The organism is Aeromonas sp. 603079 (assembly GCF_049172135.1).
Classification (GTDB): domain Bacteria; phylum Pseudomonadota; class Gammaproteobacteria; order Enterobacterales; family Aeromonadaceae; genus Aeromonas; species Aeromonas veronii.
Genome location: NZ_JAAKPX010000020.1, coordinates 1 through 57,671, shown reverse-complemented (window position 1 = coordinate 57,671; position 57,671 = coordinate 1). Strand labels below are relative to the sequence as shown.

At 58.2% G+C, this 57,671-nt stretch carries 52 protein-coding genes, 4 tRNA genes and 1 riboswitch (1 of these 57 running past the window's edge); of the genes, 39 read left to right on the top strand and 17 right to left on the bottom strand.

Translation table 11 applies throughout. The features are described 5' to 3' along the window. The 9 genes from ribBA to G5287_RS15430 form a co-directional block, all read left to right on the top strand. Positions 1–387, top strand: partial view of a bifunctional 3,4-dihydroxy-2-butanone-4-phosphate synthase/GTP cyclohydrolase II gene (ribBA, locus tag G5287_RS15470; protein WP_421231518.1) — the 3' end only. It extends 723 nt beyond the left edge of the window; 387 of the gene's 1,110 nt are visible here — the last part of the coding sequence; its start codon lies beyond the left edge, outside the window; it ends in the stop codon at positions 385–387. A 276-nt stretch (positions 388–663) separates the two neighbouring features. Next, positions 664–1,134, top strand: a complete 471-nt coding sequence (ribE, locus tag G5287_RS15465; protein ID WP_005338866.1) for a 6,7-dimethyl-8-ribityllumazine synthase — start codon at positions 664–666, stop codon at positions 1,132–1,134. A 14-nt stretch (positions 1,135–1,148) separates the two neighbouring features. Further along, on the top strand, positions 1,149–1,562 hold the full coding sequence (gene nusB, locus G5287_RS15460) for a transcription antitermination factor NusB (protein ID WP_005343514.1): 414 nt from the start codon (positions 1,149–1,151) through the stop codon (positions 1,560–1,562). A gap of 57 nt (positions 1,563–1,619) precedes the next feature. Next, on the top strand, positions 1,620–2,579 hold the full coding sequence (gene thiL, locus G5287_RS15455) for a thiamine-phosphate kinase (protein WP_421172945.1): 960 nt from the start codon (positions 1,620–1,622) through the stop codon (positions 2,577–2,579). Further along, on the top strand, positions 2,576–3,070 hold the full coding sequence (locus G5287_RS15450) for a phosphatidylglycerophosphatase A (RefSeq protein WP_227341281.1): 495 nt from the start codon (positions 2,576–2,578) through the stop codon (positions 3,068–3,070). Before thiL ends, G5287_RS15450 begins: the two co-directional genes overlap by 4 nt. 487 nt (positions 3,071–3,557) lie before the next feature. Beyond that, positions 3,558–5,282, top strand: coding sequence for a dipeptide ABC transporter ATP-binding protein (locus G5287_RS15445; protein WP_100654430.1), 1,725 nt, complete (start codon positions 3,558–3,560; stop codon positions 5,280–5,282). Between the two features lie 70 nt (positions 5,283–5,352). Further along, complete coding sequence (locus G5287_RS15440; RefSeq protein ID WP_103250977.1) at positions 5,353–6,909, top strand: ABC transporter substrate-binding protein; 1,557 nt, start codon at positions 5,353–5,355, stop codon at positions 6,907–6,909. Positions 6,910–7,008: 99 nt separating this feature from the next. After that, on the top strand, positions 7,009–7,983 hold the full coding sequence (locus G5287_RS15435) for an ABC transporter permease (protein ID WP_005349514.1): 975 nt from the start codon (positions 7,009–7,011) through the stop codon (positions 7,981–7,983). Between the two features lie 2 nt (positions 7,984–7,985). Next, positions 7,986–8,927, top strand: coding sequence for an ABC transporter permease (locus G5287_RS15430; RefSeq protein WP_040068611.1), 942 nt, complete (start codon positions 7,986–7,988; stop codon positions 8,925–8,927). 209 nt (positions 8,928–9,136) lie between these two features. Here the strand turns inward: G5287_RS15430 and dxs are convergent, their stop codons facing one another. Genes dxs through xseB form a run of 3 tightly spaced genes read right to left on the bottom strand, consistent with a single transcriptional unit; the run spans position 9,137 to position 12,169 of the window. Continuing rightward, complete coding sequence (dxs, locus tag G5287_RS15425) at positions 9,137–11,005, bottom strand: 1-deoxy-D-xylulose-5-phosphate synthase (RefSeq protein WP_216951957.1); 1,869 nt, start codon at positions 11,003–11,005, stop codon at positions 9,137–9,139. Between the two features lie 21 nt (positions 11,006–11,026). Further along, on the bottom strand, positions 11,027–11,917 hold the full coding sequence (ispA, locus tag G5287_RS15420; RefSeq protein ID WP_421172947.1) for a (2E,6E)-farnesyl diphosphate synthase: 891 nt from the start codon (positions 11,915–11,917) through the stop codon (positions 11,027–11,029). Beyond that, entirely contained in the window at positions 11,918–12,169 is a 252-nt protein-coding gene (gene xseB, locus G5287_RS15415; RefSeq protein WP_005338838.1) for an exodeoxyribonuclease VII small subunit, read from the bottom strand. A gap of 211 nt (positions 12,170–12,380) precedes the next feature. Between xseB and pomA the strand changes: the two genes are divergently transcribed. The 3 genes from pomA (at position 12,381) to greA (ending at position 14,673) form a co-directional block, all read left to right on the top strand. Continuing rightward, positions 12,381–13,139 carry a flagellar motor protein PomA gene (gene pomA / locus G5287_RS15410; RefSeq protein WP_216951954.1) on the top strand — a complete coding sequence of 253 codons (759 nt, stop codon included), beginning with the start codon at positions 12,381–12,383 and terminating at the stop codon, positions 13,137–13,139. 8 nt (positions 13,140–13,147) lie between these two features. Then, positions 13,148–14,041, top strand: coding sequence for a flagellar motor protein MotB (locus tag G5287_RS15405; RefSeq protein ID WP_216951953.1), 894 nt, complete (start codon positions 13,148–13,150; stop codon positions 14,039–14,041). 155 nt (positions 14,042–14,196) lie between these two features. Continuing rightward, the gene (gene greA, locus G5287_RS15400) at positions 14,197–14,673 is read left to right on the top strand and encodes a transcription elongation factor GreA (RefSeq protein ID WP_216951952.1); all 477 of its coding nucleotides are present in this window, start codon (positions 14,197–14,199) and stop codon (positions 14,671–14,673) included. 54 nt (positions 14,674–14,727) lie between these two features. On the opposite strand, the gene G5287_RS15395 is transcribed toward greA, so the two are convergent. Both G5287_RS15395 and yhbY read right to left on the bottom strand, forming a co-directional pair. Continuing rightward, entirely contained in the window at positions 14,728–15,312 is a 585-nt protein-coding gene (locus tag G5287_RS15395; RefSeq protein ID WP_421172949.1) for a PilZ domain-containing protein, read from the bottom strand. A 103-nt stretch (positions 15,313–15,415) separates the two neighbouring features. Continuing rightward, positions 15,416–15,712 carry a ribosome assembly RNA-binding protein YhbY gene (yhbY, locus tag G5287_RS15390; protein ID WP_033114153.1) on the bottom strand — a complete coding sequence of 99 codons (297 nt, stop codon included), beginning with the start codon at positions 15,710–15,712 and terminating at the stop codon, positions 15,416–15,418. 97 nt (positions 15,713–15,809) lie between these two features. Between yhbY and rlmE the strand changes: the two genes are divergently transcribed. The 15 genes from rlmE (at position 15,810) to pnp (ending at position 31,211) form a co-directional block, all read left to right on the top strand. Then, positions 15,810–16,439 (top strand): 23S rRNA (uridine(2552)-2'-O)-methyltransferase RlmE, encoded by a 630-nt coding sequence (rlmE, locus tag G5287_RS15385; protein WP_216951950.1) that lies wholly within the window; start codon positions 15,810–15,812, stop codon positions 16,437–16,439. Between the two features lie 45 nt (positions 16,440–16,484). Beyond that, positions 16,485–18,431 carry an ATP-dependent zinc metalloprotease FtsH gene (gene ftsH / locus G5287_RS15380; protein WP_216951949.1) on the top strand — a complete coding sequence of 649 codons (1,947 nt, stop codon included), beginning with the start codon at positions 16,485–16,487 and terminating at the stop codon, positions 18,429–18,431. A gap of 59 nt (positions 18,432–18,490) precedes the next feature. Beyond that, a complete protein-coding gene (gene folP / locus G5287_RS15375) occupies positions 18,491–19,336 on the top strand; it encodes a dihydropteroate synthase (RefSeq protein WP_421172950.1) in 846 nt (281 codons plus the stop codon). Positions 19,337–19,351: 15 nt separating this feature from the next. Next, complete coding sequence (gene glmM / locus G5287_RS15370) at positions 19,352–20,686, top strand: phosphoglucosamine mutase (RefSeq protein WP_139434790.1); 1,335 nt, start codon at positions 19,352–19,354, stop codon at positions 20,684–20,686. Positions 20,687–20,817: 131 nt separating this feature from the next. Then, complete coding sequence (gene tpiA / locus G5287_RS15365) at positions 20,818–21,582, top strand: triose-phosphate isomerase (RefSeq protein WP_043822828.1); 765 nt, start codon at positions 20,818–20,820, stop codon at positions 21,580–21,582. Further along, positions 21,583–21,909 (top strand): preprotein translocase subunit SecG, encoded by a 327-nt coding sequence (secG, locus tag G5287_RS15360; RefSeq protein WP_005338811.1) that lies wholly within the window; start codon positions 21,583–21,585, stop codon positions 21,907–21,909. It abuts the gene before it with no gap. Positions 21,910–21,916: 7 nt separating this feature from the next. Beyond that, positions 21,917–22,001 (top strand) — tRNA-Leu (locus tag G5287_RS15355). A 92-nt stretch (positions 22,002–22,093) separates the two neighbouring features. Then, positions 22,094–22,170: transfer RNA gene (locus G5287_RS15350), tRNA-Met, on the top strand. A gap of 166 nt (positions 22,171–22,336) precedes the next feature. Beyond that, positions 22,337–22,795: a ribosome maturation factor RimP gene (gene rimP, locus G5287_RS15345; RefSeq protein ID WP_005338809.1), complete on the top strand. Its 459-nt coding sequence runs from the start codon at positions 22,337–22,339 to the stop codon at positions 22,793–22,795. Between the two features lie 14 nt (positions 22,796–22,809). Beyond that, positions 22,810–24,309, top strand: a complete 1,500-nt coding sequence (gene nusA / locus G5287_RS15340) for a transcription termination factor NusA (protein WP_216979372.1) — start codon at positions 22,810–22,812, stop codon at positions 24,307–24,309. 24 nt (positions 24,310–24,333) lie between these two features. Continuing rightward, positions 24,334–27,039 (top strand): translation initiation factor IF-2, encoded by a 2,706-nt coding sequence (gene infB, locus G5287_RS15335; protein WP_216951946.1) that lies wholly within the window; start codon positions 24,334–24,336, stop codon positions 27,037–27,039. 55 nt (positions 27,040–27,094) lie between these two features. Next, positions 27,095–27,532 (top strand): 30S ribosome-binding factor RbfA, encoded by a 438-nt coding sequence (rbfA, locus tag G5287_RS15330; RefSeq protein WP_236296001.1) that lies wholly within the window; start codon positions 27,095–27,097, stop codon positions 27,530–27,532. 1 nt (position 27,533) lies between these two features. Next, positions 27,534–28,484, top strand: a complete 951-nt coding sequence (truB, locus tag G5287_RS15325; RefSeq protein WP_245094887.1) for a tRNA pseudouridine(55) synthase TruB — start codon at positions 27,534–27,536, stop codon at positions 28,482–28,484. Between the two features lie 146 nt (positions 28,485–28,630). Beyond that, positions 28,631–28,900 carry a 30S ribosomal protein S15 gene (gene rpsO, locus G5287_RS15320; protein WP_216979371.1) on the top strand — a complete coding sequence of 90 codons (270 nt, stop codon included), beginning with the start codon at positions 28,631–28,633 and terminating at the stop codon, positions 28,898–28,900. Positions 28,901–29,069: 169 nt separating this feature from the next. Continuing rightward, positions 29,070–31,211, top strand: coding sequence for a polyribonucleotide nucleotidyltransferase (gene pnp, locus G5287_RS15315; RefSeq protein ID WP_216951943.1), 2,142 nt, complete (start codon positions 29,070–29,072; stop codon positions 31,209–31,211). A 236-nt stretch (positions 31,212–31,447) separates the two neighbouring features. Here the strand turns inward: pnp and G5287_RS15310 are convergent, their stop codons facing one another. Beyond that, positions 31,448–32,536 (bottom strand): ketoacyl-ACP synthase III, encoded by a 1,089-nt coding sequence (locus tag G5287_RS15310; RefSeq protein ID WP_184234440.1) that lies wholly within the window; start codon positions 32,534–32,536, stop codon positions 31,448–31,450. 226 nt (positions 32,537–32,762) lie between these two features. Here G5287_RS15310 and G5287_RS15305 point away from each other — a divergent pair, with 226 nt between their 5' ends. The 3 genes from G5287_RS15305 to G5287_RS15295 all read left to right on the top strand — a co-directional run bounded on the left by G5287_RS15305 (position 32,763) and on the right by G5287_RS15295 (position 36,398). Then, positions 32,763–33,704 carry a LysR family transcriptional regulator gene (locus G5287_RS15305; RefSeq protein WP_421231517.1) on the top strand — a complete coding sequence of 314 codons (942 nt, stop codon included), beginning with the start codon at positions 32,763–32,765 and terminating at the stop codon, positions 33,702–33,704. A 128-nt stretch (positions 33,705–33,832) separates the two neighbouring features. Beyond that, positions 33,833–34,441 (top strand): LysE family translocator, encoded by a 609-nt coding sequence (locus tag G5287_RS15300; RefSeq protein WP_042054198.1) that lies wholly within the window; start codon positions 33,833–33,835, stop codon positions 34,439–34,441. Between the two features lie 97 nt (positions 34,442–34,538). Beyond that, entirely contained in the window at positions 34,539–36,398 is a 1,860-nt protein-coding gene (locus tag G5287_RS15295; protein WP_335830779.1) for a U32 family peptidase, read from the top strand. A 66-nt stretch (positions 36,399–36,464) separates the two neighbouring features. On the opposite strand, the gene G5287_RS15290 is transcribed toward G5287_RS15295, so the two are convergent. Together G5287_RS15290 and G5287_RS15285 are read right to left on the bottom strand one after the other, a co-directional pair. Next, on the bottom strand, positions 36,465–36,938 hold the full coding sequence (locus tag G5287_RS15290; protein WP_335830778.1) for a methylated-DNA--[protein]-cysteine S-methyltransferase: 474 nt from the start codon (positions 36,936–36,938) through the stop codon (positions 36,465–36,467). After that, complete coding sequence (locus G5287_RS15285; RefSeq protein WP_421231516.1) at positions 36,935–38,479, bottom strand: AlkA N-terminal domain-containing protein; 1,545 nt, start codon at positions 38,477–38,479, stop codon at positions 36,935–36,937. The genes G5287_RS15290 and G5287_RS15285 overlap by 4 nt, the downstream gene beginning before the upstream one ends. A gap of 397 nt (positions 38,480–38,876) precedes the next feature. Here G5287_RS15285 and G5287_RS15280 point away from each other — a divergent pair, with 397 nt between their 5' ends. The 6 genes from G5287_RS15280 (at position 38,877) to G5287_RS15255 (ending at position 42,742) form a co-directional block, all read left to right on the top strand. Further along, positions 38,877–39,266: a type IV pilin protein gene (locus tag G5287_RS15280; protein ID WP_159143118.1), complete on the top strand. Its 390-nt coding sequence runs from the start codon at positions 38,877–38,879 to the stop codon at positions 39,264–39,266. Between the two features lies 1 nt (position 39,267). Next, positions 39,268–39,687 (top strand): GspH/FimT family pseudopilin, encoded by a 420-nt coding sequence (locus tag G5287_RS15275; RefSeq protein ID WP_042656730.1) that lies wholly within the window; start codon positions 39,268–39,270, stop codon positions 39,685–39,687. Continuing rightward, a complete protein-coding gene (locus tag G5287_RS15270) occupies positions 39,684–40,076 on the top strand; it encodes a type IV pilus modification PilV family protein (RefSeq protein ID WP_421231515.1) in 393 nt (130 codons plus the stop codon). Before G5287_RS15275 ends, G5287_RS15270 begins: the two co-directional genes overlap by 4 nt. Beyond that, positions 40,070–40,618 carry a PilW family protein gene (locus G5287_RS15265; protein WP_216979366.1) on the top strand — a complete coding sequence of 183 codons (549 nt, stop codon included), beginning with the start codon at positions 40,070–40,072 and terminating at the stop codon, positions 40,616–40,618. Before G5287_RS15270 ends, G5287_RS15265 begins: the two co-directional genes overlap by 7 nt. After that, positions 40,615–42,246, top strand: coding sequence for a DUF7305 domain-containing protein (locus G5287_RS15260; RefSeq protein ID WP_421231514.1), 1,632 nt, complete (start codon positions 40,615–40,617; stop codon positions 42,244–42,246). The genes G5287_RS15265 and G5287_RS15260 overlap by 4 nt, the downstream gene beginning before the upstream one ends. 94 nt (positions 42,247–42,340) lie before the next feature. Next, the gene (locus tag G5287_RS15255; RefSeq protein WP_279486002.1) at positions 42,341–42,742 is read left to right on the top strand and encodes a VOC family protein; all 402 of its coding nucleotides are present in this window, start codon (positions 42,341–42,343) and stop codon (positions 42,740–42,742) included. Between the two features lie 132 nt (positions 42,743–42,874). On the opposite strand, the gene G5287_RS15250 is transcribed toward G5287_RS15255, so the two are convergent. The 4 genes from G5287_RS15250 to G5287_RS15235 form a co-directional block, all read right to left on the bottom strand. Then, entirely contained in the window at positions 42,875–44,353 is a 1,479-nt protein-coding gene (locus tag G5287_RS15250) for a carboxypeptidase M32 (protein WP_139440000.1), read from the bottom strand. 136 nt (positions 44,354–44,489) lie between these two features. Continuing rightward, positions 44,490–45,071 (bottom strand): DNA endonuclease SmrA, encoded by a 582-nt coding sequence (gene smrA, locus G5287_RS15245; protein WP_159143130.1) that lies wholly within the window; start codon positions 45,069–45,071, stop codon positions 44,490–44,492. 187 nt (positions 45,072–45,258) lie between these two features. Then, positions 45,259–45,438, bottom strand: coding sequence for a DUF3149 domain-containing protein (locus tag G5287_RS15240; RefSeq protein ID WP_005338733.1), 180 nt, complete (start codon positions 45,436–45,438; stop codon positions 45,259–45,261). A 136-nt stretch (positions 45,439–45,574) separates the two neighbouring features. Next, positions 45,575–46,462: a TraB/GumN family protein gene (locus G5287_RS15235; protein ID WP_042080673.1), complete on the bottom strand. Its 888-nt coding sequence runs from the start codon at positions 46,460–46,462 to the stop codon at positions 45,575–45,577. 88 nt (positions 46,463–46,550) lie between these two features. Between G5287_RS15235 and G5287_RS15230 the strand changes: the two genes are divergently transcribed. Next, a complete protein-coding gene (locus G5287_RS15230; protein WP_270904756.1) occupies positions 46,551–46,883 on the top strand; it encodes a DUF1904 family protein in 333 nt (110 codons plus the stop codon). A 91-nt stretch (positions 46,884–46,974) separates the two neighbouring features. Here G5287_RS15230 and G5287_RS15225 read toward each other — a convergent pair whose 3' ends face one another. The 5 genes from G5287_RS15225 to G5287_RS15205 all read right to left on the bottom strand — a co-directional run bounded on the left by G5287_RS15225 (position 46,975) and on the right by G5287_RS15205 (position 53,097). Then, positions 46,975–47,802 carry an SDR family oxidoreductase gene (locus G5287_RS15225; RefSeq protein ID WP_123173634.1) on the bottom strand — a complete coding sequence of 276 codons (828 nt, stop codon included), beginning with the start codon at positions 47,800–47,802 and terminating at the stop codon, positions 46,975–46,977. Positions 47,803–47,939: 137 nt separating this feature from the next. Then, a complete protein-coding gene (locus G5287_RS15220; RefSeq protein WP_204481162.1) occupies positions 47,940–49,388 on the bottom strand; it encodes an OprD family outer membrane porin in 1,449 nt (482 codons plus the stop codon). Between the two features lie 497 nt (positions 49,389–49,885). Next, positions 49,886–51,823: a methyl-accepting chemotaxis protein gene (locus G5287_RS15215; RefSeq protein ID WP_421172960.1), complete on the bottom strand. Its 1,938-nt coding sequence runs from the start codon at positions 51,821–51,823 to the stop codon at positions 49,886–49,888. 105 nt (positions 51,824–51,928) lie between these two features. Continuing rightward, positions 51,929–52,813: a DMT family transporter gene (locus G5287_RS15210; RefSeq protein WP_181269729.1), complete on the bottom strand. Its 885-nt coding sequence runs from the start codon at positions 52,811–52,813 to the stop codon at positions 51,929–51,931. Between the two features lie 207 nt (positions 52,814–53,020). Further along, positions 53,021–53,097 (bottom strand) — tRNA-Arg (locus tag G5287_RS15205). 456 nt (positions 53,098–53,553) lie between these two features. Beyond that, a riboswitch (cyclic di-GMP riboswitch) is annotated at positions 53,554–53,641 on the top strand. Positions 53,642–53,739: 98 nt separating this feature from the next. On the opposite strand from G5287_RS15205, the gene G5287_RS15200 reads away from it, so the two are divergent. Next, on the top strand, positions 53,740–56,337 hold the full coding sequence (locus tag G5287_RS15200; RefSeq protein ID WP_421231513.1) for a glycosyl hydrolase family 18 protein: 2,598 nt from the start codon (positions 53,740–53,742) through the stop codon (positions 56,335–56,337). A 1,258-nt stretch (positions 56,338–57,595) separates the two neighbouring features. Further along, positions 57,596–57,671 (top strand) — tRNA-Ala (locus G5287_RS15195).

Genomic DNA, 57,671 nt, shown 5'->3' with positions numbered 1-57,671 from the left:
GAGGTACAGGCCGACCAGCCGACCCTGGTGCGCGTTCATCTGCACGATGTGCTGAGCGATCTGCTGCTGACCGACCGTCATGCAGCCCGCAGCTGGCCGCTGCCCAAATCCATGGCCCGCATCGCCGACGAGGGCGGCGTGCTGGTGATTTTGGGGGCGGAAGCCCAGGGCGCCGAGCTGCTTGCTAGGGTCAAGGGTTTTGACGCCGCCGACAAGGGACTGGCTCCGGAAGGAGCCAAGTGGCAGGGGACTTCGCGCCGGGTGGGCGTTGGTTCCCAGATCCTCAAGGCCCTTGGCGTAAGCAAGATGCGCCTCTTGAGCTCGCCGAAGAAGTACCATGCCCTCGGTGGTTTCGGTCTGGAAGTGGTTGAGTACGTCGGCGAGTAAAGCTCCACCAGAGAAGTACCATCCCCTTCCGGGTGGTTTCGGTCTGGCAGTGGTTGAGTACATCGGCGAGTAACGTTCTGCCAGAGAAGTACCATCCCCTTCCGTGCTGTTTCGGCTTGGAAGTCGTGGAATTCACCGGTGAGTAAGCGCGCCGGACTGATTAAATCGCGATCATGGCCGTCTATTGCGGCCATGGTTTTTGTCGTGGGTCTGTTGTGCTAGAATGTGCGCACTTTTGACTCCGGCCCTTTTGATTGCACAGATACAGGATTTCCAATGAAGGTTATCGAAGGAAATATCGCCGCTCCTGAGGCGCGCGTTGCTATTGTTGTTGCCCGTTTCAACAGCTTCATCAACGACAGTCTGGTGAACGGCGCGGTGGACGTACTGAAGCGTCAAGGTCAAGTGCAGGACAGCAACCTGACACTGGTAAAAGTGCCGGGCGCGGTTGAAATGCCATTGGTCATCAAGAAGCTGGCCAAGAGTGGTCAATACGACGCCATCGTGGCGGTCGGTACTGTCATCCGTGGCGGCACCTATCACTTCGACCTGGTGGCAAACGAGAACAGCAAGGGCATGGCCCAGGTAATGATGGAATATGAAATTCCCGTTGCCTTCGGTGTGCTGACCACTGAAAACATTGAACAAGCCATCGAGCGTGCAGGTACCAAGGCGGGTAACAAGGGTGCAGAGGCTGCACTGGCAGCGCTCGAAATGATCAACGTCCTGAAAGAACTGGACGTGTAACGAGGAGAAGTACATTGAAACCGTCTGAGCGCCGTAAAGCCCGCCATTGCGCCACCCAGGCCATCTACCAGTGGCAGATGACCAAGGCTAACGTGGGTGACATCGAAGAGCAGTTCAAGATCGATCAGGACACCAAGGGTGTAGACCTGAACTATTTCCGCGATCTGCTGTTCGGGGTAGCCCTCCACTGCAGCGAGCTGGACAAGGTGTTTGCACCTTTCCTCTCCCGTCCGCTGGAAGAAGTGGACATGGTGGACAAGGCGATCCTGCGTCTGGCGACCTACGAGCTGACTCGTCGTGATGATGTACCGCCGCGCGTGGTCATCAACGAAGCGATCGAGCTGGCCAAAGCTTTTGCTGCCGATGACAGCCACAAGTTTGTCAACGGTGTACTGGACAAGGTGATCAAATCGCTGAACAAGCGTTGATCCTGCTGTCCGTCAGCATCTAAGAGAGGAGCCAGCTTATTGCTGGCTTTTTACTGTATGGGTGAATTTGAGCTGATTGATAAGTACTTCAAGGTCCCCCACGCCCGCAAGGACGTGGTGATGGGCCCTGGAGATGACTGTGCCCTGCTGACCCTGCCCACCGATACCCAGCTGGCGGTGAGCACCGACACTCTGGTGAGCGGCGTACACTTCTTTCCCGACATGGATCCGGTGGATCTCGGCTACAAGGCGCTGGCGGTCAATCTCTCCGATCTCGCCGCCATGGGGGCCGAGCCGCGCTGGGTGTCGCTGGCGCTGACCCTGCCTGCCATCAACGAAGGTTGGGTTGCCGGTTTTGCCGAAGGGTTTCTGGAACTGGCCGAGTACTACAACGTGGCGCTGGTGGGCGGAGACATGACCCGCGGGCCGCTCTCCATCACCATCTCGGTGAAGGGGTCGGTGCCTGCCGGTCGCGCCCTGATGCGCAGCGGTGCCAAAGCCGGTGACGGCATCTATGTGACCGGCACTCTGGGTGATGCCGCGCTGGCGCTCTCCCACCTGCTGGGCAAACGCACCCTCAACGAGAACCAGCTGGCTGCCGTGCTGCCACGGCTCGACCACCCCCATCCCCGCATTCTGGCCGGACAGGCGCTGCGCGGGCTGGCGGGCAGTGCGCTGGATCTCTCCGATGGTCTGGCATCGGATCTCGGCCATATCCTCAAGGCGTCCGGTGTGCGTGCCCAGATCGATCTCGATCTGCTGCCGCTCTCACCGGTGCTGCAGGATGCGGTGAGCGAGCAGGATGCGTGGCAACTGGCGCTGGCCGGTGGCGATGACTATGAGCTCTGCTTCACCGTACCGGAGGAGCACCGCGGCGCGCTCGATACGGCGCTGGCCCACAGCGGGGTCAAGTTCAGCCGCATCGGCCGCATCGTGGCGGGCGAGCCGGGCATCGACTACCTGCGTGGCGACCAGGCGGTCGAGTTGCAACTGAAAGGGTGGGATCACTTCGCATGAGTTTGTTCAGGATAAAGCTCGAGCTGACACGACTGGATCTGAAAAATCCGCTTCATTTTTTGGCGGTGGGGTTTGGTTCCGGTCTCAGCCCCAAGGCGCCGGGCACCATGGGCACCCTGGCGGCCATTCCGCTCTACCTGCTGGTGAGCGGGCTGCCGACCCACTGGTTTATCGCCTTGCTGGCGGTGGGTTTTGTGGTCGGTATTCGTATCTGCCAGAGCGCCACCGATGCCATCGGTATGCCGGATCACGGCGCCATCGTCTGGGACGAGGTGATCGGCTTTGGCGTCACCATGATCGCAGCGCCAGCCGGTTGGGAGTGGGTGGTGGCGGGATTCGCGCTGTTCCGGTTGTTTGATGTGCTCAAGCCCTGGCCCATCTCCTGGTTTGATCGCCGGATCCACGGTGGCCTGGGCATCATGCTGGACGATCTGATCGCCGGCCTGTTCGCCCTGTTTTGTATGCAATTACTGGCATTCTGGCTCGGTTGAGAGCCATCTTCCGGGGGATGACCGTTCTGGCATCCCCCGATTTATATCTGCTTAATTTTCATTCATCGGCATATGCTGCCGTTTATCATCCATTTCACATAAATATTCACTACTCATTCGGGGCTGGTGATCGTTTTGGAAATAGTGATAAATGCTGCTTGTTGCGTTGTTGTTGAAATTAAAGTAATGATACCAATAGATGTGCGGACGCACCGGCCATTTGTGTGATGAAAATCATCATTTATCTCTGCCGAATTGGTGGTTATCTGCACAAAACATTGCGGAATTGTATAACTCAATCATTTACACCCGTGGTCAAACCGTCTAAGTTACTCGCGGGTTATTCCAAAAAAATGCAAAAAACCCGCCCGGATCGCTGGTTTCGCTGCCTCATGGATTGAGCAAATATTGCCCAAGGTAACAACCGGCATCTGCGGCTGATTTACGGACGAATTATTTGGGACGGATGTCCCCCGCAGAGGTAAACATGTCCTTGCTCGAAGTAAAGAACTTGCGGATCGAGTACCCCTCCCGCTACGGGGTGCTGGCCGCGGTGAAGGATCTCTCTTTCTCTATCGAAAAGGGTGAGATTGTCGGGGTGGTCGGTGAATCCGGCGCCGGCAAGTCCACCATCGGCAACGCCGTTATCGACCTCCTGAGCCCGCCGGGTCGCATCGCCCGTGGCGATATCTATCTCAATGGCGAGCTCATCTCCGGCAAGAGCCAGAACGAGATGCGGGCCATCCGTGGCTCCCGTATCGGGTTCATCTTCCAGGACCCCATGACCTCCCTCAACCCGCTGTTCACCGTTGAGCATCAGTTGGTGGAGACCATTCTGGCCAATACCGACCTCTCTCGCGAAGCTGCTTTTGCCAAGGCGCTGGAGCTGATGGGGGCGGTGGGTATTCCGCAGCCGGAGCTGCGTATCAAGCAGTATCCGCACCAGTTCTCCGGTGGCATGCGTCAGCGGGTGGTTATCGCCATTGCGCTCTCCTGCGATCCGGAGCTGATCATCGCCGATGAGCCGACCACGGCGCTCGACGTATCCATCCAGGATCAGATCCTCCAGCTTATCCGCGCCCTCTGCAAAGAGCGTCAGGTGGGCTGCATGCTGGTGACCCACGACATGGGGGTGGTCTCCAACGTTACCGACAAGGTGGCGGTGATGTATCGCGGCGATCTGGTGGAGTTCGGCCTGACCGAACAGGTACTGGGCAGCCCCAATCACCCCTATACCCGCAGCCTCATCTCGGCGGTACCTCGCTCCGACGTGAAGCTGGTGCGTTTCCCGCTGGTCTCCTATATCGAGGATGCCAGTGCGCCGGATACCAATATTGACCTCAAGACCCACTGGCTTGGCCAGAGTCAGGACGAGCGTGCCTATGAAGGGGCGCTGCTGCGGGTGGAGAACGTCGATCTGAAGTTCGTCACCAAGGACTCCATCTTCCCGAGCCGCCGCCAGTATGTGCGCGCCTGCAACAACATCAGCTTCGAGATCTTCGAAGGGGAGACCTTCGGTCTGGTGGGGGAATCGGGCTCCGGCAAATCGACTATTGCCCGCGCCATCACCGGTCTCTATCCGCCTGATACCGGCAAAATCTTCTTTGAGGGGATCGATCTGACCGCTCTCAAGAGCGAGCGCGAGCGTCGCCCGCTGCGTCGCCAGATGCAGATGGTGTTCCAGAACCCCTATTCGTCGATGAACCCGCGGATGAAGGTGCGCGACATCATTGCCGAGCCGATCCGCTTCCATCAGCTGGCGAGCAGCGAGAGCCAGATCGAGGGGATCGTCGGCGATCTGCTGGATCACGTGGGTCTCGGTCGTGGTGCTGGCCTCAAGTATCCCCACGAGTTCTCCGGCGGTCAGCGTCAGCGCATCTCCATTGCCCGCGCCCTGGCCACTCGCCCGCGCTTCCTCATCTGCGACGAGCCGACCTCGGCGCTGGATGTGTCGGTGCAGGCCCAGATCCTCAACCTGCTCAAGGATTTGCAGCAGGAGCTCAAGCTCACCATGCTGTTCATCAGCCACGATCTGCCGGTGATCCGCCAGATGTGCGACCGCATCGGGGTGATGCAGCACGGTCATCTGGTGGAAGTGGCCGAGACCGAGAAACTCTTTACCAATGCCGAGCATGAGTACAGCCGCAAGCTGATCTCCCTCATGCCGGAGTTCAAGGGAATGTCCCGCGAGGGGCTGGAAATCGCAAGCTAGGAGAGCGCCGGTGCGCCGGTCTGCTTGTCAAAAAAAGTGTCATAAGAAAGCCAAAAGCATGGAGAACAAGATGAAGAAAGGATTGTCCAAGATTGCCCTGGCGCTGTTTGCCGCCGGTTTCGCCTTCAGTGTCTCAGCCGCTGATATCAAGGTGGGTGTCGCTTCTGACGCCACTTCGCTGGATCCGCAGGAGCAGCTCTCCGGTCAGACCCTGGAGATGTCGCACCTGGTATTCGATCCCCTGATGCGTTACACCCAGGACCTGCAGTTCGAGCCCCGTCTGGCCGAGAAGTATGAGCGTATTGACGACAAGACCGTCCGCTTCCACCTGCGCAAAGGGGTCAAGTTCCACTCCGGTAACGACTTCACCGCTGACGACGTGGTGTGGACCGTCAACCGCCTGAAATCCTCCGTCGACTTCAAGGCGATCTTCGATCCCATCAGCGAAGTGAAGAAGGTCGATGACTACACCGTCGATCTGATTACCGCCAAGCCCTTCCCGCTGGTGCTGCAGACCGTCACCTACATCTTCCCGATGGACTCCAAGTTCTACACCGGCAAGACCGAAGCGGGCAAAGACAAGGCCGAGATCGTCAAAAACGGCGACTCCTATGCCTCTACCCACGTCTCCGGTACTGGCCCGTTCACTGTCAAGTTCCGCGAGCAGGGTGTGAAGCTGGATTATGCCCGCAACGCCAACTACTGGGATAAAGCCTCCAAGGGTAACGTCGAGAACCTGACCGTAGTGCCGATCAAGGAAGATGCGACCCGTGTTGCAGCCCTGCTGGGTGGCGACGTGGACATGATCTATCCGGTTGCGCCGAACGATCTGGAGCGCGTGAAGAATGGCAAGGACTCCCAGCTGGTTACCCTGTCCGGTACCCGTGCCATCATCATCGAGCTGAACCAGAACACTAATCCGGCGCTGAAAGACAAGCGCGTGCGTCAGGCCATCAACTACGCCATCAACCAGGTGGGTATCGTCGAGAAGATCAACAAGGGCTTCGGTACCCCTGCTGGTCAGCTGAGCCCGAAAGGCTATGCCGGTCACAACGAGGCGCTGGTACCCCAGTATGATCTGGCCAAGGCCAAGGAGCTGATGAAAGAGGCCGGTTACGAGAAAGGCTTCAAGATGACCTTCATCTCCCCGGCAGCCCGCTACGTCAACGACGTCAAGATTGCCCAGGCTGTCTCCGCCATGCTGGCCAAGATCAACATCAAGGTGGATCTGAAGACCATGCCGGTGGCCCAGTACTGGCCCGAGTTTGACAAGTGCGCCGCGGACATGCAGCTGATCGGCTGGCACTCCGACACCGAAGATACCGCGAACTTCTTCGAGTTCCTGACCTTCACCAAGGACGCCAAGACCGGTATGGGTCAGTACAACTGCGCCGGTTATGCCAACGCCGAAGCTGACAAGCTGGTGATGGATGCCAACGCCGAGACCGATCCGGCCAAGCGTGCCGAGATGCTGAAGAAGGTCGAAGCCATGCTGATCGAAGATGCTGCCTACGTGCCGTTGCACTGGGAAGATCTGGCCTATGGCGCCAAGAAGAACGTCGACATCAAGCCGGTGGTCAACGTGATGAACTTCCCTTACCTGGGTGACCTGGTGGTCAGCAAGTAAGAGAACGTCGCAAGGAAGGACGGGGCGGGGTGGTCAGCTGGTCACTCCGCCCACTAACAGAAGCCTGTGCCACGACACAGGCCACGTAGAAGGACAAGCATGTTTACATTCCTGCTGAAACGGTTCTATCAGGCCGTGATAGTGATGTTCGTCATCAGCCTGGTCGCCTTCTCCATCCAGGATAACCTGGGTGACCCGTTGCGCGAGCTGGTGGGACAATCCGTCTCCGAAGCCCAGCGTCACGAGTTGCGCGAGAAGATGGGCCTTAACGATCCCTTCCTCATCAAATACAGCCGCTTTTTGAAAAATGCGGTGCATGGTGATTTGGGCACCTCCTATTTCTTCAAGCGACCCGCTCTCGAGGTGATCCTCGACAAGCTGGTGGCTACCCTTGAACTGGTGTTTGCTGCCGCGCTCATCATCGTGGTGGTCTCCATTCCACTCGGTGTCTATTCGGCGATCCGCCCGCGCAGCATTCCCACCAAGATCATCATGGCGGGGAGCAGTATCGGTATCTCGATCCCGGTATTTTTGACCGCCATCATGCTGATGTACCTCTTCTCCATCCAGCTGGGCTGGCTGCCTGCCTATGGCCGCGGCGAGACCCGTAACCTGCTGGGCTGGGAGTCGGGCTTCTTCACCTGGGATGGTATCCTGCACCTGATCCTGCCCGCGGTGTCGCTCTCTTCCATCATGCTGCCGCTGTTTATCCGGTTGGTGCGTTCCGAGATGCTGGAGCAGCTCTCTTCCGAGTACGTCAAATTCGCCCGCGCCAAAGGGCTGGATAACAACAAGGTCTACTATCAGCACGCTCTCAAAAACACCATGCTGCCGGTCATTACCGTCGGCGGGGTGCAGATCGGCACCATGGTGGCCTACACCATTCTGACCGAGAGCGTGTTCCAGTGGCCGGGCACCGGCTTCCTGTTCCTTGAGGCGATCCACCGGGTCGATACGCCCCTCATCACCGCCTACGTCATCTTCGTGGGACTGATCTTCGTGGTGACCAATACCCTGGTCGACCTGCTCTACGGGTTGATTAACCCGACCGTTAACCTGACTGCCAAGGGGTAAGCATGAGTAACGCTGTAACTGCAAGCCCAAGCCGTTGGGCACGATTCAAGAACTCTGACATCGTCTACTACTTCCTGCGGGACAAGGTAGCCATGTTCAGCTTTGCGGTGTTCGTGGTATTTGTGCTGGCGGCGCTGCTGGCGCCCTGGCTCGCCCCGCACAACGTCTATGACCAGACCAGTTTTGATCTGATGGATGCCGAGTTGCCCCCCTCCTGGCTCGAAGGCGGCGAGGAGCGTTTCTGGCTTGGTACCGACAACCAAGGGCGGGATATCTGGAGCACCATCCTCTATGGCGCCCGTATCTCCCTCACCATCGGCCTGTTTGCGGTGGCGCTGCAGTTGGTGCTCGGTATCGTCATCGGTCTGATTGCCGGTTATTTCGGTGGTCGCATTGACAACCTGTTGATGCGCTTTGCCGATGTGCAGCTGTCGTTCTCCACCATGATGGTGGCGATCATCATCTCCGCCATCTTTCAGGCAACCTTTGGCTCCGAGTTCTACTCGAAGTTTGCCATTATGATGCTGGTGGTGATCATCGGTATCGCCGAGTGGCCGCAGTATGCCCGTACTGTGCGCGCCTCTGTGTTGGCGGAGAAGAAGAAGGAGTATGTGGAAGCAGCCAAGGTGATGGGGTTCCGCGCCCCGCGCATCATGTTCCGCCACATTCTGCCCAACTGTTTGTCGCCCATTCTGGTTATCTCCACCGTGCAGGTGGCCAACGCCATCATGAGCGAGGCGGCGCTCTCCTTCCTCGGTCTGGGGATGCCGGTTGATCAGCCCTCGCTCGGTTCGCTTATCAGCGTCGGCTTCAACTACATCTTCTCCGGCTCCTGGTGGATCACCGCCTTCCCGGGAATCTGTCTGGTGGTGCTGGTGCTGGTCATCAACCTGCTGGGCGACTGGCTGCGGGATGTGTTTAACCCCAAGATCTACAAAGGTTGATAACCTGCGCAAGAACTTACTGCGAGGCCGTGATCAAGGCTCATGTGCTGCTCGGAATCCTCATGTATTCACATATACTCCGGTTCCTGCGCTGCTCTTTACCTTGTTGACGGACTTCTCGCAACAGTTCTTGAACAGGTTCTAGATTATGAAGAACAAGAAGGGCGCCAATGAGGCGCCCTTCTTTTGTTTGATAGCTTCAAGCGTTATCAGGCTTGCAGCCAGCTTTCGATGCTGCGCTGGATGCCTGCATCGTCCAGACCGAGCAGGGCATAGATCTCCTGCTGGGTGCCCTGTTCGACGAAGCGATCCGGCAGGCCGAGGTTGAGCACCGGCTTGCACTGTTTATTGCGCATCAGCAACTCGTTCACCGCCGAACCGGCGCCACCCATGATGGCATTATCTTCGATGGTGACGAAGTGATCGTGGCTGGCCGCCAGCGACAGCACCAGCGCCTCATCCATCGGTTTGACGAAGCGCATGTCCACCAAGGTGGCATCGAGCGCTTCGGCCGCCGCTTTCGCGTGGTGCAGCAAGGTGCCAAACGCCAGAATGGCAGTGCCCTTGCCCTCTCGCAGGATTCGTCCCTTGCCGAGCTCCAGTGCCTGCATTTCTGACGAGATGGGGGCGTCGCTCAGGCTGCTGCCGCGCGGATAGCGCACTGCGGCAGGGCCCTGATGGAGATAGCCGGTATAGAGCATCTGGCGGCACTCGTTCTCGTCAGATGGCGTCATCACCACCATGTTGGGCACGGTGCGCAGGAAGCTGATGTCGAACGCCCCCTGATGGGTCGGACCATCGGCCCCCACCAGACCGGCCCGGTCGATGGCGAACAGCACCGGCAGATCTTGCAGCGCCACATCGTGGATCACCTGATCGTAGGCACGCTGCAGGAAGCTCGAATAGATGGCGACCACCGGCTTCTTGTCGGCGATGGCGAGACCTGCGGCGAACGTGACCGCATGTTGCTCGGCAATCGCCACGTCGAAGTAACGATCAGGATATTGCTGGCTGAATTTCACCAGCCCCGAGCCTTCACGCATGGCGGGGGTGATACCGACCAGCTTCTCGTCTTTGGCGGCCATGTCGCACAGCCATTGGCCAAAGATGGCGGAGAAGGTTGGTTTGGCGGCGCTCGCTTTCGGCAGGGAACACTCGTCAGGATTGAACTTGGGCACAGCGTGATAACCGATGGGGTCTTTCTCCGCCGGCTCGTAACCCTTGCCCTTCTTGGTCTTGACATGCAGCAGCTGTGGGCCCTTGAGATTGCGCATGTTGCGCAGGGTCTCGACCAGCGCCTCGATATCGTGACCGTCGATGGGGCCGATATAGTTGAAGCCGAACTCCTCGAACAGGGTGCCGGGCACCACCATCCCCTTGAGGTGCTCTTCGGCCCGCTTGGCCAGCTCCTTGACCGGTGGCAGACCGGCCAGCACCTTCTTGCCACCTTCGCGGATGGTGGTGTAGAGCTTGCCGGACATGACCCGGGCCAGATGGTTGTTGAGCGCCCCGACATTCTCGGAGATGGACATCTCGTTGTCGTTGAGGATCACCAGCATGTCTTTATGGACATCGCCGGCGTGGTTGAGCGCTTCAAAGGCCATCCCTGCGGTAATGGCACCATCACCAATTACCGCTACCACCTTGCGACCCAGCCCTTCACTCTCGGCGGCGACCGCCATACCGAGCGCCGCACCAATGGAGGTGCTGGAGTGGCCGACGGAGAGCACGTCGTACTCGCTCTCGCCGCGCCAGGGGAAGGGGTGCAGGCCATCTTTCTGCCGGATGGTGTGGATCTGGTCACGGCGCCCGGTCAGGATCTTGTGGGGATAGGCCTGATGGCCCACATCCCAGATCAGCCGATCGAACGGGGTGTTGTAGACGTAGTGCAGGGCCACGGTCAGTTCGACCGTGCCGAGACCGGAGGCAAAGTGTCCGCTGGAGCGGCTGACAGAGCGCAGCAGATATTCGCGCAGCTCGTTGCACAGCACCGGCAGCCGATCTTTGGGCAAGGAACGCAGCTCGACCGGAGTGTCCGCGAGGGCCAGGTTGGGGAAATTGCTAATATCAACGCTCATATTGTTACTGTTATCCAGCGTTTAGTGGGTTCGCTCGATGATGTAATCGGCAAACGCTTCCAGAATGTCGGTATTGTAGGGCAAGGATTGCAGGGCTGTTAAGGCTTTCCCATGCAGTTCGCGAGCCAGCTCACGGGCATTTTCGAGTCCGAGCAGGGCCGGATAGGTACTCTTCTCCAGCGCCAGGTCAGAACCTTGTGGCTTGCCCAAGGTGGCGGTATCACCTGTGATGTCAAGGATGTCATCCTGCACCTGAAAGGCGAGGCCAATTGCGGCGGCATAGGTTTGCAGGGCAGCCAGCGTGGCGTCATCGACATCGGCTTTGCACAGGGCGCCGAGCGCCACGGCACATTCAATCAGTGCACCGGTCTTGTGGCGGTGTACCTGTTCCAGCTCGGCCAGTGAGATCTGGCGACCTTCGGCCTGCAGATCCAGCGCTTGACCGCCACACATACCAAGATAGCCGGAGGCGCGGGCGAGGGTACTCAGCATCCGCACCCGGTTGGCCATCAAAGTATCGGGCATGGGGTGATCGGCCAGAATGGAGAACGCCAGGGTCTGCAGCGCATCACCGGCCAGAATGGCGGTGCCCTCATCAAACGCCTTGTGGACGGTTGGTTGGCCGCGACGCAGATCGTCGTCATCCATGGCTGGCAGGTCATCGTGCAGCAGGGAGTAGGCGTGGATGCACTCCACCGCTGCGGCTGGGCCATCCAGCAGCTCGCTCTTTACGCCCAGCATCTCGCCGACGGCGTAGACCAGGAAGGGGCGCACCCGCTTGCCGCCCAGCAGCAGGCCGTAACTCATGGCATCGCGCAGGCGTGGCGCCATGGCGGGCAAGGATTCAAGTTGTGCTGACAGACAGTCGTCAATTCGCTGACGATGCAGACGGGAAAAATGGTCCAGCGCCACTCACTCCTCTCCTTGTTCTGGCTGGAAGGGGGCGAGCTGGTCGCTGCCATCGGCTTGACTGAGCAGGATCTGGATCTTCTGTTCGGCCAGTTCCAGCTTCTGCTGACCGGCCCGTACCAGATGAACGCCTTGCTCGAACTGTTTGAGCGCCTCTTCCAGGGGTAGGGAACCTTGTTCCAGCTGATGAACGATGGTTTCCAGCTCTTCGAGAGTGGCATCAAAACTCAGGCGGTCGATTTTTTTACTGGCCATGTCCATCCTCGGGGATTGAAAAAAACGGCTTATATTAACATCGACCGTCCACAGGGGGGAGGCAGAAAAACGCTGCCTCCTCAAACTCTCGATAAACTGGCCGATAATGAACCATGATTCTCAGTGGATGCATGCTTGCCGCTTGGGTCGCAATAGCAGAAAATTCAACAAACTATAATTGGGAATAAGAACCGGTGACAGGAGTAGGGACGTGGATCTAGGCAGTCTGATAGGGATAGTGCTGGGTTTCGGGGTGGTGGTGTACGGCATGCTGCTGGGGGGCCCCATGAGCATGTACGTCGACATGCCATCGGTCTACATCACCGTATTGGGCTCCATCTTCATCGCCATGATGAAGTTCAACCTAGGCCAGTTTCTGATGGCATTTAAGGTCGCTGGTAAAGCTTTTATGTACAAGGGCGACAAGCTGGAAGACCTCATAGTTAAAGCCGTTGAGCTTGCCGATGCCGCCCGTAAAGGCGGATTTCTGGCGCTTGAAGCGGCCGAGATTCCCAATCCCTTCATGAAAAAAGGGATCGATATGCTGGTGGATGGCCATGATGCCGATGTAGTGCGCGCAGTGATGGAAAAGGATATCGAGTTGACTGCCGAACGTCACGTCATTGCGATCAAGGTGTTCCGTACCCTTGGGGATCTTGGCCCGGCGATGGGGATGATCGGTACGCTGGTGGGTCTGGTGGCCATGTTGGCCAATATGAGTGATCCCAAATCTATCGGTCCTGCCATGGCTGTAGCCCTCTTGACCACTCTGTATGGTGCGATCGAAGCCAACATGCTGGCCATCCCGATAGCCGACAAGCTGGAACTGCGCAGCGGCGAAGAGCGCCTTAGCCGTTCGCTGATCCTCGATGCCATCATGGGGATCCAGGATGGCCAAAACCCGCGGGTGATCCAGTCCATGCTGCAGAACTATCTGAACCAGTCCAAACGCAACAACGGCAGTGAGTAGGGAGCCCTATGTCTGATTGCAAATGCCCGCCTCCCGGCCTGCCCGGTTATATGGGGACCTTCGCCGACCTCATGTCTCTGCTGATGTGCTTTTTCGTGTTGTTGCTCTCCTTTGCCGAGATGGATGTGCAGAAGTTCAAGCAGATTGCGGGGTCCATGGAGAAGGCATTCGGGGTCCAGAATATCCTTGAGGTGAAAGATATTCCGAAGGGAACTTCTGTCATTGCCCAGGAGTTCCGTCCTGGCCGCCCAGAGCCAACCCCGATTGATACCGTGATGCAGCAGACCATGGACATGACCCAGACCGAGCTGGATTTTTTGCCCGGTGAGGCCGAGCAGGCAGGTGGTCAGGACAAGAGTGATGGCAAGCAGACGGGGGGGGACACAGCTCAGGATGCTCAGAAGGCGCAGCAGCAGTCCAATACCCTGGCAAAGGCGCTGGCCGAGCAGATGAAAGATCAGATCCAGGATGGTGCCATCGAAATCGAGGCGTTGGGACAGCAGATCATCATCCGGATCAGGGAAAAAGCCTCCTTCCCGGCTGGCTCGGCGTTTCTGCAACCCCAGTTCTGGCCGGTTATTCGCAAGGTCGCGACCCTGCTCAAGGATGTACCGGGTGAAATCACCATATCCGGTCACACCGACAACGTGGCGACCGAAGATGAACTGTTCCAGTCCAACTGGGAGTTGTCGTCGCAACGGGCGGTGGCGGTGGCACACCAGATGATCAAGGTCCCAGGATTTGATCAGGGACGCTTGATCGTGCAGGGGATGGCCGATTCCCAACCATTGGTGCCCAACAATACTCCCGAGAATCGCCGGATGAACCGACGGGTAGAGATCGCTATCATGCAGGGCAAACCGACCATTTCCTCTCCTATTTCGGTACCGGAAGGAAAGTAATATTTCTTGGAGCAACAGATAAAGCGGGATCTGCATCAGGGGGCCGACATGGATTTTGTGTTGGCTTCATATTAAGATGCGCCATCCGAACCGAGTGCTGCGGCGTCCTGACAGATAGCCGCAGCTTCTATTTTCAAGCAACCCAGGTTTCGACTATGAATCATACTCCGATGACTGTTCGCGGCGCTGAGAAGCTGCGCGAAGAGCTCGAATATCTCAAGACCGAGCTTCGTCCCCAGATTATCGAAGCGATTGCTGAAGCCCGTGAGCACGGCGATCTGAAGGAAAACGCCGAATACCATGCCGCCCGTGAGCAGCAGGGGTTCTGTGAAGGCCGCATTCAGGAAATTGAAGCCAAGCTCTCCAATGCCCAGGTGATCGATGTCACCAAGATGACCAACAATGGTCGCATCATCTTTGGTGCCACCGTGACCCTGCTCAAGAGCGAAACAGAGGAAGAGGTTATCTACCGCATCGTGGGTGACGATGAGGCTGACATCAAGCAGAACCTTATCTCTGTCAACTCTCCGATTGCCCGCGCTCTGATTGGCAAGGAAGTGGACGATGTGGCGCTCGTCAAGACGCCCGCAGGTGATGTGGAGTACGAAATCTTGGACGTTGCCTACATCTGATGTAGTTAATGCGGGATGAGACGGGGGAGCACTTGCTCCCCTGTTTGTTGCGCTTCAGGCTGGTTGGTAAGCGTCGTTGAAGGTGTCCTGATGGCGCTGAAACAGCCAGTGACGAAGTCGCTCTATGTTTGCCTCGCTCATCTGGAAACTGAGTGCCCAGGTTGCACGGTCTGCATTAGATTTGACCCGTCTCACCAGCCTGGCCTGCAAGGGAAATGGCGCCTCTGGGGCGATCTGCAGAGTTCCCTGCAAGGTAGTATCCGCCATCATATCTGTGGGCAGATCTTCCACGATGAGGCCATTGAGCGAAAGGCTCAGCACTTGGAGTACTCCATGAGCTGTTTGCAGTGTCGCTTTCTGGGCAAGTCTCCAAGCTCTTGGCTGGGCAAACCCCAGCTCCCGGATCACTGGCGCAGCGAGCCGAGGCTCGACAAAGCCATCTTCTCTCTGGATAAAGGTGAGGGGGAATCGCAACTGATGGCCTGCATAGCGGGCTTCCAATACCAGCTGTTCGGCTTTTTGCAGCAAGCCAAGCATGGGGTTGTCGAGATGTCCGCTCAGAAGGTGGGTCGCCTCCGAGCATCCCAGCTCCCGCAACATGGTCAGTTCATCGTCGGTCAGAATAGGATGGTGAGCCATGGCGCGTGTCCGAAACTATTCATCGCAGGTTAAGGGCTTGGCGACTACTGTGGCAAGCGACTTGGGAAGAAGTGAAATAAGGAAAGAGCAATGCTCTTTCCTTTTACTTGCGAGGCAGCTGGATTTTGGGTTCGTTGGCCTGACGATAGATGGTCAGCACATGACCCATGCTCTGTACTTTTACAGAGCCTGTTTCACGGACGATGGCATCCATAACCAGTTGTTTCATCTCGCGATCTTCAGAGGCAACCTTAACCTTGATCAGCTCGTGATGGTTCAGCGCCAGATCGATCTCCGCCAGTACACCTTCGGTCAGACCGTGCTGACCCAGCAGGACGACAGGCTTGAGGCTGTGGGCAAGGCCCTTGAGGTACTGTTTCTGTTTATTGTTGAGAATCATCGCAATTTCTTCATAAGTCAGGGTTGAAAGGGGCGTATTCTACCCCCACTTAGCCCTTAATACTAATAACCCTTGTGGTTTTTTAAAGCCGATTATCATGACCCAGAAAAAACGTTCCGCCAGCTCCACCCGCTGGTTAAAAGAACATTTCGACGATCAATACGTCAAAAAAGCCCAGAAATTGGGGCTGCGTTCCCGTGCTGTTTTCAAGATCGACGAGATCCAGGGCAAAGACCGCCTGTTGAAAAATGGCATGACGGTAGTGGATTTGGGGGCTGCCCCCGGCGGCTGGTCCCAATTCGCGGTCGAGCAGGTTGGCGAATCGGGTCGGGTCATCGCCTGCGATATTCTGCCTATGGATCCCATTGCCGGTGTCGATTTCCTGCAGGGGGACTTTCGGGAGGAAACTGTACTCGGTGCCTTGCTGGAGCGAGTCGGACCCGACAAGGTCGATGTCGTGATGTCCGACATGGCCCCCAACATGAGCGGCACCCAGCAGGTGGATCAGGCTCGTGCCATGTATCTGGTCGAGTTGGCTCTGGACATGTGTCATCAGGTATTGCGCAGTGACGGCAGTTTTGTGGTGAAGGTGTTTCAGGGGGAGGGCTTTGATGCCTATCTGAATGAAATTCGGAAACTTTTCTCCGCCGTTAAAATTCGTAAACCAGACTCATCCCGCGCCAGATCACGGGAAGTCTACATTGTGGCTACCGGTTTTAAACTGTAGTACCCTAACCTTCATCGTTAACTGTCAGTCTGCGAGGTTACTGATTTGAGTGACATGGCGAAAAACTTAATCCTGTGGCTGGTCATCGCCGTCGTATTGATGTCGGTGTTCAATAGCTTCAGCCCCAGCGATACCACCAGTCGCCAGCTGGACTATTCCAGCTTCGTTAAAGAGGTGACCCAAGATCAGATCCGTGAAGTGCGGATGGACGGTAAGGTCATTAATGGCGTCAAGCGTACTGGTGAACGATTCACCACCATCATCCCGGCGCCGGATCCCCAGCTGCTCAACGATATGCTCAATCACAACGTCAAGGTGATGGGCGAGAAGCCGGAAGAGCCGTCTTTGCTGACCTCTATCTTCATCTCCTGGTTCCCGATGTTGCTGCTGATCGGTGTCTGGGTCTTCTTCATGCGTCAGATGCAGGGCGGCGGTGGCAAAGGCGCCATGTCGTTTGGCAAGAGCAAGGCTCGCCTGATGAGTGAAGATCAGATCAAGACTACCTTTGCCGATGTAGCTGGTTGCGATGAAGCCAAGGAAGAGGTGAAGGAGCTGGTCGACTATCTGCGCGACCCGAGCAAATTCCAGAAACTGGGTGGCAAGATCCCGACTGGCGTACTGCTGGTAGGTCCTCCCGGTACCGGTAAAACCCTGCTGGCCAAGGCCATTGCGGGTGAGGCCAAGGTGCCCTTCTTCACCATCTCAGGTTCTGATTTCGTGGAGATGTTCGTGGGTGTCGGTGCCTCCCGGGTACGTGACATGTTCGAGCAGGCCAAGAAATCCTCCCCCTGCATCATCTTCATCGATGAAATTGATGCGGTCGGTCGCCAGCGTGGCGCCGGTCTGGGCGGTGGTCACGATGAGCGTGAGCAGACCCTTAACCAGATGCTGGTCGAGATGGATGGCTTTGAAGGCAATGAAGGGATCATCGTCATCGCTGCCACCAACCGTCCTGATGTACTGGATCCGGCACTACTGCGTCCGGGCCGTTTCGACCGTCAGGTTGTGGTCGGTCTGCCGGATGTCCGTGGTCGCGAGCAGATCCTGAAAGTGCACATGCGCAAAGTTCCGTTGGCGGATGACGTCAATCCGGCGCTGATTGCCCGTGGTACACCCGGTTTCTCCGGTGCGGATTTGGCCAACCTGGTCAACGAAGCTGCCCTCTTCTCTGCTCGCGAAAGCCGCCGAGTGGTCTCCATGGCTGAGTTCGAAAAGGCCAAGGACAAGATCATGATGGGGGCGGAACGTCGCTCCATGGTGATGAAAGAGTCTGAAAAAGAGATGACTGCGTATCATGAAGCCGGTCACGCCATTATTGGTCGCGTGGTTCCGGATCATGATCCCGTTTACAAGGTCTCCATTATTCCGCGTGGCCGTGCGCTGGGTGTGACCATGTACCTGCCTGAGCAGGATCGCTGGAGCCACTCCAAGCAGCATCTGGAGTCGATGATCTCCAGCCTGTATGGCGGTCGTCTGGCGGAAGAGTTGATCTACGGTGCCGAGAAGGTCTCGACCGGCGCGTCCAACGACATCGAGCGAGCTACCGATATCGCACGCAAGATGGTGACCCAGTGGGGTATGTCCGAGCGTCTCGGCCCGATGCTTTATGCGGAAGAAGATGGTGAAGTGTTCCTCGGCCGCAGCATGGCCAAGGCCAAGCACATGTCCGACGACACTGCGCGCATCATCGATGCCGAGGTGAAGCAGGTCATTGATCGCAACTACGACCGCGCCAAGCAGATCCTGCTGGATAACATGGATGTACTGCACAGCATGAAAGATGCGTTGATGAAGTATGAAACCATCGACGCCAAACAGATCGATGATCTGATGGCGCGTCGCGAGGTTCGTGCTCCGAGCAACTGGCATGACGAGCACGGTGATACCCCGCAAGGCGGTTCCACCGTGGCTGCCGAGGCCAAGCCGGCCGATGAGGCTGCACCGGTGGCGGATGTCACTATCGACAAAGCCAACGACGCGCCGGCCAAATAATCGTGACTCTCCAAACCCCGGGCTTGCCCGGGGTTTTTCTTTATCAGATGGACATGAAAATGCAGTTAACCAGCAAGGGGCTCAGCCTCTCCCTCGATCGTCCCCATGTGATGGGGATCCTCAATGTGACGCCCGACTCCTTCTCCGATGGCGGTAATTTCAACCAGTTTGAACGGGCAATGGCCCATGCGCGCCAGATGGTCTCTGACGGTGCGACCCTCATCGACATCGGTGGCGAGTCAACCCGCCCTGGTGCGCCCGATGTGAGCGAGCAGGAGGAGCTGGACAGGGTCATTCCTGTCGTGGAGCAGATGGCCCGTGAGCTGGATGTGATGATCTCCCTCGATACCTCCAAAGCGGCTGTGATGCGGGAGGGTTGCAAGGTGGGTGCCCATCTGATCAACGATGTGCGGGCACTGCAAGAACCTGGAGCACTGCAAGCCGCGGCCGAAGCTCGGGTTCCGGTCTGTCTGATGCATATGCAGGGGCAGCCGAGAACCATGCAGGTCGAGCCGCACTATGAGGACCTGATCGGGGAGGTTCGCGCCTTCTTTGATGAGCGTATTGCGGCTTGTCTGGCGGTCGGGATCCGTCGTGAAGAGCTGTTGCTGGATCCTGGATATGGCTTTGGCAAGACCCTTGCACACAACTATCAGCTGTTGGCGGCTCAAAAGGAACTGCTTGATTATGGCTTGCCGCTATTGGTGGGGATGTCGCGAAAGTCTATGATAGGCAACCTGCTGGGCCGTCCGGTGGATGAGCGTCTGGCGGGCAGTCTGGCATGCGCCCTTATCGGCATGCAGCATGGGGCCCGCATCATCAGGGTACACGATGTACGGGAGACCATGGACGCATTGCGCGTCGGTTGGCTGGCAATGACGGGACAAGATTTTATTTCCAAATAATAAAGAGAACAGACAATGGCAAGAAAGTATTTCGGTACCGATGGTGTGCGCGGCAAGGTTGGCGAATACCCGATCACCCCTGATTTTGTAATGAAATTGGGTTGGGCTGCCGGCAAAGTGCTCTCCAAGAAGGGCACCAAAAAGGTGCTGATTGGCAAAGATACCCGCATCTCCGGTTACATGCTGGAATCCGCGCTGGAAGCGGGGCTCTCCGCGGCAGGCCTTAAAGCCATTCTGATGGGGCCCATGCCCACGCCGGCGGTTGCCTACCTGACTCGCACTTTCCGTGCCGAGGCCGGCATCGTCATCAGCGCTTCCCACAACCCCTTCTACGACAACGGCATCAAGTTCTTCTCCGCCGATGGCACCAAGCTGCCCGATGATGTCGAGCTGGCTATCGAAGCCGAGCTGGATCACGAGCTCAAGTGTGTCGAGTCTGCCGAACTTGGCAAAGCGGTGCGCATTGATGATGCTGCCGGTCGCTATATCGAATTTTGCAAGAGTACCTTCCCCTCCCACATGAATCTGGATGGGGTGAAAATGGTGGTCGACTGTGGCCACGGCGCTACTTACCACATTGCGCCGTCGGTTTTCCGCGAGCTGGGTGCTGAAGTGATCACAATGGGCTGTGCCCCGGATGGTCTCAACATCAACGATGGTGTCGGCTCGACTGCGCCTGACGCACTGGTTGCCAAGGTGCTGGAGTGCAAGGCCGATCTGGGGGTTGCCTTTGATGGCGATGGTGACCGTCTGATCATGGTCGACCATACCGGCTATCTCATCGACGGTGATGAAGTGCTCTATATCATCGCGCGCGATGCTCTGCGCAATGGTCGCCTCAAAGGCGGTGTCGTCGGCACTCTGATGGCCAACATGGGTCTGGAGCTGGCGCTGCAAACCCTGGGCATTCCGTTTGCCCGTGCCAAGGTGGGTGACCGCTATGTGCTGGAGATGATGGAAGAGAAGGGCTGGCGCATCGGTGGCGAGAACTCCGGCCACATTATCTGTCTTGATCAAACCACTACGGGTGATGGCATCGTAGCCGCTTTGCAGGTGCTCACTGCCATGCGCAGTGCCGAGATGCCGCTTGCCAAGCTGCGCTCCGGCATGAACAAGTTCCCGCAGGTACTGGTGAATGTTCGTTTTGCCGAAGGCAAGGATCCGCTGGCCGCTGATGCTGTCATGGCTGAGGTTGCCAAGGTGGAACAGGAGCTGGCTGGTCGTGGTCGCGTACTATTGCGTAAATCAGGTACCGAACCGCTGATCCGGGTCATGGTCGAAGGGGAGCATGAACAGCAGGTGCGTGACATGGCTCAGCGCATCGCCAAGCAGGTTGAATCGGCGTTTTAATGAACAACCAGGGCGGCTTTTTAGCCGCCCTGGTTGTATCTTGTTCAAACGATTCAAAAATTTAAAAATAGCACTTGTCAGCTGAGCATCCTCTGGATATTATCAGCCCCGCTTTCGCAAGGGAGTTGCCGATGGGACATCGCAAGCCGTTTGTAGCAGCCAACTGGAAGTTGCACGGTAGTAGGTCGCAGTTAGAGCAGTTTACGAGTCAATGCCTAAACGGCGTTGACGGAAAAGTAGATGTGGTTCTCTGTCCTTCCCATGTGCATCTCGACTTTAGCGCTTCACTGCTCAACGAGCAGAAAGTAATAAAGTTGGGGGCTCAGAATGTGAGTCAGCACGCTACTGGCGCTTACACTGGAGAAATCTCGTGTCAGATGCTGGTTGAGGCAGGGTGTCGTTACGTATTGGTAGGGCACTCCGAGCGCAGGCGTCTCTTTGGTGAGACCAGTTTTATCGTCGCAGAGAAATTTGCGGCAGCCAGAGCGGCAGGCTTGATTCCCATCCTCTGTTTAGGTGAATCAGGTGCGGCTAGGCAGGCGAGAAGAGCCTTCGAGGTGATCGCTGAAGAGCTGGATATCGTCATAGAGAAAAATGGCGCGATGGCTTTCGATAATGCTATCATCGCCTACGAGCCGATTTGGGCTGTAGGTACAGGTAAATGCGCCACACCCGAGCAGGCACAAGAGGTTCATTCCTTTATACGTGGTCGCTTGGCGGAGGATACTCCGGTAATAGGTGAGAAAGTTAGAATCATCTATGGTGGGAGCGTAACGCCGAGCAACGCGAGAGATTTGTTTGCACAGCCCGACATTGATGGCGGACTGATTGGCGGAGCAAGCCTCGATAGCGATGCGTTTTTAGGAATTGTTGAAGCGGCAAAGGGTGCAAGTTAAATGTACGAGATTCTTTTAGTCGTTTATCTGCTGGTTTCACTGGCTCTGATTGGTCTGGTGATGATTCAGCAAGGTAAAGGGGCTGATATGGGCGCCTCCTTCGGCGCAGGGGCATCGAACACAGTATTCGGCTCCGGTGGTTCAGGCAGTTTCCTGACCCGAACAACAGCAATCTTGGCTACTCTGTTTTTCGTTATCAGCCTGGTGCTCGGATCTATGTCCAGCAACAAGGTCAAGCAGGGTAGTGAGTGGGAAAATCTGCAACAAACCCAACAGGTTGAGCAGACCAAAGCGCCAGTGAAGAAAGATACTGACGTTCCCGAGTAAGAGTTTTGCCGTGGTGGTGGAATTGGTAGACACGCTATCTTGAGGGGGTAGTGCTCTAGGGTGTGCGGGTTCGAGTCCCGCCCACGGCACCAATTAAGCAGTGAGCTCGGGAAGCCGAGTTTATTATAGCCAGTCAGTCTTGTATCGAGAGAGTGAAGTGGCTATAATCTCGCACGATTTCGGACGCGGGGTGGAGCAGCATGGTAGCTCGTCGGGCTCATAACCCGAAGGTCGTCGGTTCAAATCCGGCCCCCGCAACCAAATTTCACGCATTTCCTACGCTCAGGAAGGCGGTCGCTGCGAGGCGACAATCAGGGTAAAGCGCCAAGCCCCGATTTGACATCGGGGCTTTTTGTTATGTGCAATTTACTCTGAATCGATATCTATCTGGGCTTTATGCCCTTTTTTTGTTTTTCGGAGGGTGACTTTGGCTACGTTGGAACAACGTTTGACCGATCTGCTCGAGGCTCCGGTCGTTGCCTTGGGTTTTGAACTTTGGGGTATTGAGTTTATCCGCGCGGGTAAACACTCCACCTTGCGTGTCTATATCGACGGCGAGCAGGGTGTGACTGTCGAGAACTGTGCTGAGGTCAGCCATCAGGTTGGCGCCATCATGGACGTCGAAGATCCCATCACCGAGGAGTACTACCTCGAGGTATCCTCCCCAGGCCTGGATCGTCCCCTGTTCAAGGTTGCCCATTTCGAAAAATACGTTGGCCAAGAGGCGGCGGTAACGCTTCGGATGGCAACAAACAACCGCCGCAAGTTCAAAGGCGTAATCAAAGCTGTGCAAGGCGACATGATCACCCTGACAGTAGATGGTAAGGACGACGTGTTGGCTTTCACCAATATCCAAAAAGCGAACATAGTGCCGAACTTTGGTTAACGAGGCTATCGGATATGAATAAAGAGATTTTGCTGGTCGTTGACGCAGTATCCAACGAGAAAGCGGTACCCCGCGAGAAGATCTTCCAGGCTCTGGAAACCGCGCTGGCGACTGCGACCAAGAAGAAATATGAAGGCGAGATTGAAGTTCGGGTCGAAATCGATCGCAAGACCGGTGACTACGACACTTATCGCCGCTGGCTGGTAATCGCAGATCAAGCCGCGATGGAGAACCCTTACGCCGAGATTACCCTGGAAGCTGCTCAGATTGATCAGCCGGATATCCAGGTCGGTGAATATGTTGAAGACCAGATCGACTCTGTCACCTTCGACCGTATCACTACCCAGACCGCCAAGCAGGTTATCGTGCAGAAAGTGCGCGAAGCGGAGCGTTCACAAGTAGTTGATCAGTTTAAAGATAAAGAAGGCACCATCATCAGTGGTGTCGTCAAGAAGAGCAACCGCGACAACGTCATTCTGGATCTGGGCAGCAATGCTGAAGCCGTGATCTTCCGTGATGACATGCTGCCGCGTGAAACCTTCCGCCCGGGCGACCGTGTCCGTGGCCTGCTCTACGCAGTACGTCCAGAAGCCCGTGGTTCCCAGCTGTTTGTCAGCCGTTCCAGCCCGGACTTCCTGAAAGAGCTGTTCCGTATCGAAGTACCGGAGATCGGCGAAGAGATGATCGAAATCATGGGCGCTGCCCGTGACCCGGGTTCCCGCGCCAAGATTGCGGTGAAGACCAACGATCGTCGTATCGACCCGATCGGTGCCTGTATCGGTATGCGTGGTGCCCGTGTGCAAGCTGTCTCCGCAGAGCTGAGCGGTGAGCGTGCAGACATCGTGCTGTACGATGACAACCCGGCCCAGTACGTGATCAATGCCATGGCACCTGCCGATGTGGCCTCCATCATCGTTGATGAAGACAACCACACCATGGATATCGCCGTGGAAGCTGCCAACCTGGCCCAGGCCATCGGTCGCAATGGTCAGAACGTGCGTCTGGCCTCCCAGCTGACCGGTTGGGAGCTGAACGTGATGACCGTTGAGGACATGCGTGCCAAGCACCAGGCCGAGAACGACCGCATCATGAACCTGTTCACCAGCACCCTGGATATCGATGACGATTTCGCCGGTCTGCTGATGGAAGAGGGCTTCTCGACCCTGGAAGAGATCGCCTTCGTACCGGTCAACGAGTTGCTGGCTATCGACGGTCTGGATGAAGACATGGTCGAAGAGCTGCGCAAGCGTGCCAAAGATGCCCTGACTACCCAGGCGCTGGCCAAAGAGGAGTCCTTTGATGGCGTCGAGCCGTCCGAAGAGCTGCTCAATCTGAACGGTCTGAGTCGTGAACTGGCATACGCTCTGGCGGGCCGCGGCGTGGGCACCCTGGAAGATTTGGCTGAGCAAGGTATTGATGACCTTGCTGGTATTGAAGGGCTGACTGCCGAGAAGGCGGGTGAGCTCATTATGGCTGCTCGCAATATCTGTTGGTTCGGAGAAGAGCAGTCTTAAGTAAGATCAAACGGAGGAAAATGAATGGCAGAAGTATCAGTCAAACAACTTGCCACTGACATCGACACACCGGTTGATCGTCTTCTCCAGCAGTTTGTCGATGCCGGTATCAGCAAGAGCAAGGCCGACGACATGGTCAGCGAGTCTGAAAAGCAGACTCTGCTGGCACACCTGAAGAAACAGCATGGAGGTGACGAGGTCGCCGCTCCTGCCCGCATGACTTTGCAGCGCAAGACCAAGAGCACCATCAGTGTTCAGGGAACCGGCGGCAAGAACAAAGAAGTGCAGGTGGAAGTTCGCAAATCTCGCACCTATGTAAGACGCTCGGCGCTGGAAGAAGAACAGCGTCAGGCGGAAGCCGAGGAAAAAGCGCGTTTGGAAGCAGAAGAAAAAGCTCGTCGCGAAGCCGAAGAGAAGGCTCGCCTCGACGCTGAAGAGAAGGCTCGCCGTGAGGCTGAGCAGGCTCGTCGTGAAGCTGAGGAAAAGGCGCGGATCGAGGCACAACAAAAGGCTCGACAGGCTCAACAGCCCGCCAAAGCAGCCAGTAGCACAGCTCAGCAAGAGGCAGAAAAGATGGCCAAGCGCGAAGCAGAAGAACTGAAGCGCCAACAGGAACAGACAGCTTTGAAAAAAGCTGAAGAACTCGCCGCGAAGAAAGCCGAAGAGGCTCGCATCATGGCGGAACAGAACGCAGCCCGCTGGGCTGAAGAAGAAGCCGCTCGTGCAAAAGAGAGCAGCGATTATCACCTGACTACCAACAAGCATGCGCAAGCTGCAGAAGACGAGCTGGATCGCAAAGAAGAGACCAGCCGCCGTACTGCCGCCGCCGCTGTCAAGGCCCCGAAAAAGGCGGGTCGTCGCGATGATGATCGCAATGATCGCAATTCCCGTGATCCGCGTGCCCGTAAAGGCAAACGTGGCAAGGTCGCTACCCCGAACGCCATGAAGCATGGCTTCAACAAGCCGGCTGCCGTGGTGAACCGCGACGTTGTCATCGGCGAGACCATCACAGTGGCCGAGCTGGCCAACAAGATGGCCGTCAAGGGAGTTGAAGTCATCAAGGCGATGATGAAGATGGGTGCCATGGCCACCATCAACCAGGTGATTGACCAGGAGACCGCTCAGCTGGTCGCCGAGGAGATGGGTCACAAGGTTGTGCTGCGTCGTGAGAACGAGCTGGAAGAGGCGGTACTGTCCGATCGTGACGAGACCTCCGAAGCCAAGCCCCGTGCACCGGTCGTGACCATCATGGGTCACGTTGACCACGGCAAGACCTCGCTGCTGGACTACATTCGTAAAGCCAAGGTTGCTGCTGGCGAGGCCGGTGGTATTACCCAGCATATCGGTGCTTACCACGTTCAGACAGATAGCGGCATGATCACCTTCCTGGATACTCCGGGTCACGCGGCGTTTACCTCCATGCGTGCTCGCGGTGCCAAGGCGACCGACATCGTTGTTCTGGTCGTTGCTGCTGACGACGGCGTGATGCCGCAAACCATCGAAGCTATCCAGCACGCCAAGGCTGCCGGTGTGCCGCTGGTTGTGGCAGTCAACAAGATCGACAAGCCGGAAGCGGATCCGGATCGCGTCAAGACCGAGTTGGCTCGTTACAACGTCATGTCCGAAGATTGGGGTGGAGACTGCCAGTTCGTGCACGTATCTGCCAAGTCCGGTCAGGGTATCGACGATCTGCTGGAAGCCATCCTGATCCAGGCTGAAGTACTGGAGCTGAAAGCGGTGGTTGACGGTATGGCCAACGGCGTCGTGATCGAATCCTTCCTGGATAAAGGTCGTGGTCCGGTTGCTACCGTACTGGTACAAGAAGGTACCCTGCGTCAGGGCGACATCGTTCTGTGTGGTCTCGAGTACGGCCGTGTTCGCGCCATGCGTGACGAACTGGGTCGCGAGATCAAGGAAGCGGGTCCGTCCCTGCCTGTGGAAATCCTGGGTCTCTCCGGCGTTCCCTCTGCCGGTGACGAAGCCACCGTTGTCCGTGACGAGAAGAAAGCCCGTGAAGTGGCGCTCTACCGTCAAGGCAAGTTCCGTGAAGTCAAGCTGGCTCGCCAGCAGAAGGCCAAGCTGGAAAACATGTTCGCTAACATGACCGAGGGCGAAGTGTCCGAAGTGAACGTGGTGATCAAGGCCGACGTACAAGGTTCTGTGGAAGCGATCTGCGATGCGCTGGTCAAACTCTCCACCGACGAAGTGAAGGTGAAGATCGTGGGTTCCGGCGTAGGTGGTATCACCGAAACCGACGCGACCCTGGCTGCCGCTTCCAGCGCCATCCTGGTTGGTTTCAACGTCCGTGCCGACGCGTCTGCGCGCAAGGTTATCGAATCCGAGAGCCTGGATCTGCGTTACTACTCCGTCATCTATGACCTGATCGACGAAGTGAAGCAGGCCATGAGCGGCAAGCTGGCCCCAGAGTATCGTCAGGAAATCATCGGTCTGGCTGAAGTGCGTAGCGTCTTCAAGTCTCCGAAGTTCGGCGCCGTTGCCGGCTGTATGGTTACCGAAGGTGTGGTCAAGCGTTCCAACCGTATCCGCGTTCTGCGTGACAACGTGGTTATCTATGAAGGCGAGCTGGAATCCCTGCGCCGCTTCAAGGATGACGTCAACGAAGTTCGCAACGGCTACGAGTGTGGTATCGCGGTCAAGAACTACAACGACGTGCGCGAAGGCGACCAGATCGAAGTTTACGAGACTGTTGAAATCCAACGGACTCTGTAAGCCGAGAGTTAGACAAAATAGGGGGCCGCGGCCCCCTTTTATCGCAGGATAGAATATGGCCAGAGAATTCAGCCGGACCCGTCGGGTCGGACAGCAGATCCAGCGTGAAATCGCGCTGATCCTGCAGCGCGAGGTGAAAGACCCGCGCATCGGCATGGTGACCGTTTCCGATGTGGAAGTGTCCCGTGACCTCAACTATGCCAAAATTTACGTCACCTTCTTGCAGCTGGAAAATGATGCCGAGCGCATCAAGGAAGGCTTGCAGGGTCTGACCGAAGCAGCCGGATATATCCGTAGTCTGCTGGGCAGTGCCATGCGTCTGCGCGTGGTGCCCGAGCTGCGTTTCTACTACGACCAGACCCTGGTCGAGGGGATGCGTCTCTCCAACCTGGTGACCAAGACTGTGCGTGAAGACAAGCGCCGCATGGCCGAATCCGGCCGTGACGAAGAAGCTGAATCCGCACCGGATGACACGACTGAGGATAAAGCCTGAGATGACCCGAAGACGTCGTTTCAAGGGCCGTGATGTGCACGGCATTCTGCTGCTGGACAAGCCGACCGGCCTGACCTCCAACGATGTGTTGCAGAAGGTCAAGCGTATTTACAACGCTGCCAAGGCTGGTCATACCGGGGCGCTGGATCCGCTGGCGACCGGCATGCTGCCGATTTGCCTCGGTGAGGCCACCAAGTTCTCCCAGTATCTGCTGGAAGCGGACAAGCGCTATGAGGTGACCGCCAAACTGGGCGAGCGCACCAACACCAGCGACTCCGATGGTGAGGTGGTCTCCACCCGTCCGGTAAACGTGGCTGTCGGTACTCTGATTGAGGCGCTGGACCAGTTCCGCGGCCCCATCATGCAGGTGCCGTCCATGTACTCTGCGCTCAAGCACAACGGCCGTCCGCTCTACGAATATGCCCGCGAAGGTATCGAGATTGAGCGTGAAGCCCGTCCCATCACCGTATTCGAGCTCAAACTGCTGAGTTTCGAAGGTGATGAAGTGCGCCTTGAAGTGCACTGCAGCAAGGGCACCTATATCCGCTCTCTGGTGGATGATCTGGGTGAAGTGCTGGGTTGTGGCGCCCACGTGACCCAGTTGCGCCGTACCCAGGTGGCCAGCTATCCGTACGAGCGGATGCTGACTCTGGAGCAGCTCGAGTGTATTTTCGAGCAGGCCAAGGCCGAGAGCATCCCGCCGCGCGAGCAGCTGGATCCCCTGTTGCTGCCGATGGATACTGCCGTGGCAAGCTTGCCCGAGGTGAACATGCTGGCTGTTGTGGCTGCCTATGTGAATCAGGGCCAGGCCGTGCAGGTGGCGGGTGCGCCGCACAGCGGTCAGGTTCGTATGACGGTCGGCCCGGAGCGCGAGTTCATCGGGGTTGGCGAGATTGATGATGATGGCCGCGTCGCCCCCAAGCGACTGGTACGTTATCACGACGAGGAGTGATCCTCAGGCGGTATCGGCGTGCTCTTTCCCTCTCTTGCTTCTTTCTCGTTGCGAAAATGGGCAGGGACGATTATCATACCGCCCTCATTTCACGGCTGAATTAGAGATTGGCTGTGAACCTTTAAACACTGTACTGGAGTAATACCATGTCTCTAAATGCTGAGATCAAAGCTCAAATCGTTGCCGAGCACGCTCGTGGCGCCAACGACACCGGTTCCCCCGAAGTGCAAGTTGCCCTGCTGACTGCCCAGATCAACCATCTGCAAGGTCACTTCAAAGAGCACTCCAAGGACCACCACGGTCGTCGCGGTCTGCTGCGCATGGTTTCCCAGCGTCGTAAGCTGCTGGACTACCTGAAGCGTAAAGATTCCGAGCGTTATGCTGCTCTGATCGCCAAGCTGGGTCTGCGTCGTTAATCGACCATCAGATTTCGCGAAAAGGGGAACCTCCGGGTTCCCCTTTTTTATTGCTCTTTAGCGGCTTGTTGCCATCCTCACAGAATTTGTGTCGACGCTTACCTTTTGCATCGAATCAAGTATACTTGTGCGCGAATTTAAAGAGCCAAATTGTAAAAAGGAAATTCACGTGAATCCTATTGTTAAGTCATTCCAGTACGGTCAACACACCGTCACACTGGAAACCGGTGTGATGGCCCGTCAAGCCACTGCGGCCGTTATGGTCAGCATGGACGATACCTGTGTATTTGTGACCGTCGTAGGCAAGAAAGAGGCCGATCACGGCCGTGATTTCTTCCCGCTGACCGTCAACTACCAGGAGCGTACCTATGCTGCTGGTCGTATCCCGGGTGGTTTCTTCCGTCGTGAAGGCCGTCCGAGCGAAGGCGAGACCCTCATCTCCCGTCTGATCGACCGTCCAATTCGTCCGCTGTTCCCGGAAGGCTTCTTCAATGAGGTTCAGGTGGTTGCCACCGTCATGTCCGTGAATCCGGCAGTCTCCCCCGATATCGTTGCCATGATCGGCGCCTCTGCTGCGCTGGCCATCTCCGGCATTCCGTTTGGCGGCCCGATCGGTGCTGCTCGCGTGGGTTACATGAACGGTCAGTATGTGCTGAACCCGACCACCACCGAACTGCCACAGAGCGATCTGGATCTGGTTGTTGCCGGTACTGCCAACGCCGTGCTGATGGTTGAGTCCGAAGCTGCCATCCTTTCCGAAGAGGTCATGCTGGGCGCCGTGGTATACGGTCACGAGCAGATGCAGACCGTGATCAATGCGATCAACGAGTTTGCCGCTGCCGTCGGCACCAAGCCGTGGGACTGGACTCCGCCTGCCGTCAACGAAGCGCTGAAAGCCAAGGTTGCCGAGCTGGCGAGCGCCGAACTGGGTGAAGCCTACCGCATCACCGAGAAGGCTGTCCGTTACGAAACCATCGCAGCCATCAAGGGTCGTGTGGTTGAGCAAGTTATCGCTTCCGGTGTGGAAGAAGATGCCAAGAAGATCGGCGAAGAGTTCCACAGCCTGGAAAGCCGCATCGTTCGTGGCCGCGTAGTGCGTGGTGAGCCGCGTATCGATGGTCGCGATCCGGAAATGATCCGTGCCCTGTCTGTCGCTACCGGCGTATTGCCCCGTGCTCACGGTTCTGCCCTGTTCACTCGTGGTGAAACCCAGGCTATGGTCGTTGCGACCCTGGGTACCGAGCGTGACGCCCAGAACATCGACGAGCTGACCGGCAACCGTGCCGATCGCTTCATGCTGCACTACAACTTCCCGCCATACTGCGTCGGTGAGACCGGCATGATGGGTAGCCCGAAGCGTCGTGAAATCGGTCACGGCCGTCTGGCCAAGCGCGGCGTTGCTGCCGTGATGCCGAGTGCTGCTGAGTTCCCGTACGTGGTGCGCGTGGTGTCTGAAATCACCGAATCCAACGGCTCCTCCTCCATGGCGTCTGTCTGTGGTTCCTCTCTGGCGCTGATGGATGCCGGTGTGCCGATCAAGGCTTCCGTCGCCGGTATCGCCATGGGTCTGGTGAAGGAAGAAGAAGGTTTCGTCGTGCTGTCCGACATTCTGGGTGACGAAGATCACCTGGGCGACATGGACTTCAAGGTAGCCGGTACCACCGAAGGTGTGACCGCGCTGCAGATGGACATCAAGATCGAAGGCATCACCAAAGAGATCATGGAGATTGCGCTGAAGCAAGCTCGTGGTGCTCGTCTGCACATCCTGAAAGTGATGGATGAAGCAATCCAGGCTCCCCGTGCCCAGATCTCCGATTTCGCACCGCGTATCCACACCATCAAGATCAATCCTGAGAAGATCAAGGACGTGATCGGTAAGGGTGGTTCCGTGATCCGTGCGCTGACCGAAGAGACCGGCACCAACATCGAGCTGGATGATGACGGTACTGTACGTATCTCCGCTGTGGCCAACGAAGCTGCCATGGAAGCGATCCGTCGCATTGAGGCCATCACCGCCGAGATCGAAGTGAACCGCATCTATGAAGGTAAAGTTGTCCGTCTGGCCGATTTCGGTGCATTCGTCAACATCCTGCCGGGCAAAGATGGTCTGGTACACATCTCCCAGATCACCGATGCTCGCGTTCAGAACGTGGCTGACCACCTGACTATCGGTGACGTGGTCAAGGTGAAGGTACTGGAAGTGGACCGTCAGGGCCGCGTACGTCTCTCCATCAAGGAAGCGAACGCTCCGACTGATGCAGCCCCGGCTGCTGATGCTCCGGTTGCTGCCGAAGCGCCTGCCGCAGAGTAATCTGTCCTCCTGAACCGGATTCTCCGGTTGCAGTAAAAAGTCCGGCGCCCTTTGGGGCGCCGGACTTTTTTATGCGCTCAGGCTCATCACGTTTATGCGCTCAGGCTCATCACGCCGAAGTTGGCTCTCTGCTCAGGATGTGGTGGGCATTGCCGGAGCCTCAAGAGATCAGGTTAGAAAAGTATCGCGAAGGGGGTGGGAGAAAGGAGCCTGAGGATTCAGGCTCCTGATGAGGATCAAGCCTCGTTGGCGTGGGCCTTCTGGCACCCTTCGACGGCGTGAGCAATCAGTTCCAGTGCGCTCTGGTCGCAGGGTGGCAACTCGGCCTCGCACTTGTTGATAGGGGTAACACGATCGCCCCACTTGATGATGGCGGCCCCCCAGGTCAGGCCGGCACCGAAAGCGGCGGTCAGCAGATAGGAGTTCGGCTTTACGCGGCCCTGCTCCAGCGCTTCGCACAGGGCGATGGGCACGGTAGCGGCGGAGGTGTTGCCGTAGTTTTCGATGTTGACCATCACCTTCTCCATCGGCGCATTCATCCGCTTGGCGAGGGTCTCGATGATGCGGATATTGGCCTGGTGCGGCACGATCAGGTCGACCTGCTCCGGCGCAATACCGGCTTGCGCCAGCACAGTGCTGGTGGCTTCACCCATGCCGCGCACGGCGCGTTTGAAGATCTCCGGCCCTTCGAAGTTGAAGGTGAACAGCCCATCGATATCGGCAAAACGCACCCGATCGGTACCGAAGTTCGGTACATGCAGGATCTCTCGCGCTTCGCTGTCGCAGCCCAGCTTGTTGGCGATCAGGCCACACTCCTGCTCGCTCGCCTCGATCACCACGGCACCGGCACCGTCGCCAAACAGCACGGCGGTATCGCGGCGCGCCCAGTCCAGCAGGTAGGTGAGGCGCTCGGCACCGATCACCAGCACCTTCTTCATCATGCCGGTCTGCACCAGCGAGGTGGCGACCGAGAGGGAGTAGACAAAACCGGTACAAGCAGCGTTGAGATCAAACACGGCTGCATTGACGGCGCCCAGTTTCTTCTGCACGGCAGAGGCGGCACTTGGCAGCAGGTTGTCCGGGGTGGCGGTGGCCAGGATGATGCCATCGAGATCGCTCGCTTCCAGACCGGCGCAGGCCAGCGCGCGGCGACCGGCCAGGGTGGCGAGATCCGAGGTGCTGACATGGGAGATTCGGCGGGCCTTGATGCCGGTGCGCGGATAGATCCACTCATCTGACGTATCCATGATGGTGCTGAGGTCATCGTTGGTCAGCACGGAGGGAGGCAGGCATTTGCCCCAGCCGGTGATATTGGCGTATTTCATCTTGTTACCGCTTCTCAAAGTGGATCGCCCGCGGGCGGAAAATCGTGCAATTATGCCGTACGAGACAACCACTGTCATCTTGTGGTCATGGTTATGTGCGGGGTGCTCAGCTGTGCCATCTAGTCGCAAAGGGCTGCAACGCGCTGAACATGGCAGGAAATTTCGCTTAAAGCGCGGGACTCCTCTGCCCTAAGATAGGCATTTCGCCACCGATGAGGGTATCTCCTTGCTCAGAGCCAATCTCAACTTGTTGCCGACCCTCAAGGTGCTGCTGGAGACCCGCAATATCAGCCGCGCCGCCGAGCGTCTGCACCTGAGTCAGCCCTCCATCAGCAAGCAGCTTGCCCAGTTGCGCAGCGAGTTTGATGACGAGTTGCTGGTGCGAGAGGGGCAACGCTGGCTGCTGACGCCACGGGCCGAACAGTTGGCTGCCCAGCTGGCGGATTCTCTCGGTGCGCTGGAGCGGCTCTACGAGGCGCCCGGGTTTGACCCGAGCCGCTGCGAGCGGGTATTTCGGCTCGCCTCTTCTGATTATGTGGCTCAGCATATCCTGCCTGATATCTGCGCCGCGCTCGCCAAAGAGGCGCCGTTGGCGGCGCTGGAGTACAGCCTGTGGGACAAACGTCAGCTGCCGCAGCTGTGGCAGTCCGAGCTCGATCTGGTCTCTACCATCACCGAGCAGGTACCGGAGCAGATACGCGGTCTGCATCAGGGGGAAGATCGACTGGCGGTGTTGATGGGACGTCATCACCCGCTGGCGGGCAAGGCGCTGAGTCTCGATGACTATCTCGCCTGGCCTCACCTGCAGGTTAGCGGCGGTGGCGACAAGGACAGTCCGGTTGAGCAGGTATTGGCGCCGCAGGGACTGAGTCGGCGCTGGTTTGCCCGAGTCCCCTTCTTTCAGGCGGCGGTGGAGGTGTTGCTGCGCACCGATTGCCTGATGACCACCCCGGCTCATATCGCCTGGCAGCTCTCCTGCGGCCATGAGCTCACCTTTGTCGACCTGCCCTTTGCTACCCGCGACCAGCAGTATCATCTGCTGTGGCATCAGCGCCACCATCAGGATCCGGCCCACCGCTGGTTTCGCGAGCTGGCCTACCCATTCCTGCGGGATCACCTGCAACGTACCGTCGGCGAGAGTCGCAAGCTGCTCGATCTCGGCGGTTAGCCGCAGTCAGTTGTGTGGTGCCATAGCCATTGGTTATGGAATCTATTCATAACTTTCACTACTGGCATAATGGCTCAGCCCGTACCCTGAATACAGGTCATCATATCGAGCATATAAAGAGGAAATGCATGGAACTGACGAGTTGGCTGGCACTGGCCGCAATCTGCGTGATGGGGGCCATCAGCCCGGGGCCGAGTCTGGCTCTGATCATCCGCAACACGGTGCAGGGCGGGCAGGGGCACGGCGTTGCCACCGCACTCGGTCATGGCCTTGGGGTTGGTATCTATGCGCTGGTTACCGCGCTTGGCCTCTCGATCCTGATCACCCAGACCCCGATCCTGTTTGATCTGATCCGCTACGGCGGTGCTGCGTTTCTCGCCTGGCTCGGGGTGAAAGCCCTGCTGGCAAAACCAGCCAGTGGTGAAGCGAGTGAAGAGGTGCACCAGTTGCGCGGTCGGCAAGGGGCCTTTGAAGGTTTTATGGTGGCCTTCCTCAATCCCCAGCTGGCGGTCTTCTTCATCGCCCTGTTCAGCCAGTTTGTGCGGGCCGATACCGGCTGGAGCGAAGGGGGCATCATGATGCTCACCGCTGGCGGGATCGATGCCGTCTGGTACGTGCTGGTGGCGCTGGTGCTCTCGCGCGGGCCGGTGCTGGCGTGGCTTAAAGCCAAATCCTTTGTCATCGACAAGGTGAGCGGGCTGGTGCTGCTCGGGCTGGCACTCAAGGTGGTTATGTAATTCTGTATTTCGCAGATACCTTAAGCGGGATCAAGGCATGTGGGTGGTGAATGGGCTAGAGTAGCGCCCATTTGCTGTCCGCCCTGATCCCGAGACCATGCACCAGAACAAGCACCCGTTAAGCCACAACAACCGGTTGGAGCTGCTGGCTCCGGCCAAGAACCTAGCCTACGGCATCGAAGCCATCAACCATGGCGCCGATGCCGTCTACATGGGCGGCCCTGCCTTTGGCGCCCGCAGCGCTGCGGGCAACACCATCGAAGATATCGAAGCGCTGGCGCGCCACGCCCATCGCTTCGGTGCCCAAGTCTTTGTCGCCTTCAACACCCTGCTGCACGATCACGAGCTGGAGCAGGCCCGGCGCCTGACCCACCAAATTTATGAAGCCGGTGCCGATGCGCTCATCGTCCAGGATATGGGGCTGCTGGCGCTGGATTTGCCTCCCATCGCGCTCCATGCCAGTACCCAGACCGACAACCGCACGCCGGAGAAGGTGAAGTTTCTGCAGGATGTGGGTTTCTCTCAGGTGGTGCTGGCGCGCGAACTGTCTCTTGCTCAGATCCGCGAGATCAGCGCGGCGACCAATGTGCAGCTGGAGTTCTTTATCCACGGCGCGCTCTGTGTCTCCTACAGTGGCCAGTGCAATATCAGCCATGCCCGTACCGGCCGCAGCGCCAACCGTGGCGAGTGTGCCCAGCTCTGCCGTCTGCCCTGCTCGCTGCAAAAGCCGGACGGTGAAGTGCTGGTGGCCGACAGCCACCTGCTGTCCCTCAAGGATATGGATCAGACAGACAACCTGGAGGCCTTGATCGAGGCGGGGATCCGCTCCTTCAAGATTGAAGGGCGACTCAAGGGGCTCGACTACGTCAAAAACGTTACCGCCTGGTATCGCCAGAAGCTGGACGCCATTCTGGATAGTCGCTCCGATCTGGTGGCTGCCTCTGCTGGCCGTTGCAGCTACAGCTTCACGCCTGACCCCAAAAAGAGCTTCAACCGCGGCAGCACCGATTACTTCCTCCATGGTCGCCAGCAGGGGATCGACTCCACCAAAAGCCCGAAATATGTGGGCGAGCCGCTGGGGCGGGTCACCAAGGTGACCCGTGACGGTATCGAGATTGATGGCAAACAGGTCACCCTCAACAACGGCGACGGTTTGGGCTTCTTCAAGCCGAATAACGAGCTGGTGGGGATGCGTCTCAACAAAGTCGAAGGTAAGCAGTTACTCCTGTCAGAACGCATGCCGGGGCTGAAGGTGGGGACAGAAATCTATCGCAACCACGATCAGGCGTTCAGCAAGATGCTGGAGAAGGCGAGCGCGGATCGCCGCATCCGGGTCGATATGGTGCTGGCAGAGTGCGATGAGGGCGTGAACCTCACGCTCACCGACGAGCAAGGCATCAGCGCCGCGGTGACGCTTCCCTGTGACAAACAGCCTGCCGACAATCCGGAGCGGGCGCTGCAACAGGCGCGGGATCAACTTGGCAAGCTCGGCAATACCCTGTTTGTGGCGCGCAAGATTGAGTTGGTAGTAACGAGGCCGCTATTTATCGCCGCATCACAGCTCAACGGTTTGCGCCGGGATGGCATCGCTGCGCTGGAGGCCGCACGCGTGGCGAGCTACCAACGCCCCGAGCGACGTATCGCCCTGCGGGATATCAACTATCCCCAGCACCGTCTCTCCTACCTTGGCAATGTGCTTAACAGCGCGGCCGAGCAGTTCTTCCGCGAACACGGGGTGGAGCGGATTGCTCCCGCCTATGAGGCGAACAAGGAGGAGCGGGAAGTGGTGCTGATGATCACCAAGCATTGCATCCGCTATAGCCAGAACCTCTGTCCGAACGAGGTACCCGGTCTCAAGGCCGAGCCGCTGGAACTCAAGATGGGTAAAGACACCTTCCGCCTGCGTTTTGACTGTAACCGCTGCGAAATGCATGTGATGGGCAGCCTGAAACGCTGATCAATGAGCCCCTTTCTCCATCCGGAAAGGGGCAATTTTTATCGCAGGTTCTCTGCCTACCCTCCTTTAATTGCCCCTCTCCAGCGCCAGCAGTGCTTTTTTAATCTCCAATCCCCCCGCATAGCCGGTCAGGCTGCCGTTTTGGCCGATCACCCGATGGCAGGGGACGATGATCGAGAGCGGATTGCGGCCATTCGCCGCGCCCACTGCCCGCACCGCATCGGGTTTGCCGATGGTGCGAGCAATATCGCTGTAGCTGCGGGTCTCGCCGTAGGGGATGTCGCACAGCGCTTGCCATACCGCCTGCTGAAAGGCGGTGCCACGGGCGGCAAGGGGTAGGGAGAAGCGCTGCAAGCGACCGGCAAAATAGGCGTCAAATTCGGCGAGGAACGGGGCCAGTGCTCCGTGATCTTGCTGCCAGCCACTCATATCGGGCAGTGCCCGCAGGCCCGCCACAAAGTCCACGTGCACCAGACCGGATTCATTGATGGCAACCAGCAGATCGCCGTAGCGGGTCGGCAGGATATCGTAGCGGATCATGGGGTTATCTCCTGTTGTTGGGTATCTGGCTGTTGTTCGTTGCCAGTGGCACGGAGCAGCAAATCGGGCGCTTCGCTCATGGCGTGCCACAGCCAGCTGGCCGCATAGCTGCGCCACGGCTGCCATGCAGCGCTTTGCGCCAACACCTCTTTCACCGGCAGCTTGGTGCCGCCGCCGAGTGCCTTTTGCAGTACCAGATCGGAGGCGGGGAAGGCATCGGTATCCAGCCCGCAACGCAGCCGCCAGTAAGCGACCGTCCAGGGGCCTATGCCCGGCAGCGCCTGCAACTGCTCATCACTGGCTGTCGTGAGGGTCAGCTCGCCGCTGGCCAGCGCCTGTGCCACGCCCCGCAGGGTGCGAATACGGCTGCCGGGCATGCCGATACCGTCGAGATCGAGTTCGCACAACTGAGCGGGGGTCGGTAGTTGCGCCACCCCGAATTGCGCCTCGGTGCGGGCCAGCAGTCTCCCGAGTATGGTGATGGCCCCCTTGACCGAGACCTGTTGGCCGACGATGGCGCGCAGCATTACTTCGTACTCATCCCAACCACCAGGCAGCCGTACGCCGGGCCAGCGCGCTTGCAAGCGGGCGAGCAGCGGATCCTGACCGAGCAGATCACCGATCCGCTGCATATCGGCATCGAGATCCCACATCCGGCGCACTCGATAGAGCAGATCGGGCAGCGCCGCGAGCGGCAGATCATGGACGGTAAGCTGCAGGCTATGCCCCTTGCCCTGCGCGATGCGCACCAGCGCGACCCGATCGCCGACCCGGTAGCGCCGCTCATACACCTCGCCATCTACCCGCTCCAGCCCCGGGATTGCCCGCATCCGGTAGAACGCCAGCATGGCCGCTACGTCATACGGGGGGCGATAGGGCAATTGCAGGGTCAGGGGGGCGCCGCGCGGCTCCGCACTTATGTGTTCTGGCGCGTCAGCGTGCTGCTCCTGCTGGCGCAGAGTGCGTGGGGCCAGCCCGTAGGCGTTGAGCCAGGCGTCATTGAAGCGGCGGATGCTGGCAAAGCCGGCGGCAAACGCGATGTCGGTAATGGGCAGCCCGGTTTCAGTCAGCAGCCGTTTCGCGAGCAGCAGGCGGCGCGTCTGTTCCACCTGTTTTGGCGAGGCGCCGAGGTGCTGCTCGAACTGGCGGCGCAGGGTGCGTTCGCTTATCCCTGCCTCAGCGGCGAGTTCAGCGAGCGTGCCGTCAGCCAGCTCGCCGCGATCGATGCGCGCCAGCAGACGTGCCAGTTCAACCGGCAGATCGCCACGGGCGGCGGGGGCCAGCTCAGGGCGGCAGCGCAGGCAGGGTCGCAGGCCATACTGCTCGGCGGCCGCGGCGCTTTGGAAGTAGCACACGTTGTGCTCGTGCGGTGGCCGTGCCGGACAGACTGGCCGGCAGTAGATGCCGGTCGAGATGACGCCGGTAAAAAAACGGCCATCAAAGCGAGCGTCGCGGGCGAGCCGTGCGGCGTGACACTGTTCACGGCTGAGGGTGTTGATCACCTCATCCGGTGACAACTCAGGGCTTGGTTTTGCATTCATGGTGTTGGCGGCTTTGCTGGAACAGATGGCAAAAGAGTAAGGGGGCTCGGGGGCCGTGACTAGCCAGAAGCGGACAGGGATAGGAAAAATCGGCCGCAGGTTTCGTTGCACTCTTCCATGTCGACTACCCCTTCATTTTGTTTACCACTGTGCACGGGTAGCAGAGCCCATAGCGGATAGATGGGGGCGCAATGGGTTTAACTTTATTTGTATTGCGAGATTAGTTGTGATGAGAAAGGCTTGGAAATTAACAATGGATCACATAATTAGCTTTTTTACATTGAGAATTACAATTTTGTGTTGTTCAATTGAGTCGGTTAATTTTTGATGATTATTAAGTCATCGCATCTACGGCTCAGGGCCGACCAATAACAACAACACTTGCCAAGGATGATAAGTGAACGACTGTAAGGCATGGCCCCATTGCCGGGGCTTTAGTCTGATCGAGTTGTTGATCGCCATGACGGTTGTCAGCATTCTCGCAGCCATCGCGTTGCCAGCGTATCAGGGTTATCTGCAACAGGGACGTCGTTACGAAGCGCAGCAGCAACTGCTGGAGCAGGCGCTCGCCCTCGAACGTATCTATACCCAACAGGGGCGTTATCCCGCCACGTTTGCCACCCCTTCCAACACGGATTTCTACCAGTTCAGCTACAGCCAGCAAGATGCTGGCGACTATCTGCTCAAAGCCATTCCAACGACGCGACAACAGGATGAATGCGGCACTCTGACCCTCGATCAGACCGGTTATCGCGCGGCCAATCGCCATGACTGCTGGGGATCATAAGATGAACGTGCGCGGATTTACTCTGATTGAGTTGATGATCACGGTCGGCATCGCCGCTATTTTGCTGCTAGTCGGGTTGCCCTCCATGAGTCAGCGCCTCGCGGCCGAACGACTCGATCGCAGTGCGACCGAGCTCGCGTCAGCCTACCGCTTTGCCCGCAGCGAAGCGGTCAAGCTGACCCTGCCGGTGGTACTGCAGGGCACCGAGAACGGTGGCTGGGAGGTGATGGCTGACAGCAAGTTGCTGCGTCAGGCGGCAGCACCTGCTGGCGGAGTGGTGATCAAACCGTTTGAGCCGATCCGGATCGCGCCAACCGGCAGCAGCAGCCACGCCGAGATCACTCTGGCCAATCGCCTCGGTGAGCAGCGTGTACTCTGCGTGGCCCCGAGCGGTCAGCTGCTGCAAGGGAGCTGCTCATGAGACACGCCGCACTTGCCCGTCAGCAGGGGTTCAATCTGGTGGAGATCATGGTCTCCATGGTGTTGGCGGTGATGGTGTTTCTTGGTCTCGCCAAGGGGCAGGTTGTCTCGTTGCAGCAGGCGCACTATAGCCTGCAGAGCACCCTGGCCACGATCGAGGCGAGCAACAGCGTGGAGCAGATATGGGGTTCGCTGTGCGAAGTGCAGCGCAAGCCGGAGCGGTTCACCCAGGGCGATTTTCTTGCCCGCTTCACCCTGCTCGAGGGCCACCGGCTGGTGCTACCGAACCGTTATAGCGACAACTTTGTGGTCGCCATCGAGTGGCGTGATGCGCGGATCTCCGGTGCCAGGCGGGTTGAGCTGAACGCTGGATTTCCGCCACTATGCTGAACGTTCCCTTCCGACAGCGAGGTGTCAGTCTCGTCGAGCTGATGATCTCCATGGTGCTCGGTCTGATGCTGATGCTGGCTATTTTTGCCGGTTACGTGCCTATCAAGAGCACGGTTGAGCAGAGCAAGGCGCTGGAGCAGGCGAACGAAGTGCTGCGCTTTGCCACTCTCACCTTTACCAACAGCGTCAAGCAGGCGGATCAGCTGATAGCGGTCACCCCTGATCGCCTGACGCTGGCTTTCAAGGTAGAGGGGGGCAGTCCGGTGCTCTCCTGCCTTGGCAACCAGAAAACCGCCGATTTTACCGAGCAGTACCGCTTCACGCCGCCGGTACTCAGTTGCGATGACGGGGATGGCCCGCGCCTGTTGCTGGCCCATCTTCAGGATCTTGAATTCGGCCAGCAGGGGGCGCTGGTCAATATCCGCATCTTGCCCGAAGGGCTGCCGAGCTATCTGGCGCCTGGGGTAGAGGTGCAGGTGGCACGCCGCAAGGCGGTCTGGGCGGCAGCACTGGCCACATCCGGTGCAGGGGGAGCAGGATGAACAAGGGATTGCAGGGGCAGCGAGGAGCCGTATTGCTGGTGGTGCTGGTGGTGAGCCTGCTGTCGAGCCTGCTGGTGTTTACCAGCATTCAGGAGAACCAGCTGCAAACCCGCCTGAGCGGCAATTTTCACAAGAAGATCAATGCACAGCTCAGTGCCGAGCAGGGGATGAACGACAGTTATCGCGCCCTGCATCAGGCGCTCGGCTCCGAACCACGGATAGAGTGGGATCAACTGGTGCAGAAGGTGCCAGGCAAGGGGGAAGGGGCCATGGCGGGCAGCCGCTTTCGCATCGATCAGCTGGATGCTTCTACAGGCAGCAAACTGGCGTTGCAGAGCCATGGCCGTTATCTGGAGGGCAATGCCAGTCTCAACGCGCTGTTTGCCCTCAAGCGCGAGCCCGGCAATCTCATCTTTCAGGATTCGGTAGTGGCATGCGAAGGGCTAAGCCTCTCCGGTAGCGGTTTTATCGATAGTTATGACTCGCGCAAGGGAGCGTACAAGGAGTCTGTTTCCGGGACCCTTAATCAGGGGCAGAACGCCAAGGTGGCGACCGTCAGCGACAAGGCCAATGTGGTGCTCGCCGGGCACTCCCCCATCTGGGGTGATGTGCGGGCGACCGGCTCGGTGACCTTGAACGGATCTTCACCTGTTGCGGGTAATGTACTTGCTGGCGGCGACATCACCATTTCTCCCTCTGATGGAGTCGTCAGGGTGGAGGGCAGCGTAAACGGGAGTGGAAATTTTGCCTTGCAAGGGGGGCATATTGCCGGAGCTGTTGCGATCAATGGTGATGTTTCTATGGGTCATGGCACCAGCATTGCTGGCGACAAGTTGAACTATGGTGGGAACGGGGCATTCCTTGATGCCAAGCATCAGAAGTATCTGGATCCCCAATATCGCGCTCATCCCAAGCTACCGCCTGTGGCCGGGCAGGTGTGTGACCCGCTCAATGTGGCAGCGTTGCCCAAATCGTTCCCCCCTGCAACATTGCCCATCAATGGCCCGCTGACGCTCGGGGCCACCCAGCAGATGGTGCTGACCACGGATCCCTCCACCGGCTCGGTAACCAGCAGCAACCAGCACAAGCCCGGGCTACCGTTCCCCGGCAAAGGGGAGCTGTTTGGCAAGGAACAGACTATTTACAAGCTCGACAGCCTCAATATGGGGGCCGATGCCAAGCTCACCATCAAGGGGGATGTGGTGCTGCTGATCGACAAGGATTTCACCATGACAGGCAGCAACCAGTTGACGGTGAGCGAGGGGAGCAGCCTGACCCTGATCGTCAGCGGCAAGGTCGATCTCGGGGCCGGTGCCGAGGTGACGGCAGCCAAACAGGGGCTGACCGCTGGCGGTACGCCCGCTATCTCCATCTATTCCGCGTATAGCGGCAAGGATGGGGTCAAGCTGTCGGGCAATACGCCGCTCTATGCTGCTCTCTATGCCCCGCTGACCGAGATGAAGATCAGCGGAAGTGGCGGTCTGTACGGGGCGGTGCGTGCAAAACACTTGACCGAGAGCGGTGCGGGCGGGGTGCACTATGACGAGGCGCTGGGCATGGCGGATATGGGCGACGATCAGGGGCCGCCGCCGACACTGGCGCTGCGGCAGTGGCACTTTGTGCAGTGAGGCTGGCGAGCCGCTAAAAAGGATCGAACGGGGCACGCAACTGTGAGAAGGTGGAGATCTGTCCACCCAGCCGTTCACTGTTGAGGAGAGCTCCATGCCAGGACCCGCTCGCGCCGGTGCCCTGATCTATGCCAAGGATCCGGGCCTGCTGATCCACTTTTATCGTACATTGCTGCAGATGGTGGTCTGCAGTCAGGATGAGCAGCTGGTGGTGTTGGAAAACAGCGATATCCAACTGCTGATCCACGCCATTCCTGCGCCCTATACCGGGCAAGTCGTTATCAAGCGGCCGCCGGAACTGCGGGAAGAGGGGGCCATCAAGCTGTTCTTCACCGTCTCCAGCCTCGCCTGGGCGGAAGCGAAGGCGGCGGATCTCGGCGGCGGTTTGCTGCCACAGCAGTGGACAGGGCCCGGCTTTGTGGTGCGCAACGCCTTCGACCCGGAGGGCAATATCCTGCAACTGCGCGAGTTGCTGGGTGCCCCGGACCCCCTCTGAACCCTCTCTTTTTACAGCATGGTGGTGGCGTGCTGTGCCATGCACCGCCATAAAAATGAACCGCCATAAAAACGGGGCCCTGTAGTGGTCAACTAAAAAGGGCCCCATTCTGCTGTTAGCTTACTGCGCTCATTACTTCAGGTAGCGCTGTTCCAGATGCTGGCGCAGCCAGTGCGGGTTGAGCGCTTCACCGGTGGCGCGGCGCACCAGCTCGTCGGTGCTGTGCAGGCTCCCCTGTGACCAGATGTTGCGTCCGAGCCAGCCGAAGATCTCCGGCAGGCGGCCCGCTGCGATCACTTCACCCATGCTGCCCAGCTCTTTTTCGAGGGCAAAACGCAGCTGGGCGGCATACATGGCGCCCAGGGTGTAACTCGGGAAGTAGCCGAACGAGCCGTCGGTCCAGTGAATATCTTGCATGCAGCCATTGCGGTAGTTGCCCTTGGTGGAGAGCCCCAGCCACTGCTGCATCTTGGCGTCCCACAGCTCGGGGATATCGGCCACCTCGATCTTCCCTTCCACCAGATCGCGCTCCAGCTCGTAGCGCAGGATAACGTGGGCCGGATAGGTCACCTCGTCCGCATCGACCCGGATAAAGCCCGGCTCGACCCTGCTGTAGAGCTTGGCCAGATTGTCCGGCGCAAACGCCGCCTGCTCGCCGAAGTGGTGACGAATGCGTGGCGCCAGCAGCGCGAGGAAGGCCGGATGATGCCCCAGCTGCATCTCGCAAAACAGGCTCTGGCTCTCGTGGATCGCCATGGAGCGCGCTTCGGCCACCGGCTGACCCAGCAGATGGCGCGGCAGCCCCTGCTCATAACGGGCGTGACCGGTCTCGTGCACTATGCCCATCAGGCTGGAGACAAACTCCTGCTCGTTATAGCGGGTAGTGATCCGCACGTCGGTCGGCACGCCGCCGCAGAAGGGGTGACTGCTCACATCGAGGCGACCGTGGGCGAAATCAAAGCCGAGCAGTCCCATCACCTCCTGACCGAGTGCCTGCTGGGTCGGGATGGGGAAGGGGCCTTGCGGCAGCAGCAGGGCATCGCCCTTCTGCTGTTCACTCACGGTCTGGATAAGAGCCGGCAGCCAGTTGGCGAGATCGCCGAAGATCTGATCGAGCCGTGCGCTGGTCATGCCCGGCTCATAGAGGGCCAGCATGGCGTCGTAGGGGCGCACGTCAAGCGCATCGGCCCGCAGTTGCGCTACTTCACGGGAGAGTTTCACCACCTCCTCGAGATTGGGGGCAAAACCGGCCCAGTCGTTGTTCTTGCGCTGGCTGCGCCAGGCGTGCTCGCACTTGCTGCCAGCGAGCGACAGCGCTTCGACCAGCTCACCGGGCAGCAGGCTGGCATCTTGCCACTGGCGCTTGATCTCGCCGAGGTTGGCCCGTTGCACTTCATCCAGCGGCTCACTCTCGGCCTTGGCAATCCAGTCGCCCAGCTCGGGAGCGGTGCGCTTCTGGTGGATCAGCAGACCGAGTTCGGCCATCGCTTCGGCGCGGGCATCATTGCCCCCTTCCGGCATCATGGCCGCCTGATCCCAGCCGCAGATGGCGGCGAGGTGGCTAAAGCGGTGGATCTGCTGCTGATGTTGTTCAAGCTTTTGATATGACATGGGATTGTCCTTGTTATCGTCCCTGATGGTATACACCCCGTACCTGGCATGCTCGGGGCCGTTCGATGCTAACACCGCCGCTGGATAGTTGACCACCTTCATGCAGGCGGGCCAAAGGCGTGGGGCGAAACGCGGATTAGCCGAGCCGCTTCTGGTGCCGCTCGCGGTTTTCCACTTTTTTGCGTTCGCTTTTGCGCAGCAGCACATAGAGGGCACCGCTGCCGCCGTGGCGACGCTCGGCACTGTGGATCGCCATGACGGCGGGCAGTTGCGGCAACCAGGCGCTCACATAGCTTTTCAGCAGGGCACGCGGGGTGCTGCGCTCCCCCTTGCCGTGCAGGATCAGCAGGCAGCGGATATCCCGGACTTCACAATCCGCAATGAACTGCACCAGCGTCTGGCGCGCTTCGTTGAGGGTTTTCTGGTGCAAGTCCAGGCTCGCCTGCAGCTCGTATTTGCCGAGCCGCAGCTTCTTGTAGACCCCCTCCTGCACCCCATCACGCTTGAAGCCGACGATTTCGTGCGGATCTAGCATCTCGATGGCCTCCATGGTGAGGTGGTCGAGGGCGAGTTGTTCGGCAGTGGCAGCCTGGCGGCGAGCGAGCTGCGCCTCGGTCGGGGCGGATTTGGCCGCATGGGGATGGATGTTGTCGCTGCGAATGGGCCGCACGTCGGCCACTTCATTCATAAATAGCGAGAGTTCGTCGTTATGAGACACGGCAGGCTCCCCATAAGAAAAAGTGGGGGCCATTATAACGGCCGCAACCGGCACAGAAAACGGGGAAAGGGGGAGGGGATAAGGGGCGCCCAGCATGGACGCTGGTGCAGCCTGGCCCGGGAATCACAGTCGCGAACCATAAAACAGCACAGGCGGTCAGTGTGAACTGCCGCCTGTGGTCAGAGGATTATTTGCCCTCTTTGGGTTGTTGAGAATGGGGTTGCTGTGAATGAGGCGGTTGCGAGTGCATCACCTTGTAGATGAAGTAGGCCGCGTAAGAGCTGATGAGCAAGAAGGTGCCGATAATCACCAGCATCGACATCAATCCCACGCTGTTGCCAAACATCAGGTCCAGCCAAAAGTCCATTTTATTGCTCCTGTCACCCGGTTGATGACAGGCATGATAAATACCTCTTTGCCCTGTCCGGGATGATCCCGATCAACTCCCTTGCAGGTTGTTTAATAACCAGTGCGTTCTGTGATCGTTCTCACTGGACTCCTTGCTACCGAGCCTGCACAGGGCCCGGTGTGGTGAGCGGGGTAATGCGCCACCCTTGCTGCTCCAGCAACGCCAGCAACCCCTGCTCGCCGTAAAGGTGCAGGGCCCCTACCACGATAAAGCTCTCGTTGGGCAGGGTAGACCATTTTTTTAGCCAGTTATGGTTGCGCTCGGCCAGCAGGGTCTGCTCCATCCAGCTCTGCAGAGCGGGCGGGGCCATCTCCTCCTTGAGCAGATTGATCAGCGTCGCCTCATCCCCCTGCTGCCACGCCTTCATCACGGCGGCGAAACCACTCTCCAGCATCGGTAGCTCATCCAGGGTGCTGGCGAGCATCAGGGTCTGGTTGTCACCCACGCTGGCCAGATAACCGAGCTGCTCCAGCAGGGTTTCAAAACCTACTACCGGTTTGCCCTCTTTGGCGGCCCGGACGGCAAAGTGCTGGTCTATCCCGAGTTCACTCTTGAAGTCGGAGCGGGCCATGGCGGCCTGAGTCAGGGTAATGGCGGCAAACCAGGGGCGCAGGGTGGCGAGGGTAGCCTCGTCGATGCCATAGCGGGCACCTGCCATCAGGGTGCGTTGATAGAGCTCGGCAGGCAGATGATCCTTGAGCGGTTTGCCATCCACCAGTCGGGTGAGGGAGCCGGTCTGTTGCCACTGATCCGGCGTGATGCTGTTCATGTCCACCTCCATCACCAGTGCGCGACTCTGCAGCCAGGCACGCTCCACTGGCTCGGGCAGCGGATAGAGGGCTGGTTTGCCCGCATGGATGGAGCCCAGCAACCAGTGTTGCTGGTTGCCCTTGCTCACCCGATAGAAGGCGGGATCGGCAAAGGCGTGCAGCGGTAGCAGCAGGCAGAGCAGGAAGGCAAAGAGGGTGCGATGAAATCTCATGGGGATCCTTAATATGCGCCGGGTGACTTCTCTTGCTGACAATAACCCCTATGATAAGTCCTCATTTCAGATAACCAAGAGGTTTGCCATGCCCCATCTTCGTTTTCGCGCCGTGACGCTCGATACCCTGCAACAGGTGAGCGGCCCGCTGCTGGCCGACCTTTGCGAGCTGACCGGCGGCAAGCCGGAGTTTGTCACCATGGAGCGGATTGATAGCTGCTGGATACGCAACGGCGAGCCAGAGGCGGGATTTCCGTTTGTCGAGTTGCACTGGTTCGAACGGCCGCAGGAGATGCAGGACGCTGCCGCGCGCCTTATCACGCGCCATTTGAAACGGGTGCTGGGGGAGCAGACCTATGTGGTGGTGCAGGTGATCCCTCTGGTCAAGAGTGCCTACTACAGCAATGGCGAGCACTATTGAAGAGAGGGACAAACCAGGTTGGCGGGACGGGGGACGCCGCTACCCGGCTAACACCACTTGGGCGGCAGGATGCTTGTCGCCAATCACGGGATCAGGCCGATTTGGCCAGCAGTATATCGAGCCAGCGAGTGGGCAATACCCGTCGCAAGAAGGCAAACAGCCGGGTCGGAGTGGTCACTGGATAGCGTGCCTTGGGATGGGCGTGGGTCAGCGCATGGAGCAGCGGCGGGATGCAGGCTTCGCTGGAGAGGGTAAAGCCGCTGGTTGCTCCCTCTTTTTCCAGCCGCGTCAGGGTCTGGCGGTAGGCCGACTGATGACGGCTCTGGGCCGGATCGATGTGCCGCAAGAAGGCGCTGCGGGCATTGGCACGAAAACGGGTATCGATGGGGCCTGGTTCAATCAGGCTGATATGTACCCCGCTACCCGCCAGTTCGAGGCGCAGAGTGTCGCTATAACCTTCCAGTGCAAATTTGCTGGCGTTATAGGCGCCGCGATACTTCATGGCAACCAGCCCCAGAACCGAGCTGTTCTGCACTATCCGCCCCTCTTTGGCCTCCAGCATCGGCGGTAGCACCTGACGGATCAGATGGTGCCAGCCAAACAGGTTGGTATTGAATTGTTCCCTGAGCGCCTCGGTGGGCAGATCTTCCAGCGCCCCAGGTTGGCCATAAGCGCCGTTGTTGAACAGGCCATAGAGGCGCCCGCCTGCCAGATGGAGCGCCGCACTGGCACCCAGCTCGATGGAGGCGGGGTCAGCCAGATCCAGCTGTACCGCCAGCAATCCCTGTTGCTGCAAGCGGGCCACATCTTCCGCCTTGCGCGCCGAGGCAATCACGGTAAAACCGTGCTGCCCGAGCGCCTGTGCGGCGGCGAGGCCAATACCGCTGGAACAACCGGTGATCAAAACAAAACGGGGCATGATGGCGTCCTTGTGACTGCTGACAAAAGCGTGCTGGTGAGTGGATAAAACCCTTATCCGGCTCGCATGTTAGCCTGCCAACCGGCAAAAAGAAAACCGGGCCAAGTGGCCCGGTTTGCTGACATCGTATTGCCTGATTACATGAAGGTAAGCGGCATGATGATGTGGAACTTGACGTCGTGCTCGGAGGCGAAGATGTTGGGGTAATCGGTCCAACCGCCGCCCTGGCTGATGTCGTTGTTGTAGTCGGTGTAGTGCAGTTTGAACAGGGTGCCTTTCAGCTTGCCATCCTGCACGGTATAGCTGACATCGAAGTTGACGGCCCACTCGGTATCCTCGCCGTTGGCTGCTTTCTTGCCTTGGCCATTTTCGATATCCCAACCGTAGGCGCCGGATACACCGACAGCCCAGCCCGGCGCACCAACCAGATCATCCAGAGAACGGGTCACGCCGAAGAACAGTGCTTTTTCGTTGTTGGCGTTCCAGTCAGAGCGGGAATCCCACCAAATTTCGTTGGCGCCCTGGGAGTTGGCGTAGCCACGGGTCAGACGGGGCAGGTAGTTGCCTTCCGCACCTTCAGCCTTGGTCCACAGACCTTCCAGACGGAAGCCGTATTGGGCGTAGTTCCAGGCAGCGGTCAGTGCTTGTTGCCATGCCAGGCCGTCGTAAGTTTCAATCTGGGAGCCGCCCTTGGTGTAGGTCTCGGTCTCGGAACCGTAGAACTGGTAGCTGGTGGCGAGGCCGCCCAGTACGTCAAACTTGTGAGCCAGTTTGAAGTGGTAGCTGTCCATGTAGCCTTCGGACTGACCGAAAGAACCGGTCACGGCAGTGCCATTTTCAAAGGTGTAACGAGCCGCGATACCGTGGATATAGTCGATGACGTTTTCATCAGCGAACGGATCCATCCACGCTTTGGCGCGAGAGAAGACCTGAGTCTCTTTGTACCAGGGGGCCTTGTACTCGTCAGCGATGGCGTAGGTCAGGTAGAGACCGCCAAAGTTGCCTTCGACTTGACCACCACGATAGGTGCCCGGCTGATAGGACCAGTTAACACCGATTTGGCCAGGGACATACAGCTGGGTGTAACCACCCTTGGCAGTCACACCGCCGTCCAGGAATTTCAGCTTCAGAGCTGCGTTGGAGAGGCTGAAGCCACCCTCGGGAGAGCCATCTTTGTAGTTGTTGCCCCAGGAGTTGCCTGCGAAGGAGAATTCGTTCTCCTGGTTGACCGGATGGTTTTCGGTAACGGCCAGGTCATAGGCACCGAAGCCGCCCAGATCCAGACCAACAGTGTCCCAGGCATAACCGGAGTTGAAGTTGAGAGCTGCCTGGACGGTGGAATGGCTCAGGTTGGACTGGTACTTGCCTTCTTTCTTGGCGGCAGTCGGGTCACCATCGATGCGCTGACGATCACGCTGGAAGTAGAACAGGCCACCGGTCAGTTTGGAGTCTTTTACGAAGGTTTCATAGGACTGGCCATATTCCGGGCTCATCATATCCTGGGCTGCCAACGCCATGCCGGGGGCGACCAGAGCGGCTACCACAGCGGCACTCAAAGCGGCGCGCTTGAAGATCACTTTTTCCATTTTTATTGCTCCTGATTTTATGGACTTAGCTTTTTTCCGGCAGCTGGCATCGGGCCTACCGCTCGGTATTGGCATTGCAATCAAAACCCCGAAGGGCAAAAAATCTTCTCTTGGTTATCTGCAAACCCGGATGTCTTGGCACATCTGTAGTTGGCAGTCCTGATCATCACATGTTGTTTTTTTTGTTCCGATTCTTGGCTATCGGACAACTCCAAGAGTACGTTCGCGGTGCGAAATATCAATGAAAAGTTCCCTCAACGTTTCAAAAGTATGACCGAGTGCAAATAATCATGGGCAAGGTCGTAAACAGCCTCATGGCCGGTATCACGGTAATGAGAGCGTTTTCTTGGAGGTGTGGCCAGCGCCGGTGCGGGTTTTCATCAGATACGGGGGAAGGGAAGCTGTTAACCTGCAGGCAACATATAATTTTGTGCTACAAAAAAACTTTCCCTCTGGTCGAGGGAAAGTGAATTGGTGGGGATGTGGGGCGAATAGGGTCAGCCTTGCTGGCCGAGGATGCGGGGGATCTGTTGCGCCTGATGGTGGATATGGGACGAGACCTGCACCGAGAGTTGGCTTACCTGACAGGCCTGCTGACGAATACGGGCGATCAAATCGGCAAAACTGGCCAGCTTGTGCTCCTGACTTTTGGCATTGTCGGCGCCCTGCAGGGCGATCACTGCGGTGTTGCGGGCGATCTCCCGCACCGCCTGGGTGGTCTGGCGCAACTGCTCGGCTTGTGCCCGTTGGCGGCTTGACTCGCTGGTGATCCGGTTCAGCACGGTGCCAAGCTGTTCACCAGATTGGGTCAGACGCCGCAGAATCTCGGTGATCTGGTTGAGGGATTGCTGGGTATTGGCCGAGAGGTGGCGCACCTCATCGGCGACCACGGCAAAGCCGCGCCCCTGTTCCCCTGCACGGGCCGCTTCGATGGCGGCGTTGAGGGCCAGCAAGTTGGTCTGCTGGGCGATATGACTGATGACATCGACAATGTCCGTCACATCGGCAACCGAGCGGGTGAGGGCTTCCAGCGCCTCATCGCTCTCGTCAATTGCCAGCCCGGTCTGACGAGTAGCGTGCAGCATGCTGCCCACCAGATCTTCGCTCTGGCTCATCGCCTGTTCGTTATGGTGGGCATGCCGGGCGATGTCGGCGGCGACCTGATGGACCTCTCCGGCCAGCTGGTTCAGCTCATCCATCATCTGACCGCTCTCGTCGACTACCAGCTCGGTGGTGCGGGTGCTGTGGTGGATCTCGTCAACCTGGCTGACCATTCCTTTCAGACTGAGGGATACCGCAGACAGCTGCCCCTCTTTCTGTTGTTGATCCTGCTGCAGGCGACCGATCAGCCGATTGTAGCTGGCAACGATATCGGCCAGCTCGTTGCGATCACGCCCGGCAGATAACGGCTCGGCCTGCCCAGTCTGATCGAGCTGCAGAAAGGCTCCGCGCAGTCGCAACAAGGGAGCGAGCAGCCAGCGTCGTTGCACCAGTGCAAACAGCAGGGCGACTACCACCAGACAGAGCGCCAGCGTGCCGAGGATGGTGGCCAGCTCCTGATTGACGGCTTGCCGCTCGTGGGCAAGTTGTTCCCCCATCTGTCTGGTCGCTTGCAACATGGCCATGATGTCTTGCTGCACGGTCTGGCGGCCAGCCTGTTGCTGTTGTAGCGCCGTGCGGCTGTTGGCCAGCTCCTGCGGATAGCGGCCCAGCAGCGAGCGTAATTCGCTGCGCGGTTGATCTCCCAGCTCCTTGCGTACCGGCTCCCCCAGGGTGAACTCATCGGCGGGCACCTCTTCATACAGGCCGAGCAGCGGCAAGGCTTGCAGCGCTTGGGCCTGTTTTTGCAGTGCCTCCAGCTCGAAGCGGATCCCTTCGAGCAGCTTCTCATTGCCCTGTTCCATATAGCTTTGGCGCAAATGGGCGAGGCGCGGCAGGCCCGCCAGGATCTCGGTTGCACCGCGGCGATATTGCTGTGCTGCGGCAGATTGTTCCGTGCTGGCACCTTGCTCCCCATAGCGGATCAGCGCCATAGCCTGGCTGCCCAGCTCACTCTCCGCATTTTGCAGCAGCAGTTGGCTGTTGCCCGAGAGCTTGCCTGCGGCCTGATAGTCGTGCGCGATGCGCTGCGCCATCTGTTTGAGTTGCTGTCTGAGCGGGGCCGCCACGGCATCATCCTGAGCGGCCAGCGAGGAGAGCGCTTGCTGGCGGATCTTCTCTGCCGCGGTCAGTTGCTGTGGATCGCCGCTGTTGAGGTAGTCACGCAGGCTGTTTTGCAGGGTCACCGTCACCAGTTGTTGCAGCGTCTCGTGCTGATGCTGGGCCTGATTGGCATGGGCAAGCTGTTGCCAGCCGTGGTAGAGGGCCAGCGCCTGTCCTCCCGCAACCAGTAACAAAACAAGGGAGGATAGGGTGGCGTAATGGGCGATTTTCACGGGGTAATTCCTGTCAGCACAGACCATGGGGGAGCGTGGCCCGAGCCTAAACAGGGATGATGGCGTTTTTATGACAGCATGGTCAGGTGGCCCTATTTTACCGACTTAACTGGCTGGGGATGCCTGAGCTCTGTTGCGTTGGCCCAGCATACCGAGCAGGGCGCCTCCCATGATAAGTGCACCGGCCAGCAGATGGCGCGAGGTCAGCTCTTCTCCGTTCAATGCCACTAACAGCAAAGTACTCAGCAGCGGTGTCAGGTAGGCAAGGGCACCGATCCGGCGTGGATCGCCGTCTCGCAGTGCCAGATACCAGGTCACAAAGGCCGCCCCCATGGGGCCCAGCGCCAGCCCGATGATCAGCCACCAGTCACTGGTGGGGATCTGCGCGAGCGGCAGGGGCCCCTCCAGCAGACGGGCGAGCAGCAGAGCCAGCAAACCAGCGGGCAGGCAGGCTGCCGCAGTGACCACGGCAGGTGCCGGTGGCAGACGGCGTGACAGCACCGAATAGGCCCCCCAGACGACAGCTGCACCGAGCGCCAACAGGTATCCCGGCAGATAGGTCTGTTGCAGTTGCAGCTCGCCATTGACCATCACCAGCATGGAGCCCGCCAGACCAAAGGCGCCAGCCAGCAGATGACGGGCATGGAGTGGATGGCCGGGCAACAACAGCGGGGTGAACAGAATGATGCAGAGCGGCCAGAGGTAGTTGATGAGGTTGGCCTCCAGCACCGGGGCATGGCGAAAACTCATAAAGAGCAGCAGATGGTAGAGCAGCAATGCCGTAACCGTCACCAGCCAGGTAATAGGACGAGCGCGCCATTGGCGCCAAAACGGCAAGGCCCCGACCCCGCAGAAAAACAGCACCAGCCCGACCAGCACCAGTGGTGACACGCTGGTGACCCGTGACGTCAGCGCCGCCAGTGAGGCCCACAGCACAATGGTCAGCAGTGCAAAACCGGTGGATCTATCCCACCAGGAACATCCGGACATCCAACACTCCTTTGCAAGATGAAGCTGCTGGCTTTGCCGTAGGGCTCAGCCAAAAAAAGCAGTCTATCAGAGAGAGGAGAGATGCCGAATGCCGCGTGAATACAATTACTTGTGACTTGGTGAGAATTTTGATGGTGCAAGCAGAGTGCTGCTGGACGTCGAACGAATCGCCAAAGAGATGAGTGAATGCGAAAAGGGGATGATGGGTGGCGTCCCAGGCAGGATTCGAACCTGCGACCTCGCCCTTAGGAGGGGCGCGCGCTATCCAGCTGTGCCACTGGGACGTGCGGGCATTATATAAAAATGCCAATAAAAATAAACAACTGCGTATGTCTGTTTATCCAGTTGCTTACATTCTGGCCGGATTGTACGTTTGTGCTCTGGGGGGCAGATAAACAAGTTTGTGGTGTCTGAATAAGAAGGGGTGGGGGGAGGAAGATACTGGTATGCAATAAATTGACTTTTAATTCACTTGTTGCCGTGAGGTATGGCTACCTCTTGTTGTGTTGTGCCACAGGTGTTGAGCTTTTGTCGCTTTATTTTGTTTTAGTGAAATTTTTAGCTTAATCAGTTGGGTAGCTATTAATAATGGCCAATGCTCCCTTGTATTTTAAAGATGAATCATGAGGCCATGGCTCAGCGTCAGGTACGGTCAGTAGCGGGTTTGGAATGGTCTTGTTTGCTTAGTTATATAAATTGCCATAGAGTTAATTCGCGATTAGTTATCGCCGAAAATAAAGTTGTGACAAGGGCAAACCGATTGAAAAGTCGGGACGCAAAGCCTCCGGTCTAAAGGCGTTGTTGAGCTGGGATAGCGGGGCCACCACAGTGTTATGCTGGCTGCCTTTGCCAAGGGGTAGTCGTGTTTGTGTTGCCTGTCGTGTTGTGTTGCCCTTTCGTTTGTCCATAACGTAAAGGAAAACAATATGCTAAGTCCAAAACCCGCATCGCTGGCCATGATGGTCGGCTCCCTGCTTGCCTCATCTGCCGTTTATGCGGCTGCGCCGGGCAAGCCCACCATCGGCTGGGGTCCCATCAAGTTCGCCATTGTTGAAGTGGATCAGGCGGCAACCTCCTACAACAATCTGGTCAAGGTCAAGGATGCCGCCGATGTGGAGGTGAGCTGGAACCTCTGGAGCGGTGACGTCGGCCAGACTGCCAAGGTACTGCTTGATGGCAAGGCGGTGTGGTCTGGCCCCTCTGCTGCTGCAGGCACGGCCAAATTCAAGGTGAACAAAGGTGGGCGCTACCAGATGCAGGTGGCCCTCTGCAATGCCGATGGCTGTACTCTCTCTGATGCCAAGGAGATCGTGGTCGCCGATACCGATGGCAGCCACCTAGCGCCGCTAAAGGCCGCGTTGCAGGAGAACAACAAGCCCTACGCCAACAAGTCCGGCAAGGTGGTCGGTACCTACTACGTGGAGTGGGGCGTCTATGGTCGCAAGTTCACAGTGGACAAGATCCCGGCCCAGAACCTGACCCATATCCTCTATGGTTTCACCCCCATCTGTGGCGGGGATGGCCTCAACGATAGCCTCAAGGAGATCGAAGGGAGCTTCCAGGCGTTGCAACGTGCGTGTGCCGGTCGTGCCGACTTCAAGGTTGCGATCCACGATCCTTGGGCCGCCGTTCAGATGCCGCAAAGTGGCCTGACTGCCTATGACGAGCCTTACAAGGGTAACTTCGGTGCCCTGATGGCGCTCAAACAGGCTTACCCTGACCTCAAGATCCTCCCCTCCGTCGGCGGCTGGACCCTCTCCGACCCCTTCTACTTCCTCGGCGACAAGAGCAAGCGCGATACCTTCGTCGCCTCAGTCAAAGAGTTCCTGCAGACCTGGAAATTCTTCGATGGCGTTGATATCGACTGGGAATATCCGGGTGGACAGGGCGCCAACCCGAAACTGGGCAGCCCGAGCGATGGCGCAACCTATGTGACCCTGATGAAGGAGCTGCGCGCCATGCTCGATGAGCTGGAGTCGCAGACTGGTCGCAAGTATGAGCTCACCTCCGCTGTCGGCGCCGGTTACGACAAGATTGAAGATGTCGATTACCGCGCGGCCCAGCAGTACATGAGCCACATCTTTATGATGACCTACGACTACAACGGCGCATGGAGCAATACCGAGCTGGGTCACCAGACCAACCTCTACGCGGCGAGCTGGGATCCCAACACCAAGTACACCACCGACAAGGCGGTCAACCTGATGCTGGCGCAGGGGGTTGACCCCGGCAAGCTGGTGGTTGGTGCCGCCATGTATGGCCGTGGCTGGACTGGCGTGAGCGGCTATCAGGGCAACAACCCCTTCACCGGCAAGGCGACCGGCAAGGTGAAAGGCACCTGGGAGGATGGCGTGGTCGATTACCGCGACATCGTCAACAACCGTATGGGCAGTGGCTGGGAGAAGAGCTACGACGAGGTGGCCGAGGCTCCCTATCTGTTCAAGGCTTCGACCGGCGATCTCATCACCTATGACAACGACCGCTCGGTCAAGGCCAAGGGGCAGTATGTGCTGGCCAACAAGCTGGGTGGCCTCTTCTCCTGGGAGATTGATGCCGACAACGGCGACATCCTCAATGCCATGCACGAGGGTCTGGGTCACGGCGAGGGAACCACTCCGCCAGCCAACAAGCCGCCGGTGGCCAACGCGGGCAGCGATCTGAGTGTCACCGGCCCGACCGAGGTGACGCTGAACGGCTCCGCGTCCCACGACCCGGAAAATGGCGCCCTCACCTATAGCTGGAAGCAGGTCTCCGGCCCGCAGGCCACCTTGCTGGATGCCACTCAGGCCAAGGCCCGGGTTGTACTCGATGCGGTGACCGCCGACATCAATCTGGTGTTCGAGCTGGCAGTGACCGACGACCACAACCTCACCGCCCGCGATCAGGTGGTGGTCACCAACAAGGCGCCGCAGCCCAACCTGCCGCCACTGGTTAGCCTGCCGGCTACCGCTTCCGTGGAATCCGGCAAGCAGGTGACCCTCAAGGCGACCGCATCTGACCCGAACGGTGATCCGCTCACCTATCAGTGGACGGTACCGGCCGGCCTCACCGCCAGCGGTCAGAACAGTGCCACCCTGGTGGTCACCGGTCCGAACGTTACCAGCGATACCGCCTATGACCTGAGCCTCACCGTCTCCGACGGCGCGCTGGATGCCAGTGCCGCCACCCGTCTGACGGTCAAGCCGGTCAGCGGTGGTGGCGGTTGCTCGGCCACTGATCCGGATGCCGCCAACTGGCCTGCCTGGCAGGCGAGCAAGGTCTACAACGGCGGTGACAAGGTGAGCCACAACCAGCTGGTGTGGCAGGCCAAGTACTGGACTCAGGGCAACGAACCGAGCCGTACCGCGGATCAGTGGTTGCTGGTGAGCAAGGTGCAACTGGGTTGGGATGCCAATGTAGCTTACAACGGTGGCGAGATCACCACCCATAATGGCCGTCAATGGAAAGCGCAATACTGGACCAAGGGCAACGAGCCCGGCAAACACGACGTCTGGCAGGATGTGGGGGCCGCCAGCTGTAAATAAGGCTTGAGTTGTGGCGGGGCATGCTGGTCATGCCCCGCTTTTGCAACCCGCGGCGCTGAACATTGGTTGCTCTGCCAATCCCTCTTTTTCTGCTCTGTCTTGTATCCGGTCAGGCCGACTTGTGGTGCCGGCATGAAGGCTCTCCCCAAGTGATGGCTGCACTGCTCTCTGATAAGGTGTGAACCTGATTCGTGGTAACCTTTCCGCTGTTGTAATTACACTGCTGGAAAGTCTGCGGCCGAATATTTTCAGGTTGCCCAAGAGGCGAGCATCCCGCTGTTGGCGAGACAGGCCAGCGGGTCGGTATCGCCAGGATGAGGGCTTGCTCAACTTCGCTTGCTCTTTTTAAATCTCTGTCCGTCGTCATGCTGTCCCTTCATGCAGTACCTAATCGACGGCATTTGGCTGTTGAACAAGGATGGCAAGCATCATAGCCAGCTTCCCGGATGCTGGTGTTATCCAAGCCAGCGCTCCCGGCAAGGGGATTTCATGGTGTCATACCTGGATCAGGCCGAGATCCTGCAATGAGCCGATGCAATAAAAGATGGGGCCTGCGGGCCCCATTCTTGTTTGGTGGAGTTCAGGTTTGGCCGTGGAACATCTGGCCCGGACAGGACAGCGCCTCGAAAGGGCTGTGTGATGATGTGTGTTGTTGTTTTATTACATTTTCCGTGAAAGGCTTTCAGCAATTATTTGCCGTAGCGGAAGTAGTATTCACGGGTGGAGGGGGCATAGGCATCTTTCTCTACAACGCCGTTCTTGGTGGTTGCACCGCGCAGGTGGAACAGGACTGCCAGATTCTCAAACATGGTTTACCTCATCGCTCTGTCATTTATGGTTATGGTATGTGACCTAGGTCACGGTTTGATCCTATGGTCATTTGTGAGCCAGATCAACTTTCTATGTTGTAAATTTACAAAAATCATGGAAAGGGTTTTCAAATGCAATGCCCTTTATGGAAAGGCTTTCCCGAGGTGACGGGGGAGAAGCTGATTACCAGCCACCATAGAGAGGTCTGAGAGCGGGGGCGTTGCAAGGGGAAAGAGGCTCGCTGCACGGCCTCTCCTTTATAGGTGCTTGAGCCAATTTGTGACATAAAACAGAGAGATAGCACGTGCCTTGCTGGTAAAAACAGCGAACTGCTGCAATTTTGACTAAACGAATCAGTCGCGGTTATTTTAGGGTTGACAGCAAAGCGGGTGATGCCTATCATGCGCCTCCGTTGCCGGAGATAACTTCGTCAGCACCGAGGTGAGTTGGGGTTATAGCTCAGCTGGGAGAGCGCTTGCATGGCATGCAAGAGGTCCGCGGTTCGATCCCGCGTAGCTCCACCA

Bases quoted from the DNA above. Each gene is read 5' to 3' on its own strand.
- G5287_RS15290 (WP_335830778.1), bottom strand. From the start codon at position 36,938: ATGATCCGCTACGATATCCTGCCGACCCGCTACGGCGATCTGCTGGTT.
- tpiA (WP_043822828.1), top strand. From the start codon at position 20,818: ATGGGACATCGCAAGCCGTTTGTAGCAGCCAACTGGAAGTTGCACGGT.
- xseB (WP_005338838.1), bottom strand. From the start codon at position 12,169: ATGGCCAGTAAAAAAATCGACCGCCTGAGTTTTGATGCCACTCTCGAA.
- G5287_RS15220 (WP_204481162.1), bottom strand. From the start codon at position 49,388: ATGGAAAAAGTGATCTTCAAGCGCGCCGCTTTGAGTGCCGCTGTGGTA.
- G5287_RS15430 (WP_040068611.1), top strand. From the start codon at position 7,986: ATGAGTAACGCTGTAACTGCAAGCCCAAGCCGTTGGGCACGATTCAAG.
- greA (WP_216951952.1), top strand. From the start codon at position 14,197: ATGAATCATACTCCGATGACTGTTCGCGGCGCTGAGAAGCTGCGCGAA.
- G5287_RS15210 (WP_181269729.1), bottom strand. From the start codon at position 52,813: ATGTCCGGATGTTCCTGGTGGGATAGATCCACCGGTTTTGCACTGCTG.
- G5287_RS15235 (WP_042080673.1), bottom strand. From the start codon at position 46,462: ATGAGATTTCATCGCACCCTCTTTGCCTTCCTGCTCTGCCTGCTGCTA.
- G5287_RS15200 (WP_421231513.1), top strand. From the start codon at position 53,740: ATGCTAAGTCCAAAACCCGCATCGCTGGCCATGATGGTCGGCTCCCTG.
- G5287_RS15265 (WP_216979366.1), top strand. From the start codon at position 40,070: ATGCTGAACGTTCCCTTCCGACAGCGAGGTGTCAGTCTCGTCGAGCTG.
- glmM (WP_139434790.1), top strand. From the start codon at position 19,352: ATGGCAAGAAAGTATTTCGGTACCGATGGTGTGCGCGGCAAGGTTGGC.
- G5287_RS15230 (WP_270904756.1), top strand. From the start codon at position 46,551: ATGCCCCATCTTCGTTTTCGCGCCGTGACGCTCGATACCCTGCAACAG.
- G5287_RS15310 (WP_184234440.1), bottom strand. From the start codon at position 32,536: ATGAAATACGCCAATATCACCGGCTGGGGCAAATGCCTGCCTCCCTCC.
- G5287_RS15445 (WP_100654430.1), top strand. From the start codon at position 3,558: ATGTCCTTGCTCGAAGTAAAGAACTTGCGGATCGAGTACCCCTCCCGC.
- G5287_RS15260 (WP_421231514.1), top strand. From the start codon at position 40,615: ATGAACAAGGGATTGCAGGGGCAGCGAGGAGCCGTATTGCTGGTGGTG.
- G5287_RS15255 (WP_279486002.1), top strand. From the start codon at position 42,341: ATGCCAGGACCCGCTCGCGCCGGTGCCCTGATCTATGCCAAGGATCCG.
- ribE (WP_005338866.1), top strand. From the start codon at position 664: ATGAAGGTTATCGAAGGAAATATCGCCGCTCCTGAGGCGCGCGTTGCT.
- rpsO (WP_216979371.1), top strand. From the start codon at position 28,631: ATGTCTCTAAATGCTGAGATCAAAGCTCAAATCGTTGCCGAGCACGCT.
- G5287_RS15240 (WP_005338733.1), bottom strand. From the start codon at position 45,438: ATGGACTTTTGGCTGGACCTGATGTTTGGCAACAGCGTGGGATTGATG.
- G5287_RS15250 (WP_139440000.1), bottom strand. From the start codon at position 44,353: ATGTCATATCAAAAGCTTGAACAACATCAGCAGCAGATCCACCGCTTT.
- G5287_RS15405 (WP_216951953.1), top strand. From the start codon at position 13,148: ATGTCTGATTGCAAATGCCCGCCTCCCGGCCTGCCCGGTTATATGGGG.
- dxs (WP_216951957.1), bottom strand. From the start codon at position 11,005: ATGAGCGTTGATATTAGCAATTTCCCCAACCTGGCCCTCGCGGACACT.
- truB (WP_245094887.1), top strand. From the start codon at position 27,534: ATGACCCGAAGACGTCGTTTCAAGGGCCGTGATGTGCACGGCATTCTG.
- G5287_RS15450 (WP_227341281.1), top strand. From the start codon at position 2,576: ATGAGTTTGTTCAGGATAAAGCTCGAGCTGACACGACTGGATCTGAAA.
- G5287_RS15285 (WP_421231516.1), bottom strand. From the start codon at position 38,479: ATGAATGCAAAACCAAGCCCTGAGTTGTCACCGGATGAGGTGATCAAC.
- G5287_RS15270 (WP_421231515.1), top strand. From the start codon at position 39,684: ATGAGACACGCCGCACTTGCCCGTCAGCAGGGGTTCAATCTGGTGGAG.
- G5287_RS15440 (WP_103250977.1), top strand. From the start codon at position 5,353: ATGAAGAAAGGATTGTCCAAGATTGCCCTGGCGCTGTTTGCCGCCGGT.
- G5287_RS15395 (WP_421172949.1), bottom strand. From the start codon at position 15,312: ATGGCTCACCATCCTATTCTGACCGACGATGAACTGACCATGTTGCGG.
- nusA (WP_216979372.1), top strand. From the start codon at position 22,810: ATGAATAAAGAGATTTTGCTGGTCGTTGACGCAGTATCCAACGAGAAA.
- yhbY (WP_033114153.1), bottom strand. From the start codon at position 15,712: ATGATTCTCAACAATAAACAGAAACAGTACCTCAAGGGCCTTGCCCAC.
- thiL (WP_421172945.1), top strand. From the start codon at position 1,620: ATGGGTGAATTTGAGCTGATTGATAAGTACTTCAAGGTCCCCCACGCC.
- G5287_RS15300 (WP_042054198.1), top strand. From the start codon at position 33,833: ATGGAACTGACGAGTTGGCTGGCACTGGCCGCAATCTGCGTGATGGGG.
- infB (WP_216951946.1), top strand. From the start codon at position 24,334: ATGGCAGAAGTATCAGTCAAACAACTTGCCACTGACATCGACACACCG.
- secG (WP_005338811.1), top strand. From the start codon at position 21,583: ATGTACGAGATTCTTTTAGTCGTTTATCTGCTGGTTTCACTGGCTCTG.
- G5287_RS15225 (WP_123173634.1), bottom strand. From the start codon at position 47,802: ATGCCCCGTTTTGTTTTGATCACCGGTTGTTCCAGCGGTATTGGCCTC.
- G5287_RS15435 (WP_005349514.1), top strand. From the start codon at position 7,009: ATGTTTACATTCCTGCTGAAACGGTTCTATCAGGCCGTGATAGTGATG.
- rlmE (WP_216951950.1), top strand. From the start codon at position 15,810: ATGACCCAGAAAAAACGTTCCGCCAGCTCCACCCGCTGGTTAAAAGAA.
- rbfA (WP_236296001.1), top strand. From the start codon at position 27,095: ATGGCCAGAGAATTCAGCCGGACCCGTCGGGTCGGACAGCAGATCCAG.
- G5287_RS15295 (WP_335830779.1), top strand. From the start codon at position 34,539: ATGCACCAGAACAAGCACCCGTTAAGCCACAACAACCGGTTGGAGCTG.
- G5287_RS15275 (WP_042656730.1), top strand. From the start codon at position 39,268: ATGAACGTGCGCGGATTTACTCTGATTGAGTTGATGATCACGGTCGGC.
- folP (WP_421172950.1), top strand. From the start codon at position 18,491: ATGCAGTTAACCAGCAAGGGGCTCAGCCTCTCCCTCGATCGTCCCCAT.